General features: G+C 51.1%; 47 protein-coding genes and 3 pseudogenes (2 of these 50 only partly in view). 17 read left to right on the plus strand and 33 right to left on the minus strand.

The window, feature by feature from the left end:
* Positions 1-37: pseudogene (locus IDH45_RS35225) on the minus strand (ABC transporter permease); its annotated part reaches 215 nt to the left of the window's first position; the annotation flags it as partial.
* Between the two features lie 604 nt (positions 38-641).
* Between IDH45_RS35225 and IDH45_RS10175 the strand changes: the two are divergent.
* The gene (locus tag IDH45_RS10175) at positions 642-1,559 is read left to right on the plus strand and encodes a hypothetical protein (RefSeq protein WP_190927136.1); all 918 of its coding nucleotides are present in this window, start codon (positions 642-644) and stop codon (positions 1,557-1,559) included.
* Between the two features lie 287 nt (positions 1,560-1,846).
* Here IDH45_RS10175 and IDH45_RS10180 read toward each other — a convergent pair whose 3' ends face one another.
* On the minus strand, positions 1,847-3,166 hold the full coding sequence (locus IDH45_RS10180) for an ABC transporter substrate-binding protein (RefSeq protein WP_190927138.1): 1,320 nt from the start codon (positions 3,164-3,166) through the stop codon (positions 1,847-1,849).
* A gap of 300 nt (positions 3,167-3,466) precedes the next feature.
* On the opposite strand from IDH45_RS10180, the gene IDH45_RS10185 reads away from it, so the two are divergent.
* A complete protein-coding gene (locus IDH45_RS10185) occupies positions 3,467-4,363 on the plus strand; it encodes an AraC family transcriptional regulator (RefSeq protein WP_190927140.1) in 897 nt (298 codons plus the stop codon).
* A 62-nt stretch (positions 4,364-4,425) separates the two neighbouring features.
* On the opposite strand, the gene IDH45_RS10190 is transcribed toward IDH45_RS10185, so the two are convergent.
* Together IDH45_RS10190 and IDH45_RS10195 are read right to left on the minus strand one after the other, a co-directional pair.
* On the minus strand, positions 4,426-6,753 hold the full coding sequence (locus IDH45_RS10190) for an ABC transporter permease (protein WP_190927142.1): 2,328 nt from the start codon (positions 6,751-6,753) through the stop codon (positions 4,426-4,428).
* Positions 6,753-7,457 carry an ABC transporter ATP-binding protein gene (locus tag IDH45_RS10195; RefSeq protein WP_190927144.1) on the minus strand — a complete coding sequence of 235 codons (705 nt, stop codon included), beginning with the start codon at positions 7,455-7,457 and terminating at the stop codon, positions 6,753-6,755. Before IDH45_RS10195 ends, IDH45_RS10190 begins: the two co-directional genes overlap by 1 nt.
* A gap of 249 nt (positions 7,458-7,706) precedes the next feature.
* Between IDH45_RS10195 and IDH45_RS10200 the strand changes: the two genes are divergently transcribed.
* From IDH45_RS10200 to IDH45_RS10215, 4 genes are all read left to right on the plus strand, one after another.
* Positions 7,707-8,075 carry a GntR family transcriptional regulator gene (locus tag IDH45_RS10200; RefSeq protein WP_190927145.1) on the plus strand — a complete coding sequence of 123 codons (369 nt, stop codon included), beginning with the start codon at positions 7,707-7,709 and terminating at the stop codon, positions 8,073-8,075.
* Between the two features lie 7 nt (positions 8,076-8,082).
* Positions 8,083-8,952 carry an ATP-binding cassette domain-containing protein gene (locus IDH45_RS10205; RefSeq protein ID WP_190927147.1) on the plus strand — a complete coding sequence of 290 codons (870 nt, stop codon included), beginning with the start codon at positions 8,083-8,085 and terminating at the stop codon, positions 8,950-8,952.
* Between the two features lies 1 nt (position 8,953).
* Positions 8,954-9,634, plus strand: coding sequence for a hypothetical protein (locus IDH45_RS10210; RefSeq protein ID WP_190927149.1), 681 nt, complete (start codon positions 8,954-8,956; stop codon positions 9,632-9,634).
* 66 nt (positions 9,635-9,700) lie between these two features.
* Positions 9,701-9,853 (plus strand): hypothetical protein, encoded by a 153-nt coding sequence (locus tag IDH45_RS10215; RefSeq protein ID WP_223836521.1) that lies wholly within the window; start codon positions 9,701-9,703, stop codon positions 9,851-9,853.
* A 20-nt stretch (positions 9,854-9,873) separates the two neighbouring features.
* Here IDH45_RS10215 and IDH45_RS10220 read toward each other — a convergent pair whose 3' ends face one another.
* The 7 genes from IDH45_RS10220 to IDH45_RS10250 form a co-directional block, all read right to left on the minus strand.
* On the minus strand, positions 9,874-10,080 hold the full coding sequence (locus tag IDH45_RS10220) for a cyclase family protein (protein ID WP_223836522.1): 207 nt from the start codon (positions 10,078-10,080) through the stop codon (positions 9,874-9,876).
* 145 nt (positions 10,081-10,225) lie between these two features.
* The gene (locus IDH45_RS10225; protein ID WP_190927151.1) at positions 10,226-10,747 is read right to left on the minus strand and encodes an alpha/beta hydrolase family protein; all 522 of its coding nucleotides are present in this window, start codon (positions 10,745-10,747) and stop codon (positions 10,226-10,228) included.
* A 33-nt stretch (positions 10,748-10,780) separates the two neighbouring features.
* Positions 10,781-11,584 carry a hypothetical protein gene (locus tag IDH45_RS10230; RefSeq protein WP_190927153.1) on the minus strand — a complete coding sequence of 268 codons (804 nt, stop codon included), beginning with the start codon at positions 11,582-11,584 and terminating at the stop codon, positions 10,781-10,783.
* Between the two features lie 105 nt (positions 11,585-11,689).
* Positions 11,690-11,944, minus strand: a complete 255-nt coding sequence (locus IDH45_RS10235) for a hypothetical protein (RefSeq protein ID WP_190927155.1) — start codon at positions 11,942-11,944, stop codon at positions 11,690-11,692.
* A 36-nt stretch (positions 11,945-11,980) separates the two neighbouring features.
* Complete coding sequence (locus IDH45_RS10240; RefSeq protein ID WP_190927157.1) at positions 11,981-12,436, minus strand: hypothetical protein; 456 nt, start codon at positions 12,434-12,436, stop codon at positions 11,981-11,983.
* A 68-nt stretch (positions 12,437-12,504) separates the two neighbouring features.
* Positions 12,505-13,812 (minus strand): ABC transporter substrate-binding protein, encoded by a 1,308-nt coding sequence (locus tag IDH45_RS10245; protein WP_190927159.1) that lies wholly within the window; start codon positions 13,810-13,812, stop codon positions 12,505-12,507.
* Between the two features lie 63 nt (positions 13,813-13,875).
* Entirely contained in the window at positions 13,876-15,702 is a 1,827-nt protein-coding gene (locus tag IDH45_RS10250; protein WP_190927161.1) for an FAD-dependent oxidoreductase, read from the minus strand.
* Positions 15,703-15,843: 141 nt separating this feature from the next.
* Here IDH45_RS10250 and IDH45_RS34955 point away from each other — a divergent pair, with 141 nt between their 5' ends.
* Positions 15,844-16,668, plus strand: a complete 825-nt coding sequence (locus tag IDH45_RS34955) for a helix-turn-helix transcriptional regulator (RefSeq protein WP_190927163.1) — start codon at positions 15,844-15,846, stop codon at positions 16,666-16,668.
* A 47-nt stretch (positions 16,669-16,715) separates the two neighbouring features.
* Positions 16,716-16,841, plus strand: a complete 126-nt coding sequence (locus IDH45_RS34630) for a hypothetical protein (RefSeq protein ID WP_263364801.1) — start codon at positions 16,716-16,718, stop codon at positions 16,839-16,841.
* Between the two features lie 893 nt (positions 16,842-17,734).
* Here IDH45_RS34630 and IDH45_RS10260 read toward each other — a convergent pair.
* Together IDH45_RS10260 and IDH45_RS35230 are read right to left on the minus strand one after the other, a co-directional pair.
* Positions 17,735-18,679 carry a GNAT family N-acetyltransferase gene (locus IDH45_RS10260; protein WP_190927165.1) on the minus strand — a complete coding sequence of 315 codons (945 nt, stop codon included), beginning with the start codon at positions 18,677-18,679 and terminating at the stop codon, positions 17,735-17,737.
* Between the two features lie 209 nt (positions 18,680-18,888).
* Positions 18,889-19,034, minus strand: a pseudogene (locus IDH45_RS35230) (DUF2935 domain-containing protein); the annotation flags it as partial.
* Positions 19,035-19,118: 84 nt separating this feature from the next.
* On the opposite strand from IDH45_RS35230, the pseudogene IDH45_RS10265 reads away from it, so the two are divergent.
* Positions 19,119-19,220, plus strand: a pseudogene (locus tag IDH45_RS10265) (FAD-dependent oxidoreductase); the annotation flags it as partial.
* A 93-nt stretch (positions 19,221-19,313) separates the two neighbouring features.
* Here IDH45_RS10265 and IDH45_RS10270 read toward each other — a convergent pair.
* The 3 genes from IDH45_RS10270 to IDH45_RS10280 all read right to left on the minus strand — a co-directional run bounded on the left by IDH45_RS10270 (position 19,314) and on the right by IDH45_RS10280 (position 22,225).
* Positions 19,314-19,781, minus strand: coding sequence for a hypothetical protein (locus IDH45_RS10270; protein ID WP_190927169.1), 468 nt, complete (start codon positions 19,779-19,781; stop codon positions 19,314-19,316).
* 233 nt (positions 19,782-20,014) lie between these two features.
* On the minus strand, positions 20,015-20,896 hold the full coding sequence (locus IDH45_RS10275; RefSeq protein WP_190927171.1) for a sugar phosphate isomerase/epimerase family protein: 882 nt from the start codon (positions 20,894-20,896) through the stop codon (positions 20,015-20,017).
* 15 nt (positions 20,897-20,911) lie between these two features.
* Entirely contained in the window at positions 20,912-22,225 is a 1,314-nt protein-coding gene (locus tag IDH45_RS10280) for an ABC transporter substrate-binding protein (protein WP_190927173.1), read from the minus strand.
* Positions 22,226-22,453: 228 nt separating this feature from the next.
* Here IDH45_RS10280 and IDH45_RS10285 point away from each other — a divergent pair, with 228 nt between their 5' ends.
* On the plus strand, positions 22,454-23,272 hold the full coding sequence (locus IDH45_RS10285) for an AraC family transcriptional regulator (RefSeq protein ID WP_190927175.1): 819 nt from the start codon (positions 22,454-22,456) through the stop codon (positions 23,270-23,272).
* Between the two features lie 837 nt (positions 23,273-24,109).
* Here the strand turns inward: IDH45_RS10285 and IDH45_RS10290 are convergent.
* The 7 genes from IDH45_RS10290 to IDH45_RS10320 all read right to left on the minus strand — a co-directional run bounded on the left by IDH45_RS10290 (position 24,110) and on the right by IDH45_RS10320 (position 31,498).
* Complete coding sequence (locus tag IDH45_RS10290) at positions 24,110-24,691, minus strand: histidine phosphatase family protein (protein ID WP_190927177.1); 582 nt, start codon at positions 24,689-24,691, stop codon at positions 24,110-24,112.
* Positions 24,692-24,745: 54 nt separating this feature from the next.
* The gene (locus IDH45_RS10295) at positions 24,746-26,167 is read right to left on the minus strand and encodes an MBL fold metallo-hydrolase (protein ID WP_190927178.1); all 1,422 of its coding nucleotides are present in this window, start codon (positions 26,165-26,167) and stop codon (positions 24,746-24,748) included.
* A gap of 53 nt (positions 26,168-26,220) precedes the next feature.
* Positions 26,221-27,612 carry an FAD-dependent oxidoreductase gene (locus IDH45_RS10300; protein WP_190927180.1) on the minus strand — a complete coding sequence of 464 codons (1,392 nt, stop codon included), beginning with the start codon at positions 27,610-27,612 and terminating at the stop codon, positions 26,221-26,223.
* A 297-nt stretch (positions 27,613-27,909) separates the two neighbouring features.
* Entirely contained in the window at positions 27,910-28,281 is a 372-nt protein-coding gene (locus tag IDH45_RS10305; protein ID WP_190927182.1) for a hypothetical protein, read from the minus strand.
* A 2-nt stretch (positions 28,282-28,283) separates the two neighbouring features.
* Complete coding sequence (locus IDH45_RS10310; RefSeq protein ID WP_190927184.1) at positions 28,284-28,697, minus strand: hypothetical protein; 414 nt, start codon at positions 28,695-28,697, stop codon at positions 28,284-28,286.
* A gap of 565 nt (positions 28,698-29,262) precedes the next feature.
* Positions 29,263-31,005: an SPFH domain-containing protein gene (locus IDH45_RS10315; RefSeq protein ID WP_190927186.1), complete on the minus strand. Its 1,743-nt coding sequence runs from the start codon at positions 31,003-31,005 to the stop codon at positions 29,263-29,265.
* Positions 31,006-31,009: 4 nt separating this feature from the next.
* The gene (locus IDH45_RS10320) at positions 31,010-31,498 is read right to left on the minus strand and encodes an NfeD family protein (protein ID WP_190927188.1); all 489 of its coding nucleotides are present in this window, start codon (positions 31,496-31,498) and stop codon (positions 31,010-31,012) included.
* A gap of 352 nt (positions 31,499-31,850) precedes the next feature.
* Here IDH45_RS10320 and IDH45_RS10325 point away from each other — a divergent pair, with 352 nt between their 5' ends.
* Entirely contained in the window at positions 31,851-33,053 is a 1,203-nt protein-coding gene (locus IDH45_RS10325; protein WP_190927189.1) for a multidrug effflux MFS transporter, read from the plus strand.
* A gap of 132 nt (positions 33,054-33,185) precedes the next feature.
* Here the strand turns inward: IDH45_RS10325 and IDH45_RS10330 are convergent, their stop codons facing one another.
* From IDH45_RS10330 to IDH45_RS10340, 3 genes are all read right to left on the minus strand, one after another.
* Complete coding sequence (locus IDH45_RS10330; RefSeq protein ID WP_190927190.1) at positions 33,186-33,617, minus strand: hypothetical protein; 432 nt, start codon at positions 33,615-33,617, stop codon at positions 33,186-33,188.
* 565 nt (positions 33,618-34,182) lie between these two features.
* Complete coding sequence (locus tag IDH45_RS10335; protein WP_190927192.1) at positions 34,183-37,332, minus strand: right-handed parallel beta-helix repeat-containing protein; 3,150 nt, start codon at positions 37,330-37,332, stop codon at positions 34,183-34,185.
* A 23-nt stretch (positions 37,333-37,355) separates the two neighbouring features.
* Positions 37,356-38,738 carry an ABC transporter substrate-binding protein gene (locus IDH45_RS10340; protein WP_190927194.1) on the minus strand — a complete coding sequence of 461 codons (1,383 nt, stop codon included), beginning with the start codon at positions 38,736-38,738 and terminating at the stop codon, positions 37,356-37,358.
* Positions 38,739-39,117: 379 nt separating this feature from the next.
* On the opposite strand from IDH45_RS10340, the gene IDH45_RS10345 reads away from it, so the two are divergent.
* A complete protein-coding gene (locus IDH45_RS10345; RefSeq protein WP_190927196.1) occupies positions 39,118-39,978 on the plus strand; it encodes an AraC family transcriptional regulator in 861 nt (286 codons plus the stop codon).
* Between the two features lie 357 nt (positions 39,979-40,335).
* Here the strand turns inward: IDH45_RS10345 and IDH45_RS10350 are convergent, their stop codons facing one another.
* The 3 genes from IDH45_RS10350 to IDH45_RS10360 all read right to left on the minus strand — a co-directional run bounded on the left by IDH45_RS10350 (position 40,336) and on the right by IDH45_RS10360 (position 44,672).
* On the minus strand, positions 40,336-40,902 hold the full coding sequence (locus IDH45_RS10350; protein ID WP_190927198.1) for a hypothetical protein: 567 nt from the start codon (positions 40,900-40,902) through the stop codon (positions 40,336-40,338).
* 273 nt (positions 40,903-41,175) lie between these two features.
* Positions 41,176-41,676, minus strand: coding sequence for a DinB family protein (locus IDH45_RS10355; protein ID WP_190927200.1), 501 nt, complete (start codon positions 41,674-41,676; stop codon positions 41,176-41,178).
* A gap of 83 nt (positions 41,677-41,759) precedes the next feature.
* Positions 41,760-44,672: a TIM-barrel domain-containing protein gene (locus IDH45_RS10360; protein ID WP_190927202.1), complete on the minus strand. Its 2,913-nt coding sequence runs from the start codon at positions 44,670-44,672 to the stop codon at positions 41,760-41,762.
* Positions 44,673-44,868: 196 nt separating this feature from the next.
* Here IDH45_RS10360 and IDH45_RS10365 point away from each other — a divergent pair, with 196 nt between their 5' ends.
* The gene (locus IDH45_RS10365) at positions 44,869-46,101 is read left to right on the plus strand and encodes a Gfo/Idh/MocA family protein (RefSeq protein WP_190927203.1); all 1,233 of its coding nucleotides are present in this window, start codon (positions 44,869-44,871) and stop codon (positions 46,099-46,101) included.
* A gap of 17 nt (positions 46,102-46,118) precedes the next feature.
* The gene (locus IDH45_RS10370) at positions 46,119-47,492 is read left to right on the plus strand and encodes an ABC transporter substrate-binding protein (protein ID WP_190927205.1); all 1,374 of its coding nucleotides are present in this window, start codon (positions 46,119-46,121) and stop codon (positions 47,490-47,492) included.
* A 68-nt stretch (positions 47,493-47,560) separates the two neighbouring features.
* On the opposite strand, the gene IDH45_RS10375 is transcribed toward IDH45_RS10370, so the two are convergent.
* The 4 genes from IDH45_RS10375 to IDH45_RS10390 form a co-directional block, all read right to left on the minus strand.
* Entirely contained in the window at positions 47,561-49,486 is a 1,926-nt protein-coding gene (locus IDH45_RS10375) for a hypothetical protein (RefSeq protein ID WP_190927207.1), read from the minus strand.
* Between the two features lie 411 nt (positions 49,487-49,897).
* A complete protein-coding gene (locus IDH45_RS10380; protein ID WP_190927209.1) occupies positions 49,898-50,779 on the minus strand; it encodes an AraC family transcriptional regulator in 882 nt (293 codons plus the stop codon).
* A gap of 365 nt (positions 50,780-51,144) precedes the next feature.
* Entirely contained in the window at positions 51,145-52,482 is a 1,338-nt protein-coding gene (locus IDH45_RS10385; protein ID WP_190927211.1) for an ABC transporter substrate-binding protein, read from the minus strand.
* Positions 52,483-52,697: 215 nt separating this feature from the next.
* On the minus strand, positions 52,698-53,693 hold the full coding sequence (locus tag IDH45_RS10390) for a LacI family DNA-binding transcriptional regulator (RefSeq protein WP_223836523.1): 996 nt from the start codon (positions 53,691-53,693) through the stop codon (positions 52,698-52,700).
* 288 nt (positions 53,694-53,981) lie between these two features.
* Here IDH45_RS10390 and IDH45_RS10395 point away from each other — a divergent pair, with 288 nt between their 5' ends.
* The 3 genes from IDH45_RS10395 to IDH45_RS10405 form a co-directional block, all read left to right on the plus strand.
* Positions 53,982-55,973 (plus strand): right-handed parallel beta-helix repeat-containing protein, encoded by a 1,992-nt coding sequence (locus IDH45_RS10395; RefSeq protein ID WP_190927214.1) that lies wholly within the window; start codon positions 53,982-53,984, stop codon positions 55,971-55,973.
* A 169-nt stretch (positions 55,974-56,142) separates the two neighbouring features.
* Entirely contained in the window at positions 56,143-56,817 is a 675-nt protein-coding gene (locus IDH45_RS10400; RefSeq protein WP_190927216.1) for a response regulator transcription factor, read from the plus strand.
* On the plus strand, positions 56,814-57,671 hold the 5' portion of the coding sequence (locus tag IDH45_RS10405; protein ID WP_190927218.1) for a sensor histidine kinase. 510 nt of this gene lie beyond the right edge of the window; only the first 858 of its 1,368 coding nucleotides appear in the window; it begins with the start codon at positions 56,814-56,816; its stop codon lies beyond the right edge, outside the window. The genes IDH45_RS10400 and IDH45_RS10405 overlap by 4 nt, the downstream gene beginning before the upstream one ends.

Here is a 57,671-nt window from a genome sequence, read left to right on the forward strand (position 1 = left end):
CAAATGTCGTTAGGATGATGTTTTCAAAAAAGAGAATTTAGTTGAAATAGCGTCAGTCGCCCACCAAATAGAGTGAAGCAAGCACTTTTCCGCGGCTGATCAAAGCTTATATCTTAATCCACTTCACCCGCTCTTCATCTATTCAATCAGAACGTAAGCATAACCATTTGATGAATATAAATGAATATACAACTCTTGTACAAGCGTCTTTAAGATTGATCAAGCAGCAGTTCCTCAACCACAGCAGTGAAGCTTTTCTGCAACCGTCCTGTGCAAGTTGTATCAAACAAATGCTCCTTCGACTCGCGCATCGCCAATACAACTGCGATCCAACTGTTAGTCCAACCCGATTCAACACACCAGGCGCCCCCATCCAAGTCCCGATAGATGAATCATGACGATCGATGTCGGACGACAAGAACATGATTACTTTGAAAGTCGCAATATATGCGGCTTTATTTGTTTTAAATGCATAAGTTCTTGTCTTATCCTAATTCTCGACGAAAAACAGGGCTGGCGCACTGTCGAATTTTGTTGAAAATAGTTAGTGGGAACTATAGTAGCCTACCCATTCTTGGCATATGATGGAATCAATCTTCCGGAAGAAGAATTCGTCGAACAACTAAAGGAGTGCTAGAAACATGGCTTGGGCTAAAAACATCTATTGCAATCACAGAAGTTGGCCGAAAATTATGATCGTTACATTGGTCCTGTTATCAGGAACTTTCATTGCAGCATGGGCCACATTAGCCGCGCCACTGCCGTCCGGGAAACCTAAAGCCACCTGGTTGTGGGATACTTCGCTAATAAACACAGCCACCGGACGCAACCAAATTATTAAGTTTGCCAAAAATCAGCAAATCTCCCGCATCTATCTTCAGGTCAACCCGGATGTTACAAAAAACGCCTACCGCTACATGATCAAGACTGCCGCCGGAAACGGCATTGAAGTGTACGCACTTGACGGCGCTCCCAATTGGGCGCTCCCCGAAAATCGCGGGCAGATCACAAGCCTGATTGGCTGGGTAAAGACGTATAACGCTACCGTCACCATGAACGAACGATTCGCCGGCATTCAGCTCGATATCGAGCCATATTTGCTTCCGGAATGGTCAACCGACCAGACAGGCGTGGCGCAAAAATGGCTTGATGCACTAAGGTATTTTCATGACGAAACGAAGAAAGCTCCAGCCTTATCGACCTCCGCAGCGCTGCCGTTCTGGCTTGACAGCGTATCACTTAGCAGCGGAGTCATTTTAGGGGAAGCTTTGATCGCCAAGCTGGACGAGGTTGCCCTCATGTCTTATCGGAATCAAGGAGATGCGGTGGTGAACCTCGTCACGGAGGAACTGGCCTGGGGCGACAAGTATGGCAAGAAGGTGTGGCTCAGCCTTGAAACGAATGCTATTCCGGAAACGCCGTACATCACGTTCTATGATAAGGGAAAAATAGAAATGGACCTGCAAATGTCTCGAATCGACGAGCTGGTAAAAGCTCACCAGTCGTATGCAGGCATCGCTGTGCACGATTACACAGGCTGGCGCGACCTGAAAAACTAAAGGGACAGGCCTTAATACGCAGAACCCGGGTCGCAGACGATTGTGCTGCGGCCTCGGATACTTTATGGCGCGGGGTCGCTTGGGATTTAGGGCGGTGAACCGGGGGAGCCGTGTGCCTTCATTCGGATTTTGATGACTTTGGATCCCGTAGCCATAATAAAACGTTCGACTCTCCGCCAAGATCCACGCAGCCTTTCCGGCTGCAGAAGATCCATTCCGCCAAAAAAGCCGATTCACCAAAAGTTTAGATATCCGGGTAGGATCAACTGCTCAGCTTTCAAGCTTTATTACTTCATCGTCGCTTTTAGTTCATCGAGCTTTTTATTGATTGACTCCTCCATATTTCTGAGGCCGGTATTTGGATCGACCGCTCCGGTAAATACTTGGAGGAGCGGCGTCCAAAGATTGGCTTGAACGCTGTTCGAATGCTTCGATAACGGAGCCGGATCGGCCGGTTTCGTCGGTAAGGCGGCCTTCGCGTTTTTGCCCTGGAGTTCGGGAATATCCGCGCCGAACACGGCATTAACCGCCGGATCTTGCAGCGCGGACATCGTTCCCGATCGCGACAGCATCGTCTGGAATTCCGCCGACAATAAATACTCGATCGCCCGGAAAGCTTCTTTGTGATGCTTCGTGCTGGACGTCAGGCCGATATACGTCGACGGGGATTGCGATCCTACGCCCGGCTTGGAAGGAAACGAAGGAAGCTGGGCGTAGTCCATGTCGAACAATCCTTTGACGGCCGAAGGCGGATAAAAGGTCGTGCCGTTCATGGCCGTAATGCCCTGCTCGCCGAAGCGCTTCCAATCCATTACGTCTTTCGCCTCTTCAGTTCCCACTTCATTCCCGGTGATTTGATAAAACCGCGCAAAGTTTCGGACCAGATCCCCCCACGGGTCTGTGTTCACGCTCGCACGTTCCATTTTCGGATCGACCGTTCCAAGGGATAGCTGATTGTAATCGATAATATGAGCCGAGAAGTCGATCCCCCTGTACTTCACGCCGTTTTCCTGCCTTGTCATTTTGCGTGCGAGCTCGTATACTTCATCCCAAGTCATTCCGTCTCTCGGCGGCGTTACCCCGAACTTGTTGAACAAGTCTTTATTGTAATGAAGCACGACGTTTCTCATCGACAACGGCAAGCCGGTTACGCCCATGTTGAACGTATCCTTCATGACCTGAATCGGTCCGGGGTGCAGCCGGCTAACGTCAAATTTGAATTCGCCGATTAGAGCGGACATATCATAGGCAAGACCGAACTGCGCCAAATCCCGGGGGTAAGCGACCGGATCGCTGAAAAAGATATCGATCGGCATGCCGGTAGTGACGATATTGGCCGCCGTCATGTTGCCGTATACTTTAAAGCTCATATGCGGATATTTTTTTTGCAGATGTTTCCCGTAAGTTTCCATAAACTGCTCTTCGGAAACGTAACGCCCGCCGTAAACCGTCAATTCGACCGGTTCCAGCTTTTCTTCGGCGGGTGCGGGTGCCGCTCCCTTCGTGTTGTCTCCAGCGCCTTCACCGCCTGACGAACATGCCGATAGACCAGCCGCTAGTATCAGCGCAGCAATCGGTAAGATTAACTTTGCTTTTCTGTTTTTCATCCCCTGTAATCTCCTTTGTCAGTCGATAATCGATTCCCATTTATCGTTCATAAAATTCCGTATGGATTGGCTTTCTGCTTGATCTCGCCGTCTAGGTGTCCTCCAAAGTGGTGATTGCGAATACATCCCCCTTTTCTATATAATAATCTCACCATAAGGAAAGCATATGTGGCTATATAAACAGAGTAATAGAAGTGAGCAGTCAAAACGTCACTTTTTGTTTGTTTGATGTTCGATTTTTTTAGTATTTTGTTTATTTTTGTTCGATTTTTAGTGTTCCGATCAAGGGAGGGAACTGCGGTGTCGCGTTTTCCGGAATTTCAGGACGGGCTGAAGTTCAACAAGTTCGGTAAAGACGATCTGCCTCTCTATGTCGTGATCAGCCGGTTAACGAAAAATTACAGACTGCATTACCATAACTTTGCCGAGCTTTCGCTTGTGATCGAAGGCTGTGGAGAAGAAATTTTGAACGGCAAAAGCCGCGACTTAACGCCGGGAACCGTATCGTTCCTGCTTCCGAACCATATTCACGAAATTATCATTCCGCCCGGAACCGTTCTTACGAAGTATTGCTGCATGTTCGATCTCAATATCGTGTTGACCGACACGCACGATCCCGGAATCCGCAACAAAATTTTTATGATCGGAAGCGAGCTGCCGTCGCGCTTCGACTTGGACGGGGAACAAAGGGAGGATTTTACAAAGCTAATCGAAGATATTTTCCGGGAATATCATTCGGACCGTCTGGGCAAAAACACAGTCATGAAATCGAAGCTTTCGGAAGCTTGCGTGTTTCTGCTGCGCACGGTTCAAGAGCAGGAGCAACCTCATGCCGTATGGAATTCGGACAAGACCGGCACCGTCATGGAAATGCTCAAGTACATTCACCTCCACTACACGGAGGAGTTATCGCTGTCCCAGCTATCCGAATTGCTGGACCGCAATCCGAGCTACTTGAGTAGCATTTTCAAACGCCACGTCGGCCAATCTTTCGTCGGATACGTGCACGCTCTCCGGATTGGCCGGGCGGCCAGCCTGATCGTCACGACGCCGATGACCATTTCCGAGATCGCTCTGGAGGTCGGGTTTGACAACTTCCGCACGTTCTCGAAAGTATTTAAAGAAATCAAAGGCGTCTCCCCGCAAGATTTCCGTCGTCAATCCGCTCCTGAGCGCCCCTTCCCCGAACATAAATAAAAAACGGAGTCCGCACATCTGCGTCGCTCCGTTTCTGCTGCTTCACCAATTGCCCAATCCCGTTATTCTACACTTTTTAAGGATTCGATCATATTAATTCGGGTTACCTTTCTCCTGAGCAGCAAGTTGGCCAGTATGGTAAGTACAAATGCAAAGCAAACAGCTGCCGCCACTATGAAAATGTTGAGTTGATCCGGGATTTGTTGATGGGCGCTAGAGAGCGCCTTTACAATAAGCGTGTACATATAGCCGCTAATCGGTAATGCAACTAGAACCGCAAATGTCGTTAGGATGATGTTTTCAAAAAAGAGGAGTCTGTTTATTTTATGTTTTGGATAGCCTAATACCTTCAGCGTGGCAAGCTCCCGATTCCTTTCATACATGTTGATGGAAGATATCGTATAGATGGCGCCAAAGGAGAGTATGACGGCACAAATGATAAACATAATAAAAACAAAGCTGTTTTGCTTCAGAATATATTGAGCTGACTTCTTCAAATCCTCCTTATCCGTAATTTTCTCTACGCGAGGATCCTGCTCAAAAAAGGTACGAACGTTTTCAAGATCTGCAGCGCTGCCCGCCTCAATCAGAAGCGAGGTTGGATTGTAGTGGATGCCAAAGCTTTTTAAGTAGGCTGGCGTGCTATAAAACGACGGATTCGAATATTGGGTAGATACATGTAAGACCTTCATCTCGATCCTCATCCTATTAAATTCCGGCGCTGTAAACTTGATCTGGATGAGATCCCCTTCTGCAATATGGTATTTGTCGGCATAAGATTGGGGCACCAGAACGCCATGGTCTTCCAAAAACAGTTTATTTTTATGTTCATCAAAGAAAAAAATGAGATTGTTTTCCTTGGCAGTAACCGTTAAAGTGGCCTTTTCTTTGTTATCCTCTTGGATAAGTTCAACAGGAAAAGCGTATACATCATATTTTCGTTTTATTCCGGAAGGGAGTTTGGACACATCGGGAGATGCTCCCAGCTCATAATCCACTCTTAAATCATAACCGTAAACCTCTTCAACCTGATTAGCTACTTGCAGCAGGGCCGCTTGTGTGCTGAAAGCATTTATTAATAAAACCGTGCTTGCCACAACACCAACCGAGCTCACGACAGCTTTTTGTTTATTCAACAACATATTTCTCAAAATGAGTTTGTAACTGAAGGAAATACGACTCCAAATCCCCGGAATGCGTTCTATAAGAAGTGTTTTCATCTTCTTGGGCGGTTTAGGCCGCATAGCTTGAGCCGCACGTTCCTTTAACACGGTTCTCCCGCTTAAGTAACACGACAAGAGTCCAAAAGCACTGGAGAAGACAATGGGGGGAAGGATCGAGTAAAACGAAAGGACAAACTGAATGTCCGGCAACGAGTACGACCTTGAGCTCGACCCCGTTACTAAAGGAATAAATACAATATGCGCTGCGAAGCAGCCTAGAAGGGAGCCTGTAATCCCCGCCAGCAAAGGGTAGCCCATGTAATGAAGCATAATCGTTCTGTCCTTTGCACCCAACGCCTTCATCATACCTACCTGATTTCTTTGCGAATCTATAATCCTCGACATGGTAAGGAATAGGATAACAGCTCCTATCAAAAAGAGAACCAAAGGGATAACCTTGCTCATCCTATTATTATTATGTATCGTTTCCTTTAGTTTCGAATAACTGAACGTCCTTTCTTTACTTACCTGGTCTACATAGGAAAGCGGTTTGGATTGTGCTTCAATGGATTTGCCTAATTGGTCCAGATCATAACCTTCTTTGGCATCGATCAGAACTTCATTATAGGAGAAGCCGTATCCCATTTCAGGAATCGTCTCTTCAGCCACATAAGCTACTCCGAAGTTTTTATGGTCTTGTATTTCATTCTTTTTGACATATTCAACATTCTCACCCAGACCGCTAATGGTAAAGGTGTAGTCTTTATTATTCGAGCTTATCCGGATGTTATCGCCGACACGATACTGATGCTCTTTGGCATAATGGGAATCTAACATAATCTCCCCTTTTTTCGACGGGACCCTGCCCTCCATCATAGCAGGCGTATTGATTTTATTCTTCACCGGAATGGAATGGATTTTTATGGAGGCTTTATACCCTTCAAACGCTTGCGTGGCGTCCAGCGTATAACGTCCTTCTATATTCTGTATCCCTTTTATTTCGCTTAAACGAGCCACGTCCTGCTTGGATAGTTGACTGTAGTAAACATTCAAATCGCTCAAATTATGCGCTTTAAAATACGCCTTCGTATAAGCATCAAGGGTGCCGCTGTACGTGACCAGTCCCGCATAGAAAAAAGCTCCTACTGCAAGTACCACAACAATGGCTATGAACTGCCCTATAGATTGTCTAATATCCCTTACTAGTTTTAATGATAATTTCATCATTACCACTCAATCCCTTCCACGCTATGCTTGACCTTATTGATCGCAACACTTTCGATCCTTCCGCTTTTGACTTTAATAATTTTGTCCGCCATCGGGGCAATGGCTGAATTATGCGTGACCAGGACGACGCACTTTTTCGTTTCCCTGTTTACATCTTGAAGAAGCTTTAAGACGGATTTGCCGGTTACGTAATCCAGAGCTCCTGTCGGTTCATCACAGAGTAAAAGTAAAGGGTTTTTGGCGACAGCTCTGGCGATTGCCACTCTTTGCTGTTCTCCGCCAGAGAGCTGGGAAGGGAAGTTTTTGATCCGATCCTTTAATCCGACTTTGTGTAAAATATCTTGAGCATCCAGATGGTTTTTACATATTTCAGCGGCAAATTCGACGTTCTCCAATGCGTTTAAATTCGGAATCAAATTGTAAAATTGAAACACAAAACCGATCTTCTCGCCGCGATACCCGGTTAATTGTTTTTCGCTGAGCCTTGTGATTTCTTGTCCGCCGACAAACACTTGGCCTGAGGTAGCCGTATCCATACCGCCAAGGATATTCAAAATCGTACTCTTGCCGGCACCGCTGGCGCCCAAAATAACGACGAATTCTCCCTCTGCTATCGAAAAATCAACACCGGCAAGCGCCTGAATGGGCACTTCTCCTATTTTGTATTCTTTCGTTACTTGCTTGAATTCGATTAACTCTCTCACTTGTACCCTCTCCCCAAATCGCAATGATCGAACCTTTTCCTAATGATCAACTTTCGTAAGTTCCCGTTTTGCCTAGCATTTCTTTTCTTGGCATGTTAGTATGTTACTCATGTAGCACACTATAATTCATGCTCCAACAACTGTCAATAACCGATCGTACGTTCGATGAACGGCCGGTATTGACAATTGATTGCCTATCCATTATGGTATGTTGGATCGATAACATACCGATATACTGAAGGTGGGGCAATGAACATCACTTTCGACGATAAGCAGCCGATTTTTCAGCAGGTAGCCTACATCATTGAGGACGATATTTTGAACGGCACTTTCCGTGTGGACGAGCAAATTCTGTCTGTCGCTCAGTTTTCTCAACTGTTTCAAATTAATCCGGCGACTGTCGTGAAGGGGATCGGCCTGCTCGTCAATGAAGGTATTCTGTACAAAAAAAGAGGGCTTGGCATGTATGTCGCGATGGATGCAAAACAGAAGATTCAGATGAAGCGAAGAGATCGCTTCTACAAGGAATTGTTGTCCAATCTGCTGAATGAGGCCGACAAACTCGGGCTGACAACCAAAGATATCATTAACATGATCAAACAGTTGAGGAAGGAATGAACGAACCGTGAGCATAGTATTGACTTGCGACAAGGTAAACAAATCATACGGTCGAACTTATGCTTTGCGGAACCTGAATCTGCAGTTGGAGGAAAACGTCATTTACGGCTTGCTCGGGCGAAACGGCGCTGGCAAATCGACGCTGCTTAACCTGATCGCAGGGGGAATCTCCCCGAACAGCGGCTCCATCGAGGTACGAGGAACAAAGCTGAGCAAAGGAGAACTTCCGAACGATTTTTGTTTCGTTCGAGAGAAAACCAAACATTTCGGAGGAGCGCAGGTTATCGAGGTTTTGCAGTTTGCTGCGAGTTTTCATCCAAGCTGGGATTGGACGTTCGCTCACGAGTTGATCCAAACGTTTCGGCTCGATCCGCACAAAAAAATCAGACAGCTATCCCGAGGCATGGAATCGCTCGTAGGAAACATCATCGGTCTGGCCAGCCGGGCGCCGCTGACGTTATACGACGAGCCGGTGCTCGGCCTCGATGTCCTGATGCGGGAACGGTTTTACAAGGCGCTTCTGGAGGATTACGCCCGCCACCCTCGCACGATTTTACTGTCTACGCATCTGATCGACGAAATCGCCACGGTCGCCGAAAAGGTGTACATCATCGAAGCGGGCTCCCTCCTGCTTCATGATGAGATCGATCGCATACGTACGGCCGCTCATCTGATCCGGGGACATGCGGAAGCGGTGGCTTCGTTCACAGCCGGAAAACGGGTCTTGCATACGGAACCCTACGGCCGCGGGACTCTTGCCGCTATTTACGAAACGTTAGACGATGGGGACATACAGCAGGCGCGCGAGCTGGACATTTCGATTGAAAATTTGTCACTTCAAAAGTTTTTCTCGTATTTGATCGAAGGAGGTCATTAAATTGGGCGCATGGGCCGTTCATTTTAAGGCAACCTATTTGCAAATGAGGATCTACATCTGGGGCGTCATTATTCTTATCCTGCTTGGAAGGCTGGCGGAATTCATTGTTAGCCGCTTTACAGACAGCCAAAGCAATATCCTTTCGGACGGCAACATCCTCATTCTCATCTTGCTCCTGACCGCTGTTGTGCTGCCGCTCCGTTATTACAAACGCATCGTGCATTTGGGCGCAAGCCGAGAGCGATATTTTATGGCCCTTCAATTCGTCTTTGCCGTCTGGGCGGCAGCCATCGCTTTGTTCAATTGTTTTTGGTATGAGCTTGAAGTGGGCGTGCTCCGGAACTACACGAATACGATTGATCTGATTGAAGTTTTTCATTGGGTAAATTTTGGCTTCGCAGGTTCTTTTGTGTACCAAACCGCCTTTTATTTAATGGTAATGGCGCTATTAAGCATGCTGGTCTCCGGTTATTACCGTCCTGCCGGTTGGCTGCTGTGGGTGCTGCTCCTTACGGCGATCCCGGTCGGAACGGCAATTCCTTCGCTGCGCGTTCATGTCGGTCATTTTTTCGAAGCCCTTTTATTCAACGGCTCGCTGCTGATTGGTGCCGGATATAACCTGCTGCTTTATTTCGTTTTCGTGGCCGGCGGCTGGTTGTTTACGAGGGGAAGAACGCACTAATATATTCGTTGTGCTAGAATAACCAGAAAAGATAGAGTGGGCGATTAACAGGTATAGGAAGAGAGGATGAAACTTATGTATGGGCGTTTGGCTGACAAACTGAAGACGACCTCCGGCGAATTTCCGATTATGTGTTATGATCTCATGAATGGAATAATCGATACTTATGCCTTGACGTTTGCGGAGTTTTTTGAACAGCTGATCGACGAGCGTTCCTAAATTCTAACGGGGGAAGTGAATTAAACATGCCAAGGAATCAGGCCGTCTGTGTCAGCTGATGTGCGAAGGCGCGTCCACATGTGTTCCGGTATGGTACCCATCGAAAGCCGCCGCAGTTCCCAGTTGTGACTTTCGTACGTATGCGCTACCTTGACTTTTACCTCCGGATCGCCAGGATACACGGGCATACCGTCCGCAATCGACATCGACAAATCGATCACCCTCATTTTGGCGCCTCCTTTCCTCCGAGTTCCACATCGAACTCTTACGGGTGCCATTTATTGGTTTTTCAATTCGACGGAGAAGAACTTATACCTTCTATTACGACGAAAAACGGGCCCCGTCATGAGCCCGTCTTCATCCTATTCTCGATTACGCATAGCTTTCCAAAAAAGGCTCCAGCACGGTTAGCGCCTCCTGCTGCAGCGGGCTGCCGACTCCATAAAAAAATCCGTGCTCGGCTTCCGGAAACAACACGACCTCCGAACGTTTGGACAGCCGCTGAAGCTTTTCGCTCATTTCATAGATGAAGGAATGCGGGAAAAACTTCTCCTTGCCTGCAAGCAGAAACAAAAAGTCGGCCGCCTCTCCTTCCGCATACGCCATCGGAGAAGCATCGCGAAAGAGCGGGCTCTCTTCCTCGTACGTGACGCCAAGCAGATTCTCAATATCCCGCTTGATGCCTTCATGCATCGGCTCCCACTTCTCCAAGGTGGCCGGCCCGTTGATGGACACGCAAGCGTGCCGGTGAAAGCCGTCCCTCGCCCCTGCTCTCCAGCCGCCGCCATGAATGTAGAAAAGGGCGACCCTCCGGGAAACCTGTGCCGGACAAACGATATCGACGGCCCGTTTCAATACGATATCCTCATCATAATAGCGGGTCATTAATTCCATACAGCCGAATCCCCCCTCCTAACCTCCGCACGATCAGATCAAACCGCTGAGTTCCGGCAAGACGAAATGCTGAACATATTGCCTCATCTCGACATAAGGCCGGATGTCGTTCACGTCGGCGATCGTATACACGAGCGGGGAGTAGATCACGTAGCTTTCTCCGTTTGCGGGCGATTTCCCGCACGGCCACATGTCCACCGTGACGACCGACGACGCCGACGACGCCTTCATGGCGCTTGTTATGACGGAAAATTCCGTATTGCGAAACGAGTTGCCATGTCCGTAATGCTCGAATTCGAATGTTTGTCCGCTTCCTTGCAGCGTGATCGCGGTGAAGGGCGTACGCCCGATCGTCTTTTGGCGCACCATCCAGCATACGACGACCCATTCGCCTGCCGCTACCGCAATATCGAATGGCTCCGTAATGCGGATGGCTGCGGCGGCGGTCCCGATTACAGGCGGTTTCGCAGGGGCAGCGGCGGTCCAGACCGGCTTTTGCAGCAGCTGCGGATCGAAGCGGTCGCTTCGGAAATACGGTGTCGTCGCGTTATTGTTCAGAAATTTCTCGGTATTGTTAGTCCCCGGCATCACAAATTCCAGTTTATTCGTTTGCTGCGGCCAATAAGGATCGCTGCATCTGCCGTAAAGCGACTGGATCAGAAGCACCCGGTGTGTGGTCTGCGGCCGGGACATAAAGTTTTCCCCGATATCGAAAGGCCCGTTGTTCCGATGCACGTAAATAATAGCCTCGCCCGTATTCGCTTCAAAATAATTGTTTTTGATCGTTAGTCCGCGCTGGCCGCCCGAAATCCGGATCGTATCTCTCTGCCCTTCCAAAATGTTGCGGCAAATGGAGATGTTGTGGCCCGAAATGTGAATACCGCCCGTACCAGCGCTTCTCCCGTTGTTGCCGCCTTCATTATAATCATAGACAAATCCGTTTTAAGCCGTGGAATCGATCGTCCGTGCAATAAAGTCATTGTGCATCGTCGCACAATTCTGAATCCGGATGACGCCCATTGCGTTAAAGCTGGTACCGCTGGAAGCTGAGCTTGCATAAAGCTCAAACGCTTTCCCGAATTTCCCGACGGATACGTGCTCGAATACGAACTCCCCCCGGAATTGCCCTTCCCCGCCCACATCGAAGCCAAAGCAGCGTTCCGCCTTCAAGCTTTGCACGCCTGACGCTTTCTTCACTCGTCACAAACGTCAACTGGCTTGCCGCAAATCCGTTCAAGTTGTACCCATGGGACAACCAGACGCAATCCCCGGTATGATCGGCCAATATCGTAGACGGAACCGTATGGTCGAAGCGGTGCTCCCCTTCCCGGTGCAGATCCCGGCGGTTGGCGCGGCCGTCATCAAGCGCAGCTCCTGGATCGTCGTCGTCTGCAAGCACGTCTCATCCAGCATCGCTGCCACCAGGGGAGGAGCGAGTTCCTGAATCATGGCGGGGACGTTCTCCTCGACGACTTGCTCGGCGACTCTGCGAATTCCGGTGGCATTGCCGCCCTTGTTCTCGAAGCCCGCTCCATATACCGAATCGGTCACCTTCCCTTCCGGGGCCGGGTCCAACGTCCGTGCGTGAAGCAGCCCTCCTACGGCAAACGAGGCTCCGGCCGCCCCCATGGAAGCAAGCAGTTTCCTCCGGCTTATCGAGTCTGAACGATTTGGATGTTCCTCATTCATAGGTTTATCCTCCCCAACATCGCTCTATAAGGAACTGCATAGAGTCCTTCACTTCAGAACCTCACCCGTTATTTGTTCTTCTCCGTCGCAACCAGCTTGTTGATCTCTTCCTCTGCCTGGGCAAGCGCCGTATTCTCGTCCATCGAACCGTTTACGTATTCTCTGAATTTGTTCACGAGGATGCCTTCCGCCTTCCCCCGATACGGCGAAGCGACCGGGTACGCAACGGGAGTGCTTTTAAAAATGCTTGGTAATCGTTTACTTTTCAAGTCGGGATTGTCCGCGCCGAGCGCTTGCTTCACTTGATCGCTCTTCAGGGGGGACAGTCTTCCTTTTTTGGATAGCGCGAGCTGCACTTCCTCCGAAGTGATCAGTTCGATCGCTTTTACTGCATCGTCCCGGTGTTTGCCCGTCTTGGTCGCCACCATAACGTAGACGCTGGCATTGCCGTACGTATTCGGCTTTTCCGTATAACTCGGATACTGCGCGATATCCCAGTTCAGCCCGTCTTTCCCGGCAGCCGATAATGGGGTTAAAATGTTCAAATCGAGCAGCACGGCTAACGTTTTACTTTTCATGAACTGATCTTTCGGCGTAGCCGTTATGAGGCCGTTGCCGGGTATTTCATAGATCGACTTGGCCAGCTTGAACACTCTGTTCCAATTGTCGTTACGGACGGTCGCTTTATCTGTTCTCGGATCGATCGCCGCGATCGACAACGGCTGCGACATCCAGATCACGGTACTCCCCGGGTCCAGTCCGCGGAACTGGGTTCCTCCTTCCAGGCGCGTCACTTTTTTGGCCAAATCGATGAGCTGCTCCCAACTCATCCCGTCCGTCGGATAAGGCGCTCCGAATTTATCGAAGATGTCTTTGTTGTAGTACATCGCGTGGTAGTTCACATTAATGGGCAGTCCGTAAATTTCCCCTTTATCCGAAGCGTTCTTCACATCGGTGATGTATCCGGGCTCGAAACGGTTCAGATCGATATTGGATGTTTGGAACAGCGGCGTCATATCGGACACGAGTTCTTTTTCTTTATACGAAGCCAGATTGCCGTTGAACGTAACGATGAGATCCGGAATCGTTCCTGCAGCCATAAGCGCATCAAGTGACGTACCCGCGCCTTCCGGATTGTAATTCAGCGTAATATGCGGGTATTTCTTGGCCAGAAACGATTGGACGACATTTTTAAACTCCTCGTCCAGCACCGTGCTGGAGCCTTGGCTGGCTACCTGCAGCGTTACCGGCTCAGCTTTGGCTTGCGGAGGCTGCGGCTGCTCGCCAGGCTCTCCTTGTTCGGATACTGTTTGGCTGCAGCCGGTCAACAGGAGTACGCCGATACCGGACAGAGACAAAAACGTTTTCATTTTCATGGGGGACACCCTTCCAAATTTTTTTCAACCGCTATATAAGTTCAACTTATACAGTTGAAGCGTTCATTCCACACGAATCTCGACGATTCGGGCATGATTAATACCGTTCGTACCGGTCACTTCGATACGCAGGCAGGAGACGCGGTTCATCGGGATGTCGAATTTCAGCTGGCGTTTATAATTGTCGCGGACGTGGACGATCTCTCGAACCTCTCCGTTAATTTCCGCCAGCACACGAAATTGCTTGATCGTTTCCGGCTGATGCCCCCACACCATTTTGTTTTGATGCGCTTTTTGGTGCGATAAGGTCAAGTACCGATGCAGTCCGGTATCCAAAACGATGGTGATGCCGTGGATGTCGATCGGCTCCTCCCAGCGCAGCTCCAGCCACGGCGCCGGATCGGATGGGTCCGACATCCAGCGGTGCGTCCCCGGAGCGGTCAGATCCGGCCGTACGCCAAGCGGTCCCGACACCGTCCTTGTATGACGGTCGACGACTTGCGCAGCGCGCCCGATTTCCTGCTCGGAGGAGGCCGTTATTCGCGCTTCCGCCGCCCGGTTGCGATCCGCCAGCAGCCGTCCCGGCAAATACGCCCCTTGCCGCAGCAGCTGCTGCTGAGCTTCCTCAACAAGCGGCTTGTCGCACCAGGCGTCCTCCAGCGGTTTTCCCGATTTCAACGCGGCCGCGGCGAATGTGCCAAGCCCTTCTCCCGCCACCGCGCAAGTGGCCATCACCCTTGTGCTGGAGAAGGCGATATGCGTAGCCGACATGTTGCGCCCGGCGAACATCAGGTTGGCGATATTTTCGCTGATTAACGATCTTAGAGGGATGCCATACATGTATGGCGTATACGGCTGGTTGCACGGCTTCTCTTCTTTGGCGTCGATACCCCCCGGAGGGTGCGTATCCATCGACCAGCCGCCGTAAGCGATTACATCTTCGAAATCGATTGCCTGCTCCAAATCGTTCTGGGTCAGCACGTGCTTCCCGATAAACCGGCGCGATTCCCGTTTGCCCGGCAAAAATCCGAACCAATCAAGCGCCCAGTTCAACGATTCGGGGTGATTGCCGCTGTTCTTGATATGGTCCCAGACCCCCATCAAAATCGCCAGCAGCTCGTCGCGGATCGTCTCGTTATCTTTGATCGTATCCATCATGCCGCCGAACTCGATCCACCAGTATCCGTATTCCCACGAGTGATGTCCGCGGAAGCGCAAATCGTCCTCACTGAAAGTGCGCGCCCAGAACGGCTTGACAAACGGCATCGGCCTGCCCTCGTCCCGCGCCGTGAACAGCAGCGAGGAACCGAGCCGGTAAGCGTCGTTTTGCCCGACTGCTGCGGATTCCCCATAATCCCCGGCCGCCTCTCTTCCGGTCGTGAACGACGCGCCCGCCTCGAAGCCGAGTCTCCCGTCCCCTGTACAGTCGGCGAAAATCGCAGCCTCGATTTCAAAATAATCTTCCGTGCTCTCCCGGTTGACGTAGGCCGCCGCAATCCGGTTGCCTTCCTTCCGCACGCCGACAACCGCCGTATTCAGCATCAGTGTCAGGAGCGGTTCGTCTCTGCATGTTTCGTACAAAATCAGATCGAGCATCGAAGCGCTGCGCTGAGGGTTGCGTACGGCGCATTCCAGCATGATTTCTTCGATGATGCCGCTCTCCCTCGCCTCCGTCTGCAGTTCTTTCCCCCGTGGAGACGAGCCGGATACGTGCATCCGGATTTCCGACGAAGCGTTTCCCCCTAATACAGACCGGTCTTGACACAAAATCACGCTAACTCCGTTGCGCGCCGCTGCGATCGCGGCCGCTACTCCGGCAAGCCCCCCTCCCGCTACGAATAATTGCGTGTTCAAAACGGTTCTTTTGCGGTTTTCTTGATCCAGCTTCATGGTTTCCTCCGAAAAATTTAATCTGTAGTCGTTCTGACTTCATACTAGAACAGCCGTTTTCCTTTTAAAATGCCGGTTTTTTAATTACACTGTATACATAATTTAATCGCTTTCATTTCTTACTGCAGAGGAGGTTGACCTGTGGACGGCTTCCTGTTGAGCGATTGCGTGCCCCGATTGATTTACTCGATGTATTGGGAGCGCAAAGACAAGTTTTTGTTTTATGAAGATACGTACAAGGAATGGACCATTTTCGCCGTGGAAAGCGGTTCGTTTTATTACGAGCTGGGCGGGGACAAAGGAATCGCGACGTTTGGAGATCTTCTCATCTGTCCTCCGAAAACGCCGTTTCGCCGTGTCATCGTCGAGCCTCTCACTTTTTTCGTATTGCGCCTGCGCTGGTTTACCCGGGAGGGAAGCCGGATGGAGCCGGCCGAACACCGGGAGTTTTTCACAGGCAAAATCAATTTGCAAAATACAAGCCGCCTTCTCGCCAACTATAAGATGATGAAACAATCCGAGACGTTCGATACCGAGCGAAGACTGCATCGGATCAGCCATTATGTGCAGGACATCTGGCTGCTGTATTGCGGGGAATCCGGGGAGGGGGCGGAGTCTGAAGACCGGATCATGCCAAATAAGCCCGAGCCGATTATGCTCAAAGCCTCTTCCCTTATCCAAAAGCACGCCTTCCAAACGATCGACCTGAAGCAGATAGCCGCTATGCTCGGATTAAGCCCGGCCCGATTCACCCAGAAATTCAAGGCAGACTTCGGGATCACGCCGATTCAGCATCTCACCTCGATTCGTCTGGAGAAGGCGAAGCGGCTGCTGCTGGAAACGACTTTGACGCTGGAGCAAATCTCGGAGAGCATCGGATACCAGAACGGTTATTATTTGAACCGGATTTTCAGAAAACATATGAATGTTACTCCGGCGACGTACAGGAAGACGCACAGTGTCTGAAAAAACACCCCCTTACCACTCGTCGGAATAACCCGGAGGTTGTTTCGATGAATGCTAAGGGGGCGCCCGAGCAGGTGAACGTCAACAAGGACGGCCTGAACTTGTTCGGCTCCGGGTTCGGCGACCATCCGCAAGATATTGTGCTGTCTTTCGTTTGCAGCAGCGACCGGTGAAAACACACTCTTTCTCGCGGGCAGAGGCTCCGACTCCGCGCACAAGCAGGACGTGTTCGACATCGCTGCAAAACGTCATGCGTGTGGGCCCTATGGCGAAATAGGACATCGCTGAAAACGTATTGCGTGCGGGCTCTCTATGACAAAATAGAAGTCTTTGGCACCTCCTATTTTCGGCCTTTTCGAGAAACTGGGCCAAATAAAGGCGGTTTGCACCCCTTATTTCAACCAATTCGCACGGTCTGCACCCTTATCGTGGATATTAGCCGCTTCAAACCGCTCTTATTTCCCCCACCAGGCAAGTTTTGAACAAAATAACGGTTACAAACCGCTCTTATCCGGTTCATTCCGGCCGCCTATAAGCAGGGTCAAAAGCCGAACATCCGCGAAAAGTGGGTAACTTCTTCGCGCAATCGTGTAACCCTGCGGGACGACAGGAAATATATACTCGCTATTACGAGCAAAGCGGATTATCCTCTGGCAGGGGCCGACTTCATCTCGATTCAAGCAGGCATTCGTTATTTTGATGCGGCATCGGTTTTGATCAAACAATATTTCGTGTCCGTCAACCGGGCTCTCCCGGGGCAATCGACCGATATGACGAGACGGATCGCGATTCTGACCCCGCCGCCCAGGTTCCTCAAGCCTCGAACTACTACGTGAATTATAAGCAAGGAGATCTATTCTACAACGTGGACCCCGCTGCCAGCGGGACGATCGGATGGGTCTGCACCGCTTCGGGCACACCCGGGGTGTGGAAGGGCTTTGGGAAAATAGAGGACTAATGCAGGGAATACGCCGCCCTTCGGCAATCCTTGCTGACAAATCCGAGAATCCGGCCGGAATTATCTCCGGCCGGTTCTTGCTTTACACCTTCGCTGCTTCTTTACCGTCTATTTCATCATCATCAGGTATTGTTCATAGTTTGTAATAAACCCGGCTGCCTCGTGCATACGGACAACCTCGGGATTCGACATCGATAAGTCGGCGGTTTTATAGGTAACGGCAGGATCGAAAGATCCATAAGCCTCAGACAGCAACAATCGGAATACGACCTCTCTGTCCACGCAAGCTGCACTCACCTCGCATTGTTTAAGTACAACGGACTTCAGCTCGCCGTCCGCTCCATAAGCACGATTAAACAAGGCATAACCGATTTCCTTGCCCTCCGGATCGAACGCTGTAACGGACTGCCCTGTCTTCATATTGTGCCACATGCACCACCAAGCCGCCTCGGATCGGTAGAAAGGCAGTTTGGACACCGCCGTCGGGGCGCCATGAACAAGACGAATATCGTCGAGACCAACCGTGCGGTCAAAGAATGCTGTTCCCGTCCCTGTATGCGTCATCCCAATTAATCGATCTGCGATTTCAAAGCCTCCTTTCTGATAGGCCCTGATCGCATGCTCGTTTTTGGCGACTACCTCCAGGAAGGCGCAATCCGCTTCCTGCTCCCGAATCACCTTGCCCGCTTCCAGCATCATCGCTTTCGCAATCCCTTTGCCGCGGTACTCCGGGAACACGCCCGTTCCGCCGTTCCAGACGAGCTTCTTGCCGCCCGTCTGCTTCACTGCGATGAATACGAATCCGACCGGTTTATCGCCCGCGAAGCATACAACCGACAACTCCGGCCGTATTCCCTCCGTTCCGAACCCGTCCAGCATCCGGTCCAGCTCGCCTGGAACAGGAACTCCCGTCGGCGCCGGAGGACGCGCAAACCCGGGATAATGAATCGCCATTTCGGCGTGATAACCTTCGAAGCCTCGCTTCTTCAGTTCCAATGCCTGCTCGAACGTGCATTGATGCAGTCGTCCCAATCGCAGCTCGTTATTGTCCATTATCGAATACCTGCTTTCCCCAAACGTCGTATTCTATCCATCGTAGCCGGATGGCTTCCCACAGAAAAGTATACTCCCTTAACCCGCTTGAGGCCAGATCATTCTACGGCTCCGGGAAAAAGCAAAAGGAATCAATGGCAAAAGAAAAAAGGGAGCTTGCTCTCGCTCCCCCTCCCGATACAAAAATCCGGCTTGCTATGCCGACTGGTTTATGCCTCCACTCTTGGCTTGGCCGGGTCGCATTCGGATCGGGCACCAAACCTAAAGTTGCGGGATTCATTAAGTAATAACATTCTTCCCGCATCATATGATCAGGCATGAGGGGAGCGATTCGGTCAAGTACTTCGGCCGACAAACAAGTACAAAAGGCTTTTAAGGTTATGGCCGCTATACACGGCAACGTCTTGTACAAAACGTTTGTCGCAGGAGCGGCACATAAGAGGGAAGAGTGCATTTCGCCGGAGAACATGCTTCGGACTATCATGGTTGGGTTCAAGGAGCGATACAAACCGCTATTCGTGTGGCCTATAAGATCCATTAGGCGAGTTGGAGCATACCTGAAGCCTCGCGTTCACATTCATTGTTGGAATGTTTGAAGGGGGATCTGTGCATTCCCTGGATATTGGGCGTCACTTTATGCTGTACCAGACGAACCCGTTCCGTCCGGGCCATCTACAAGATCGACCAAGCCGATGCCAATGGTGGTGATCGCCGCTGCCTTCCCCAGCTTCATTGCGCCTTCTTTAAGTAACTCTGAATCGTTTTCTTTGATGCCTGTCATCATCTCTTTCCCGCTTTCGACCACATATTCGATCCCATGGCCAACACCTTTAACGGTTGTAGCTGCAGCATCACCCAGCTCGTCGAGTCCTGTCTTCGCTTGCTGCTTATCCGCCGTTAACAAGCCTGCGCCTACATCCCAGACGCCGCTCGCTGCTTGCCCTGCAAGCTCCCCTGTCTTGGCGGTTACTCTTTCTATATCATTGCCGATCTCTTTAATGTAATTGCTATTTACAAGCTCGCCGGCAACACGTACAGTACCTCCAAGTACCAGCCCCGTTACATCCCCCGCCAGCTTCCCAAACCCTTTAAGAAAATCCATCTGAAACACCTCAGTCTATTCAAATTAGTCTCCTGCCAGCTGTTGACGAATTTTGTTTTGATTTTATTATACAGCGTTCCGGTCTGAACCAAATCAGACCGGCGCCCTTATCTGAACTGGACTTTGGTCGGGATCGCCTTGTAATGAAAAAAGCCGCTGAATGAATCGGCGGCTTTTCGCTTTCTATTGGTACGCTAGAATCGGCGCTCGCTGCTTAGCTGCTGACTCTGCCTTTACGGCTGCGCAAGGGTCAGGCAATACTGGGCGATGTCGTACCCGATCTTCGCCAGAGGGTCTTTGAGGGACTCGGGCAGGCGGCCAAATTCCTTGTGCGTTTCATAAGTAAAATCGCCCTCGTAACCGATCTCGACAAGCACCGGTATGACGGAATGCCAGTCGACGCTGCCGTGGAACGGAAACATATGCTCATCCGATTTGCCGTAATTGTCGTTGATATGCGTCGCCTTCAGCCGCTTGCCAAGCGTGCGCAGCGCCGGGCGCTGATCCTTGTACAGGAAGTTTCCGTGCCCGAAATCCCAGCACGCACCGATCCGGGAATCGCCCCAGACGTCGATTAAGGCGGCGAGCTCGGCGGCATGGCTGGCAAACCGTCTTTTGGACGTCTCTCGTTCAATCATATTTTCAAAGGCGATCCCTACATTGTGCTTGACGGCCAGCTCGACGATCGGCGTGAAATGTTCCACATTGTCCTTGATGCAGGCATCGGCGTCCAAGGCCGTCGTCTCCCGGTCTTCGTGAGGGTGCACGACCGCCCATTTGACACCGAGAATGGAGCTGGCAATGATGGACCGGCGCATCATTTCCTCATAAACCTCCAGCCGTTCAGCCGGCTGATGATTCACATGTCCGGGCAAAAACACGGGGTGCGACTGGCTGAACTCGACGCCCAGCCGCTCGGCCTCTTCCCGGAGCTCGTGCATCAGGGTCTCCCAGTTGTCGCAGACCAGATCGGTCTGGCCCGTCAGAGCCCGGCAAAAGTTAATATCCAGCACCTCGTACCCGACCGCCTTTAACCTTCTCATCGCATCCTTGTACGGCGTATACCCTCCCGATAAAGTTTGGCTGAAAGTAGCGGTTGTCGTGGAAAGACGCATGCTTTTTCCTCCTTTTTACTTTTGGGTTTCGAGCGCTTGATTGATTTCATGATCCAGCTCCCGCAGCACGGTATACGCATCGTCCGAGCGGTTCATGAAATCGGTAAACTTTTTATTGGTCAGCGGTTCCGCAATTTCCCGGTACAAGTAAACCGGGTATTTCACCGGGCTGCCTTTCACAATGCCGGCCACGTTTTTCCCTTGCAAGACAGGATCGCCCTGCCCGAACGCTTTCTTCACCGCCGCGTTTTTAAGCGGGGATATCCGGCCGGACTTGGAGACGTTCATCTGCACTTCGTCGGATGTGAGTACTTCCATCACCTGAAGCACCTGGTCCATATGTTTGGTTGTCGGAACGGCTCCAATCATATAAACGGTCGAATTCCCATAAATATTCGGCCGATCCGCATAAAACGGATGCTGCACGACATCCCAGTTGAGTCCGTCCTTCTCTGCCTCTTTCAACTGCGAGAACTTGCTGGTCTCATTCAGCATAGCAATCGTCCGATTTTTCGTAAACCCGCTTAATCCGTTCATTTTCGAATCTTTCGACGGCTCGTTCCCGGGAATCGAATAAATTTGCTTACCGAGCTCGAATACGCGTCTCCAGCTGTCGCTTGAGGTTATCGCTTTCTCAATCTTAGGATCTATATAGACGAGCCCGAGAGGCTGAGCCATTCGCACAATACTCCCGAAATCCCAGCCCCGGTACTGGACGCCGTTTTCGTTTCGCGTCACTTTCCTGGTGAGCTCCAAAGCCTCCTCCATCGTCATGCCGTCCTTCGGGTAAGGGACGCCGAATTTATCGAATATATCTTTGTTGTAATACAGCGCATGGAACGCCGTTTCAATCGGCAAGCCGTATAATTCGCCTTTCTCAGTTACCGCATATTGAATATCGTCCAGAAAGTTCGGTTCAAACCGGTTCAAGTCCACTTTGTTATTTAGTAATAACGGCTTCATATCCATGTTGATGGCCCGATCCTTCAAACCCGGCATATTGCCGTTAAACGAGATGTAGAGATCCGGAACTTCTCCGGACACAATGAGCTGGTCGTACGCCTTGAAGTTGCTTGCTTCAAAAAACTCAAACGCAATGTGGGGATATTTCTTAGTGACTGGCTCGATGTACAGCTTCTTGAACTCATCGTTAATCGGCAAATGTACGGCAAACTTGAGTGTAACAGGAGTCGTCTCCGCGGCTTTGGCGGCCGCGGGCTCCGGGGCGCCGCCGGCGTTCCCGCCCGTTCCTTCCTTGGCGCAGCCGGCCAGTGCGACAGCTCCTATAACGGACAGACTCAGCAACAACTTCATGTTCCTGTTGTTCATTCCTAAATGCCTCCCTTTGATAGGTGTGATGTAACAAAGTTTCTCCCTTTGACCACTCCATTGGCATTTAAAGTATAGCAACTCAAGCTGCGAAATCTGTTAACTGGCGGTAAAGATATTGTAAAACCGTATTTTTATTTCATTAGAACAAAAATATAATGACTTGAACATACAGTATTCCGTCATTTATAATATAATTTATTTCAACAAAGGGGCTGATGCTCTGCCATGGACGCGCAACCTTTATGGGACCGGCAGCTGATGCTGGATTATCAATTTTATTTCGAGCGCAAGGAACAATTTGAAATGCAGGCGGATACGTATCCGGTATGGGTCCTCTTTGCCGTCGAGACGGGGAGGTTCCGGTATCGGATCGATGCGGAAAGCGGGGAGGCCGGCGCGGGTGAGCTGATTTTTTGCCCGCCGGGCAGCACGTTTCATCGCGAGATGGTGTCGCCTCTGAGACTCCACTATATCGGCTTCCAATTCGCCGGGAGCGGACCGGCCGAGGCGAGGCCGATGCTGCCATCCGTCAAATCGCACCCGGCGGACGACAAACGGCTTTTTTCGGATTTCGCCTACTTGCGCAAGCTTCACCTCGCAGGCGATGCCCGCAGCTTCCACCGCAAACAGACGGTACTTAACGATATTTGGCAGCTTGCATGCGAGGATTGGGAGGAAGACAGGCATCTCGAAGATCAGCTGGAGCCTCCTCCCGTATCGGAAGACGAGCTGATGAACCAGGCGACGGAATGGCTCCATCGTCACGCCCATGCCCCGTTCGGCATGAACGACCTTTCCAGCCAGCTCGGACTAAGCCCCGTCCAGTTTACACGCCGGTTCCGGAAAGCGTTCCGCATGACGCCATCGGATTTCGTGCGGACGTTGCGCATCCGCAAGGCGGCTGAGCTGCTGCTCGATACCGACATGACGCTGGATCAGATTGCCGGCCGGTGCGGCTATGAGAACGGATTTTATTTAAGCCTTGTATTTGCCAAAAGTATGGGGATGCGGCCTTCCAAGTATCGCGAAATGAACCGGGTATAGACGACATGTGTGCACCCCGTCTCCATAAGAAAAGCTTCTAAACGAAGTCTTTTCCACGAGGAACGACCTTGTATGCGTGACCCTGCGTAAGAGGTTGCTTCTCCTGGTTCAGAATGTCACGGATCTAGCCGTCCGGTACAGGCGCCCGGACGGTTCATGGGTGTGCAAACCTAACGTTGGTGTGTGGGAGAACCTAGGTACCTTCGCGCTCCAGCCGGTTGTTGATGAGGTTTTGGGACCAACTCGACTCTCCGGAGGAAGCTCGTTACCCTCCTTTTTGGGAGCAGGCCCTGTTTAGCTTCGCTGAACCGAATAACGTACGAGCTCTGTCACGAAATAGGAGTCTTTGGCAGCCTCTATTTTCGGCATTGTTGGATGTTGGAGACGAATAGAGGCGGTTTGTACCCCTTATTTCAACCAACTCGGCGCTTCTGCACCATTTCGCCGGTTTTAACAGCCCCTAACCGCTCTTATTTCACCGTCCAAGCGGGTTTTGGCTAAAATAACGGGTACGAATCGCCCTAACTCGCATTTCCTCCCCCGCTTGAAGCAGGGCGGAAGGTCCAAACCGCTACGATAATGAACCACTTGCGGCACCTGCTCGCCCGACAAGGCGGATGACCTCTCATCTGCTATAGCATGGTGAAGCGATTGAGCGCTCTAATCAAAAAAAACGGCCCCATGTCAGTCTGCATGAGGACCGGTTCTTTGCATTAAGTCGTGCCTGTCATTCTGTCATTCTGTCATTCCGCCGTCCGTCGTTCCGTCGTTCCCCTGCTCTGCCGCCCTGCCGTTCCCGTCCGTCGAAGCCGGAATGTTCCGCTCTGTGCTCCGTCGTCATGGCTGCGGCAAATGCCTGACGCAATCATACAGCCTATACGCCCACTTCCCGTCGTTACAAACGACCTTCGTAACGGAAGTATTGCGCAAGTCTCCGCCTGTCGATTCGTCCTTCATCAATTCCTTTAACGTCTGCCCAAGGAAATACCCGTGAGTGACGACGAGCACGTTTTGGCCTGCATAACGCGAGGCGATATCCTCGATAAATCCGATCCCGCGCGCGCGCATGGACTCATGAGTTTCCTGACCCATATCCAGCTCCTTCCAGGCCGACCCCCATCGCGCCACCCGCTCTTCCTCCGTCGTGTCGGCGATTTTCCCTCTGTCCATCTCGCGCAGCCGCGGGTCGAAGCAATCCACCGGCTTGCCGATCGCCGCAGCTATAATCTCCGCTGTTTCCCGGGCTCGTCTCAGATCGCTGGAGATAAATACGTCCCACTGCTCCTCGGCAAGACGCCCGGCCACGAGCTGCGCTTGCGCCCTTCCTTCCGCATTAAGCGGGTTCGGCGTATGTCCTTGCGCTCTCTTCTCCAGATTGTGATCGGTCACGCCGTGTCTGACGAAAGTGATTACAGCCATGCTGGTTCTGCTCCCTCCGCTATCGTGATATGCCGCTTCTGCTCCAAGCCGGCTTCAGGCTCGGTTTCCGGCAAGGGTGGCCGAAGCCAGGATAGACGAAACTGTCGCCGTCTCGCCTTTTTCCGGATGATAAGCGTAAACGCCTCTCGTATGTTGCGATCTTGGATGACGGCTGTGCAGCGTTATAACCGCCTTGGGCGCAATCCCCTCGATCATGTCGGCGATCGCCTCGGGATGCGCATGCCCTCCGTTGCACAACGAATGGCCTGTAATGCCGAACGTTTTCAAATATTTAGCCACATCGGGATGTTCCAGCTTTACGCTGTAATCGGACTGAATGAAGTGCGATCGCCCCTGCAGATCGCCAAGCGTTTCCAGCTCGATCAGATGGGCAAGGTCGGGGAATTTGAAAAAGTACACGTATTGCTGTTTACGCCCGGCCACTTCCTCCAGCGAAATCGTCCTGTAAGGCATCGTCGTCATCGGGTTGGTCACGGTTGCATCGATCACCCGGATATCCGCGCCGAGAGCCGGATGCCCCTTCAGTATGCGCAGCCCCTCACGATTAGCGGCATGCCAGATCAGAGCTTGGGACGCCTCCATCACGATCTCCCGCCCGTTCTTGTTGGCAATGGCCATCAGGTTAGCCATTCGTTCCAGATCGCGGGGCGACATTTGCACATACACAAGTCCTTCCGCTTCGCTCACCCTATCCGAGAACCCGGCCAGCAGTTCGTCCTCCGTCATCTGACGCGGAATCTCGGCGAACGGGTCGGCTGCCAGACGCGTGCCTTCCGTAATCAGCAGGTCGACCTGTCGCTCGCGGCATAGCCGGATGAACCGGTCGATCCGCTCCGGATGTTTGCCGTGCCGCCGCCAGTCTCCCGTATAAGCGATTTTGTGGACGCCGTCATCGATGAGGATTCCCGCTGATCCCGTCGCATTATGGTCCATCTCGATAATCTGCATCGTAAATTCGCCGAAATCGACGACGCTTAAATCCTCGCATACCTGAATCTGCGCCGCAGTATCCGGAGAGTGTCCTCCTGCAACCATGCCCCGATACAAGGAAAACGCGTCGTGGTTCATATAGACGGGAAGGCCCGGCTTCGCATAAGGAAGAACGGCCATATGGTCCGTGTGCATGTGCCCGATAAACACGCTGATCTGCCCGTACGAAGGAAACTGCCGATCGCCCCATACCTGGCTCACCTTCTGCATATCCAATCCGCCGAGCTGATCCGGGTCATACAGCTGAACCAGCGGCGCGGTCATCCCGCCCAGCACATATTGCCGCAGCTCCCGGCCGGGCGTCGCTCCTACTGGCAGGTACAGCGTCAACTGCTTGGGGAACAGCAGACTGCTATGCTCTACACCGAAATCGAACATAAGCCCCTGATTCCCTTTCCCGTAAACAACCTGTACGCCTCCCGACTTCCCTACCCCGCCGAAAAAAGTCAATTGCCCTTCGCGCATAACGTTCTCCTCCTCCGCTCCTTCAGTCTGCTTCCGCCTGGCCGGAGCCACGGTTACCCGTGCCCGTCCAAAGATAGGATCGCCCCGTGCTCCCGCAGCTTTTGCCGGATCGTTTGCACATCCACCTCTTCGGGCGTGATATTTTGCTTCGCCGCTATCGCGGCCCCGATGCCCACCCCTTCGCCTATGGCCATACAAGTAGGCATCACCCGGGAGGAACCGAATACGACCGGGTCCACGCTGATGCACCTGCCGCTTAACATGAGCCGCTTGATGTCTTTGGAAATCGTCGCTCCGTAGGTGATGCCATAAGGGCCGGCAAGCGAACGGATCAGTGTCGAATCCCCCGAGCCGCTGTGAATATCGATAATATACGATCCTAAAGCGATCGTGTCTTCGGGAATGATTCCTTGCACCGCCGCGTCTTCGCGTATCATCTGCATGCCTTTGATCCGGCGGGTTTCGCGGATGCCCAGAAACGGCGCGATGGAGGACAAATAAATATGTTCAAAGCCGGGGATATGCTCTTTCAGCATACGGATGAGGGGGAGGATCTGCAAATGCGACTCCACCTCGCCCCGGCTCAGCTCCTCGATCCGGGTGCCGTCAAAGTTCAGAATGCGAATACAGTTTAAAGCGATATGCCCTTCCCGCGGCAAGTTGATATAAATAATCGTATCACGATCAATCGGGCATTTCCCTTCTTGCCTCAGCCGGGATATCGTATTTTTTAATCCTACGAACACATGATTTTCGCTGGCCCGCAGAAATTCCGCCGTATATCCTGGACGTATTTTCATCGAGGACCCGTGCTTGAGCTCTTCCGGGTGTTCCTCCAGAAAATTCATAAACCGCTCCAGCTCGAAGCCTCCGACCGTAAACATTAAGGTGGGGGGCTGCGTCTCGCCGTTCGCATACTGCCCCTTTTCATATTCGGCTCCCGCCATAAACGCAACGTCGCCGTCCCCCGTCGCATCGACAAATACGTCGGCAAACAGCTCGATTTCTTTGCCTTTGCCCTTCACAATAACCGATTGTAGCTCGCCGTTCTTGACGGTGGTTCCGATAATTTCGCAATGGAGCAGCGGACGCACCCCGTATTTTTTTACTTTTTCGAAGAGTACGATTTTCATTAGATTCGGGTCAATCACCGTCGTTGAATTGTGCAAGGGGCATGCCCGGTGGCCGAACGAACCGTCCAGTTCGATCAGACGGTCCACGATCTCCTGGGGCAGCCCGCCGGTCACCTGCCGTCCCCCGGCGTCCAAAAAAGCCAATAAAGGCAAACCAATCGTCATATTTCCGCCTAAAAAGCCTTGCCGGTCCACCAGAACGGTTTCCGCGCCTTCGCGCGCCGCCGCGATCGCCGCTCCAATCCCCCCGGCGCCGCCGCCCAGGACGAGCACCTGCGTTTTCATTTGTTCTCTTTTGACATGATCCTGCATACGGGTCCCTTCTTTCTTCTCATCATGATGGTTGTATTGAAAGGGAATATCGCTGATCCATAACTTTCATTTCATTATATAGAGGCGATCATCGCCCGAACATGCATGATTATTTCATTTGTGCATATATTTTGTTTCATCACAAGGCACTGTGACAGTTTACTCCCAGCGACAACATGAACAGCCACGTCGGGCGGATGCATTCCTAAGGAATGATCAATCCGAACAGGGCTTAACGAGCAAGCTTGCCTTGGAAAAGCTGACGATACCCGCCGGTGCGAACGGCTTTCCAAAACCTTAATTGCCAAGCACCGTAACATAAAAGTCGCTATCAACCGGAGTATCGCCCGGATTGGCAATCCGCACCCGAAAACCGTTCGCGGCGGAAGATACGACCGAATAGACCAATGCCGCGCCGCCTCTTGCCGTAATTTGCGGGACGATGCTGTCCGCCGAGCTCAACGATTCGCCAAGGACGATATCGACCAAGCCGGTACCGGCTCTCGTTACGGAAGCAATCCCCTTTCCCGCCTTCAGGATCGCATCGGTGCCGTTCACGCGGAAATGCCCATAGGCGACCGGCGTCAGAAACCACGACCCTCCTGCTTCGTTGGCCGCTGTGTTCACCTTGGCGTTCATCGCTCCGTAGAAGGCGTTGTCCTTCCCCACGATCAGATCGTCCGTTCCGCCCGGGCTGAAGGCGGTAATGGCCGCTGGTCCGACGGCTCCAGGATCAGCTCGTTGCCGATGCATACGATATTACGCGGCGGAGCCTTGCCGTTCGTATCGTTGGAGCCGCCCTCGTCGATGCCGATGGCGATATACGATCCCCGCGTCACGTTGCCGATGAACCGGATATTGCGCCCCCCGTGGGTATCCAGCGACTTCCATGTCGTTGCCCCCTTGACATGGTTGAAGGCCGACGGCCGGCCGATCGTCAGATTCGGATCAGGCACGCACGTGCTGCCATGAAGCCGCGTGACGGCGATGCCGTACACGTTGTAGTTCGGCTTTGCGCCCGCAAAGCCGGGGGACAACTGCTGTATCGTATTGCCGATGCATGTGCCGTCGACGATGCCGTACAAGCGGATGCCGTCCCGGCCGCAACCAGGATGCAGCGATCTGGAATGCCCAATACGCTGAAAATATCGGCATCGACAGGGTTTTGCTGTAAATGGCGTAGCCGGCCGCCTCGCCCGCCGCGTCGAGAGCGATAATCGCTTCGCTCGATTCGGAGGAGAACCATTCGGTCGTCCACGAATTGTACGACAGCACAGCGTCGGCTGAACAAGATCATACGTACCGTCTCTATCCCATCATAAGAGTCTTTCGCCCCCTCTATTTCCGAAATATGGAGATGATAGGAACGAATAAAGGCGATTTGTACCTCTTATTTCAACCAACTGGCCGTGTCTGCACCCGTTTTGCCGATTTTAGCAGCTTCAAACCGCTCTTATTTCCCCAGCCAGACGAGTTTCGGACAAAATAAAGGGTACCAACCGCCCTTATTCAGCGCCTCACTCGCTTGAAGCAGGTCAGAACGTCAAAACGGCCGCCCACGTGAAGCGACTTGCCGCAATCTGGAGGAACCCACAAAAAAGAGAGCAGCCGGCGTGGAACCGCACTACTCTCTTACCGTCTTGCTAGGATCTACTTGTCGTTCTCCGGGAAAGCATTCTCCCCGAGTTCAGTAACCTCTTCCGTTTCGGAGGAAGATTCCGCAGCGGCACTGCTGGACGTTTCCATTACAGGTGCGGAGTTTGTACCCGTCAGACCGCTGATACCAGCGCTTTGCAGAAGAAGTGAAAGAACTTGAGGATCAACGCCTTTAGCCTGCTTCAAGAGCTGAGCGATGCTGTTCGGGTCGAATTCGCCCGTTTGACCGACACGGCCGTTGGTCATGTGGGCCAGAACGTCACCCAGCTTGATCCCCGTCATGTCATTTACCACTTCCGGCAGAAATTTCATGAGGTTCGTCACTTGGCTCGTGATTTTCCCCATACCGCTTCCAGCTTCACCGTTGCCGTTCGCATCGATGATCGTCAGCTTATCGATGCTTGCCATAGGCTCCGCAATCTTACCTGCAACTTCAGGCAGAACAGCCGTGATCAGCTCGACATAACGCAGTTGACCCAATTTCAGCGCGGCGTCGGCAAGACCCATTTCCTTCTCGACTTCGACTTGCGCCAGACGCTGAGCTACGTCAGCTTCAGCAGAACCTTTTTCACGTGTAGAAGCGGCTTCTGCAAGACCTTTCGCCTTGGTCACTTCGGCTTCGGCTTTCCCTTCCAGCTCTTTCGCCTTGGATTCCGCTTCCGCTTGCAGACGGCGTTTCGTCGCATCAGCCTCAGCTTGACGCTCCTGCTCGATTTTGGCGGCTTCGGCTTTTTGCGAACGCTCGTAAACCTCGGCGTCGGCTTTAACCTTGACTTCCGCCTCGAGCTTTTGGGTCGTAAGGGCAACTTGCTTTTCAGCGAGTTCCGTCTCGCGCTCAAGCTTGATCTTTTGCACTTGCATCTCCGCCTCGACAGCTTCGCGGTCGGAAACCGCTTTTTGCACCGAGTAGGCAACGTCCGCCTTCGCTTTCGCTTTGTCCGACTCTTCTTTAAACTGCGACACTTTCAGGTTGCGGTCTTTAGTAGCTTCTTCAATTTTCGCTTCACGCTCAAGCTCGGCCTGGCGGGCAATTTGCTCAGCCTCCGCCTTTTTAACCCGGGCTTGCTGCAGAGCTTCCGCTTCGGCAATGTCAGCATCACGCTTCACCTGCGCAATCCGAGGTTTACCAAGAGAAGCAAGGTACTCGTGTTTATCGCGAACGTCTTTGATTGTGAAGGAGTCGATGGCAAGGCCCATTTTCTTCAAGTCAACCACGGCAACCGCCTGTACGTCTTGAGCAAATTTATCGCGGTTTTTGTAGATTTCCTCTACCGTCATCGAACCGAGAATGGAACGGAGGTGACCTTCAAGCACCTCGCCCGCTTCGAGCTTCAGAACTTCATCGGACTTATCCAGGTAACGCTCGGCTGCTTTGGCGATATCCTCGATCATACTGCCAACCTTAATGAGAGCTGTCGCGTCCACCTGAACCGGAACGCCTTCTTCTGTGTACACCTCAGGAGTTTTGACCTCAATCATGTGAGATTTCAAGCTCAGACGCTTTTCAACCTGCACGACTGGCAGAACGAGCGCGCCGCCGCCTTTGATGATCTTGATCCGACCGCCGTTTTGGTTCTCCGATTCGACGATGTTCCTCGAACCGAGCATGTTCCCTGTGACGATCATCGCTTCGTTGGAAGAAACCGTACGGTAGCGGTTAATAAATACCAATACCGCCACGATTAATACGGCTACCCCGATACCGCCAAGAATCAGTGTGCTGCTTAACTCAAACATAGAATTATTCCTCCTCGTCCAGATCTATTATTTTACTTACCAGGCAAATGCCGTCTTTCACATCAATGACGTGGACCTTCCTGCCGCTAGGTATCGCGACCTTGTCGAAACTGCTGGCGGGTTGATTGGATACAGAAATCCCCCTTGGGAAGTAAATCTCACCTACGCCTGTTTCCGAGATCGGGACCGTTACGATTGCACTCATGCCGACCAAACTGGCCTCAGAAGCTCCATTGGAGTTCTGCATCTTGCGGAGTTTGACTACCACTAAGAAATGAACGGCAATTGTGAAAATGATAGCAAACACCGCTGCGATGATCCAGTTGCGGGTTATGTAACCACAAGCTCCAAATGACATGAAACAGCATGCAAGGGTCAACGTTTCAATACCGATGTAGTCTCCCAAGTCCACATGGAACATGGCTAATACCACGAGCAGAATCCCTACACCAAAAAGAATCAAATACAGGTCAATACGAATCTCCTCCCCCACGATATGGATGTTAAGGAACTGATCGAACCAAACTTATACTATTATAGTCGTTCTCAACAAAAACTGCATAATATTAGCACAGAAAGTCGAAAATCCCCCTAATTCGGCGGTTTCGCATGCAATTTAAAAGATGGAGGGATGATGGCCGGTGCGGAAAAAACGCAGATTGCCATTCAGCTCGCCCCCCCTACATCGGTTGTCGGAATCCGCACAGTTGTGATAGGATGAAAAACAGACTCTCGTCTCGGAATCGTACAAGCCGGCTTCCGGCTCCCTTGTGCAGCTCCGAATTCGGCAAATAAGAGAATAAGAGTTTCGGATATGGAATGAAGAATAGGAGATTCGCTTTATTATGAACAACAAGAACAATCAGCATGTGGTTAGACTGGTTTTACTGCTCGGATTATTTTCGACACTCGGGCCTTTTACGATCGATATGTATTTACCGGCGTTTCCGGAGATTGTGAAGCAATTCGATACGACTGCTTCGCTGGTGCAGCTCAGCCTGACCGCTTGTTTGCTCGGACTTGGCATCGGCCAGCTCGTCATGGGTTCGCTGAGCGACGTTTATGGCAGACGTTATCCGCTGCTTATCTCTATGGCCGTTTATGTGGCCGCCTCGTTAGCTTGCGCATTCTCGCCGAATATCGGGCTCCTGATCGCCTTCCGGTTCGTGCAAGGTTTTGCCGCTTCCGCGGGCATTGTCATTTCCCGCGCGATCGCACGCGACCTGTACAGCGGTCACGAGCTTACCAAATTTTTCTCGATGCTCTTGCTTGTCGGTAATTTGGGTCCGCTCGTAGCGCCGGTTACCGGTAGCGGGATTCTTTCCTTCACCACCTGGATCGGCGTATTTCTAGCGCTGGCCCTGCTGGGAATCTACCTGTTGACGATGACCAAATGGCAGCTGCAGGAGACTTTGCCCCCCGATCGCCGCAGGCCCAGCAATTTCGTAGAGCAGTTGCGGAACTACGGTTCGCTCTTGCGGGATCGCCAGTTTGTCGGCTATATGCTGGCACAGGGCATTATGATCGCTGGGGTTTTCGCGTACGTTTCGGGAACGCCCTTTATTTATCAAAACATTTATGGGGCCTCACCGACCGTATTCGCTCTGTTGTTCGGGTCGAACGGCATCAGCCTGATCATCGGTTCCCAACTGGTCGGGCGGATGGCGCATCGCGTATCCGAACAAACCTTTTTGTTGTTCGGCCTATGGCTAGCCTGTCTGGCAAGCGTCGCTGTCTTGGTAGTGGCCCTCGTTCACGGCCCTCTTTATGCATTAGTGATTCCGTTGTTTTTCTTCGTAGCGGCAATCGGCATTACATCAACCGCGGCTTTCCCGCTTGCGATGGAGAGCCAGAGTCGGATGGCAGGGAGCGCCGCTGCGCTGCTCGGGGTCATTCCCTTCTTGCTGGGAGCAGTCGTTTCCCCGCTGGTCGGCATCGCGGGTGAAGACACTGCCGTTCCGCTGGGCGTAATTATTTTATTGACGAGCGCCGCAGCGATGCTCGCTTATTTCTTTCTGGTCAGAAAAAAATCGCGTGGAACGGCTTAAGCTAGCAGCATGCGTTAAATAGAAAACCAGTCTGGCACTGCAACGTAGTGTTAGACTGGTTTTGATTTTTGGACAACGGATATTCAAATCTGTTCTTACTTCTACTGAAATTGTACAGGATTGTACAGCCAGTTATTCTACATTTATCGTAAAAAGGTGGGTCACAGTCCCCTTGGCATGTTTGGAGAAAACAATGTACAGATAAGTCCCGTTTTCTTGTGGCAGTGTTAGTTGGTTATCCTCCAACTTTACAGATGCAGATGTGCTGCTTGCATTAGATTGTTCGATTCGCACCTCCACTGTTTGGGGCTCTTCCTCAAACTTAAAATTTAATGTCGTAGCCTTATGCAGGACAACTGGATCGTTTTTCTTCTTTTTCAATAATTCGGAGGGTTCAATAGTATCAACGCACTTCTCAGAAAATAAGCTGGACCAACAATAACTTCCCTTTACAGTATCGATTTTTTTCTTATCTGCAGTAACCGTTAGCGTAGGGGGAGAGCTGCAACCTGTCAATAAAATAAATAAACTTAAACAGGTTAAAAAAAATAGTGTTTTTTTCACATATACTACCTCCAATGCAGTTTACAGCTATCACCACGTATTGTATCATCCATTTGTTCCCTTAATAACCGTTCCACTAACAACCGCTTACTGATGCAATCAGCGACTGGAACACTACTGGAACATTGCTCCAGGCTCTCCACTGGCAATGCTCTTCAATATGGAGGAGAAGGATACAGACGCTGGCAAAATCAATGATACGTTTAAAACAAGAGAATTAATACAAAAAGACGACTATCCTCCCAATAAGTGGAATCGTAGTCGTCTTTTTGTTGTTTTTTAGTTCGAAAAATCGTAAGTTCTTCGCAGACGAAGAACAGCTCTCCCGGCGTACCTGCCTGGATCAGCGTTGCATTGACAATGGACGACACGAGAAGCGGTATTCAGATGACATGCATGTTTCATCTTCACCAGAGCCATAAACGGTATTCAGGACGAAAGCGGCAGACTCGCCCGCCGTCCATCCTTTTCTGTGTCTCTTCTGCCATCATTCATCGACCGTTCCGGCAAGCAGCACATTCAGGTGCCAGCCTTTTATCCGGCAAAGGAGATATTGGATGTGCGATTAATGCGTCCCGTTCTTGTAGATCCCCATATCCCATACGTTTCCTCTGGGGTTGCTATCATAATCGGATGAAATATCGATGGACTGTCCATCCATCAACACAAACTCCGGGATCGCTTTGCCGGCACCGATCGCTGGGCTTCCTGCTTGCAGATGCCAGTTTCCTTCGGCCAAGTTGACGAATTCCGGATCTGCATATACACCGTTTGGTTCTTGCTGAGCAGGCAAGTTCGCATTGTTAACGTACAGGTTATAATCGTGGACCATATTAACCGGCTGCTTCGTACCGGCCGCATTGACGGCATGGTCGGTCGCATTCATGACGATATTGTTCATAAACACCGGATTTAAGTTGTCCGGGTCCCAGTCCCAACCGACCTGAGGCTGAGTGCTTCGAGGGCTGTACAAGAAAATGCCGTTCCTCGTGCCGATCACGATATTGTTGTAAGCCGCACTGTCTTTGGAGCCCACAAAGCCAATGCCGTTGTTGATACTGGGTAACCCGTTCAGTGTATCGGCCACAATGACATTATTGTATGCGACCATGTTCCAAGCTTCATAGCCGTTTACGCTGGGATCGCGAGTCCAGGCATAGCCGGTTGATCCCCCCATATAGATCGCGCCTTCAGCCATGTTCACATTGTGGTTATGGATGTAGTTGTTGTACACCTCAATATCCGACGAGCCGCCTTTGGCCAATAGCCCGACCCGTCCAACGTCATAAATCTCATTATTTCGAATCGTGCTGGACTTGACGTTGACGAAATCAATGCCTTCATGCCCCATATCGTAGATGATGTTTCCCTCGACCAAATAACCAGAAACGAGATATCCTTTCACCCCTTCTTCGAACGCATTGTGAATTTTGTTGCCGATAATATGAACGTGATTAGAACCTTCGAGCACTTGGATGAAAATATCCGACGTAGTCGTTCCGCGCTGATCCTGCGTTATTTCAAAATCTTTCAGCGTAATATAAGGGGTGCCCGTCAAAATCACTTTGGAGGATGGTAAATTCCGATACTGAATAACCGCTTGATGTTTGTTGCGCGCCTTGAATACAATGCGTTCGTCTGCGGTGCCGCCTTGCTTGAAAACGGCCGGGCTAAACTCGATATAGTCGCCGTCCTCAAAAATAACCGTGTTCCCTCGCTGCGCCATACGGGCAGCCTTAGCCATCGTCTTCCACGGCTTATCTTCGGTACCGGGGTTCATATCGGAGCCCCGTGGAGAAACGTAGTATGTCTCGCCCGGCACGGTGCCGGATTCGGGATCGCCCGCCCCCGCGGGCGCATCGATTCTCGCTACACTTATATCGTCGATCTGTATATCCGCCTGGTAAACCGCCGCTGCGATTCCTCCGTTCTGCAGTTGCCCGTCCGAACCGGCCAATTCCAGCTTGCCGTTTAAGTACACCTGAATCGAAGCTCCATTTATAACCAGACGCACATCGGTCCATACCCCGATTGACGGATGCCACTCCTTCTCCTCCAGTGGGGTAACGACGCCAGCAACCTTTTTTTTCAGTCCGATGTAGTCTTTCTCCGGCCGGATCTCCAACAAGTAATAGTGATTGACATCGGTATACCGGGCATACAACGTTAACCAGCCTGACGGATTATAAGACTGAACGAAATTCACTTTTGTGTTCATCTGATAACTTACCCAATTCATAGACCCTGAGTAAGCGCGTGAAATGCCGCTGCTCGAAGTCGCGTTCGGGTCTGTAAATACATGGTTGCCTCCAGGTGTTTCTTCTACAATTTCCATCGTTCCCGTCTGCACAGTCCAAGCGCCGTCTCCATATTCAAACTGCTCTGTGTACAAAATCTCTCCCACCTTCGGTACTGTATTGGCATAAATCCCCATATGCACAGGTTCTGTTCGGACATTCCCGTTAGCGTCCAGATCGACGTCTATCGGCTCACCGTAAAAACCGTTAACGTGTAGAGCCGTTCCTGTACCGGCCGCCGGACTGTCTTCCCTCAGATACCAGTCATGGTACGGATCAGTCAGCAGCGGAGCCTCGTAGACGCCGTTTGGCTCAACAGGCGCATTTGTACAGTTGTAGTACAAATTGTAATCGTGCGCAAGATGGATGGGCGGGTGTACCATGTGAATGGCATTTCCGGTGCAGCCCGAAAAAATATTGTTGGCAAATGTCGAAGAAGTCGGGACCGGCGCCCATCCGGTTGTCGCTCCTCCCCCATTAGCGAAGCTTACCGCGTATTTGGCATCAACGACGATGTTATGATAAACAGCGCTGTCCACGCTCCCGATAAACGCGAACGCCGTATCGATCATCCCCGGCTGTTCCGCAACTAGGGTGTTGTTCCAGGCAACCGCATGATAAGCTTGATACCCGTAGGTGTCATACGCTACCGAAGGAGGATAGCTCCCGCCTAGTATAATTCCGTTCTTCATCACCTTGTCGATTGCACGTATGCGGTTATTGGAGATTTGGACGCTGCGCGTGCCGGCCGGCACTAGAATGGCGGCACTGACCTCGCGAATCTCGTTGTCTGCGATGATCGGCCGGTCAATATTCGCCAATACGACGCCGAAGTTGACAAAATCGTATATTTCGTTGCCGACCACCTCAATCCGCTCGCCTTTTAGTGCTTGCACAGCTTTTCCACCGGCGCCGTGAATAGAGTTTCCGCTGACGATACAGTGAGAGCAGTCGCTCATGTCGATGAATATATCCCCGCTTGTTGTTCCACTAACTTCCTGGGTGATTTCAAAATCGAAGATGGAGATGTACTGCTTATTCGTCAACACGATTTTGGATGTTGTAGTCAAATTGGAAAATAATAGCTTCGCCTTCTGTTTATTCCTCGCTTTAATCGTAATCGGCGCATGTTCCGCTCCGCTGTTCGTAAACCTCGTTTGAGTGCTCATGTACACGCCATCCTCAAAGATCGCGGTATCGCCGGCCTGAAGCGTTGCTGCGGCCTTCTTAAGCGTTTTCCATGGCGACGTCTCCGTACCTGGATGGGCATCGTTGCCCGTGGGAGCGACATAGTAAGTATTGCCGGCGGCATAGACTTCCCGGGTGCCGGCGATTGTGATGTTGGCCAACAAGCCAATCATGAATATAAACAGAAATACACATGCGCCTTGAAAGCTTCTGTGTCGAAATTTCTTCATTCCAATAGCCTCCCTATACAGGACTACTGATTCTTTTTGTATTCCTCGATCGCGATGTTCGCTTGTTCCTCCGCTTGCAGCAAAGCGCTATTGATATCCAATTTCCCGACATTTGCTTGGGTGAAGAAGGAGCTGTACGCGTTTACGATCTTGGCATCATAAGGCGCCCTTTCCGGAATCGGTGCGAAATCATTGTAAAATACAGCTTTCATATTCCGATCGCGGTAAGGAGAGTCCTTGCCAAACTCCTGTTTGATTGGTTCCTTGTTCAGGACGGGCATAATGCCTTTGCGGGCCAAATTGGATTGGAACTCGTCGGAAACCATGAACTTGAGCACTTCCATCGCAGCGTCCTTATGTTTGGCCATCTTCGTAATCCCGAAATAAGACGGGTACGATTGTGAGCCAATCCCGGGTTTTACCGTGGGCAGGGAGACGATATCCCAGTTTACGGCTTTCAGTTGTTCCTCCCACACGTAGATCAGACTCGACAGATACATCATCATGGCAGCGTTTTGATCTTTGACAAAAGCATTATTATTGTTAGGAACCGTTCCGGTTTGGGTCAACAGATCCGTATAACCGGACCCGGTTGTCGGACTTTTGAAGTAAGTTTCGTAGAACGTTTTCCAGCGCTCATCTTTATAAATGGTTGGTTTATTGGTTTGGGGATCGACATTGGGGATCGACATCGGATTCATGCGAATCGTGTGCGCCGGAGAATGAACGTATCCCAAATACTGCCGGTTGCCGTCGTTGCGGGATAGCCGGAGCGACAGCTTGACCATCTCTTCCCACGTCATCCCGTCTCCGGGGTATTCAACCCCGAATTTATCGAATAGATCCTTGTTGTAATACAAAACCAAGTTATTCGTTTGCACCGGAAGCCCGAATAGTTTGCCTCCCGAAGCCTGCCTCATCGCTTCGATGATCGTCGGCTCAAAACGATTCAGATCGACCTGATGCTTGTTGATCAGCTCAGACATGTCGTATTCAATGCCGTAGGGAAATGCCCATTCCTCGAAGTTGCCAATCGACTGAAAAAAAATATCAAACCGCGTTTTGTTGGCAAGCAATTCATCCAGATTGGTTCCTTGGGTTCTCGGGATATACTTGATGGAAAAGTCAGGGAACTTCTGGCGAATCAGGTCACCAAACCGGTAGTCAAAGCTTGCTTCGGAGTCGCCGTTATTGGTATAGAACACAATTTCCACAGGATCTCCTTTTTCGTTTTTGGAGCCGGGAGCATTCGGCATTGTTCGGGAGTCGTTGTCCGAATCTGCCTGTCCGGATTGTGGACTGTCTCCTTCCGCTACGGTATGCGGCTTTCCGTTACAGGCCCCAAGCACGGCTGCCAACGTCAGCAAAAACAAGAGGCTCTTCAGAAAAGCGGGCTTTTCTTTCATCTTGGAAACACCATCCTTTTGTAGAATATCAAAACGGGGTGTTAACGCTTACAAAACAAGCTGTTTTTTTATTTATTTCCTAACAGTAGTTCCAAAACTAAGCTGTGTCGAAGCGCGCTTTACGGAAAGCCGTCATCGCAGGAAGCAACACTGGCTTACTCCTCGCTCCCCCCCTTTCTGGTGTTCCGCCCAATCCGTTCTAAATGTTATGCAGAATAACAACGACAATCTAATCTCTCACTGAGAGTATATAGTATATTGCCGGTCGAATATATGAACATTCATGTTGAATACATACATAATTGTGTTATGTTTAGCTAAAAAGGGAGGTGTGGATTGTGAAGCGAACATGCACCTCGCAGGCCGCAGTCATAGGCTCATGATTACGTTATCAGGTTTTAATGGCTCCAATATCGCGGATCTGTCCAGCAGCGGCAATGATCATTACTTCACGGTTAACTCCTGCGGATATGAAAAATTCATGACGAAAAATGTCAAAAAGCTGAGGGAACATGGACGGCCAGACTTTCAAGTGATTTATATGCTGAAAGGAACGGGCCATTTTTGGATAGATGGCCGACAGACCGAGGCAGCCGAGGGGCAGATTGTGGTATTCCATCCGGATGAAAGACAGGAGTATGCCTATTCTGGCAAGAATTCACCAGAGCTGTACTGGATTCATTTTTCCGGATACGGGGCGCTCCCGTTACTTGAGACGGTTGGACTTTCCAAAAAGCGGTTATATCGTGTCGGAGTAGATCCGCAAGTGATCGAACTGTACAAAAAAATCATGGTTGAGCTTCAAATCAAAGCGCCGCTGTATCAATCCGCCGTCGATTCGTACACCATGTTGTTGATGTCGTTATTCGGAAGAAAGGCGAGTCTCGTGCAGAAGCCCGAAGCTTATGTAAAAGACCCGTCCATCTTGCAAATTATGACTGAAATGCATGCAGATTGCACCAAAAAATGGACCGTAGCGGACATTGCAAAACAATGTGGTTTGAGTCCGAACCGGGTCATGCATAAATTCAAGGAGCAAACCGGCAGTTCGGTCCTATGTTACTTGACCCAGATCCGGATGGATAAAGCCAAGGACATGCTTTTAAACACCTCGTTAAGCATAAAGGAAATTTCTCATCTCATCGGATACGACAACCAGCTCTATTTCAGTCGAGTGTTCCATAAAATGGAGAGTATGTCCCCGAGAGACTACAGGGCGGGGAAATTCAGACATCGCTAGAGTTGTGCGGTTCGTATGATCCCGTCAATATTAAAACAAAACTGCACTTAACCCGTTTCAGGTGCAGTATCTGATGTTCATGATCGACTTTGACTGAAAACCACTTTTTTGCTTTCTCGCATACACGGAATGAGAGATTACCATCGGATCAATTAGATCACGAGGGAATCAAAAACCCCGCCGCTTCGCTGGATTTTGTACATCTGCGGAATTGCTCAAGCACGCGACTGCCTGCTCGATGCATGAATGAGGTCAGGCCCGGTGCACTGATCGACGGTGGGAACAGCAGTTAGACCTGCGCATCGAGCTGGGCTGGACCCACCCTGGTCACATGCAACTATCGGCACTTTCAGTGCATCATTTGACAAGTTGTTCTGCTGCCAGATGAAAACGTCGAAAATCTTTGGTCAAAAAATTAATTTTTTTCTCGATTTTTCTTTTGACTTTCGGATCGGAACATTTCATAAGGTTATCGATATGCCGATCGAGCGTCTCTTTCATTTCAATGAGCCAGAACACATTATGGTAAGGATTCAACTCCTCTAAATCTTCCGCAAAAGCTTCGGATAAAAAACGAATATTCGGTTTCTCCAACCACATGCGAACAGGAAAATAAGGAGGTGTGAAGTCTTCCCGATAATCTTGTCCTGGTACTTGATCCCAGAATTGTTTCCACTCGTGGATGAAGCCCGCTTTGTAGAAGATAAACTTTAGGAACCCGCACAGCCATGCCGTGCAGCTTGTATTCCGTTTTTGACAACCGAAACCATGTTTGATCGAGCGGCAACCCGAGCAGCAGGAACTACCGCCAGCAATACAAACTCGACAGATATGATCTGCCCCTACCCCTTGGAGAAAGTCAAGACCGACCTCGATTACTTTTTGTTTTGTTGTAGAGCATACCAACTCTTGCATACCAGACATGCAATCACACCTTTCCGTTTATATAAAAAAACTTCTTCCGATTTAAATATTTGATTATTTGAATATAATGCATTATACCCTTTGGAGTTTCTTATTCAAAGAACAAAAAAAAGTCCTTGGGATTCAAGGACCAGATGGATTTGCTGAACAATTATTCAGATACATCGCTCATCAATAGTTTCTTTTCCAACTTGGCGCTCATCAAAATGAATAATTCCCTTTAAAAATCTGATATGGCTGTGAACATATTCCGATAAAATGCTATGGCTGCCTCTACAGAGAAAGCCCCTCTTTGATTTGTTCCATATGCCTTAGTTCATGTAAATACAGCGATCTGACCCAGTCCGACAACAACATCTCTTTGAAGACCGGATGTGTAAAATGTCTTCGGTTCAGCAAGGACGGATCTTCTACTGCGTTTAATAGTTCATTCAACCTTTCTCGGGAATAGTGCAGCTTTTCAATGATCGATTCGGCTCGCACGATTTCATCGGTCGGTCTGGCAATGTCGGGGGCTTCCCATTTATGACTCCGATCCAGCATAAATTGTAACGGTTTATTTTCTACGGGTGAATCCTCATTACTCTTTAACGCTTTCTTTATTGCCATCACGTACAATTCCTCTGTCCTACTCAAGTGCTGGCACACCTGGCCGATACTCCAGCTGCGGGGATCTTTCCGTTTGTTTAATTGCTCTTCACTCAGATCTTTAATCATTTCCAGCAAACCGTCTCTCGTTTCTTTTAAGTGTTGCCTGATTTCCTGAAGCTCCATGATAAATCCCCTCCTCTATTCCATATCTTACCACATGTTGCTCTCCCCTTTCGAGACAGCTCCTTGCGGTTCACGAATGAACGTTATCTGCCGCGTTTGAACGTCTCGGGCGGGGAGCCCCAATACTTTGCAAACACTCTCGAAAAGTGGCTCGTATCCTGAAAGCCGCTTTCGGCAGCCGCTTCGTACACTTTCATGCCGGATTCCAGATACGATCGGGCCCGGTTCATCCGCTGCATCAGAACGTAACTGGAGAACGGTTGCCCGACTTGCCGCTTGAACAGACGGCTCAAATAAAACGGATGCATATTGGTTCGCTTGGCGACCTGCTGCAAAGAAAGCTTTTGCTTCAGCTCGGTCTCCACGATCGCCAGCGCCTGCCGGATCACGGGGTGCATGTCGGCGCCGGCCGGAGGACGCGCAAAGTCCATGATCCGCCAGGCAAGGCGGCTGAGCAAAGCGAGTCCCTGAGCCGGAGCCCGGATTCGATGCATCGTGTAAACAGGCTCCAAGTCTTTGCCCCACACCTCCGAAGCCGCCCACCCACGACGGTTTACATAGTTGATGAGCAAGGAGCAGCCGTGCAGCAGGCGCAGCCGCCAGTCGTCTCCTGCTTGATTCCACCAGTTCGAGAGCAACATGCCGAACGCTTCCTTGTCCGTTGTCTCCAAGCCTATAATCAATTCCTCGTCAGCAGCGGCTCCCGACACGGCAGCTACCGCTTCCCCCCTTTCCGGCAGACTTGCAGCCGGATCGACCAGGCTCACCTTCACCTTCGCTCCCGTCCGCGCAGCATCCGTAACCTCCAGCTGAACGCATCGGCTATGTCGGATATATCGCCATCCGGATCGCGACTTCGCCTTGCCCCCCTTTTCCGGCAGCGGCATCCCGTTCAGTTCGATACCGGCTGGTCGGCCGCCGGTGAATACAGACAGCTCGTAGCTCCGCTTGTCCGGCATTCCGGCATACGATCCGGTTCGAGGCCCGATTATCACCGTGATCTGTCCGGCTTCCGACTCGCAGGAAACTTCTGTAGTGGCCATATGGCCATGCTCCTGGGCCAGCGTTATCCCGTCATCCTCAACTATCGTAAACCGACTGCGCTCTCCCGGATAAATATGCAGCGTCATGCGTGTAATCTCCGTCTGCCCCACGTATTCGATTTCCGGCCACAACGGTAAAATCGCGCCTTCGCGTACAAACAAAGGCCCCCCCGCCTCATCAGGGATTGTGCAAGAAACCGTCTGTCCGCCTTCCAACGTTTCGCCCGTCCAATAGTTGATCCAACGGCCTTCGGGCAAGTAAACGCGATCGGTAAAAACAGCTACCAGCAAAAACGGTCCCAGCATGTACTGCTGACGCAATTCTCCGCAATGCGGGTCGTCCGGAAACATAAGCGGCATCGCTCTGGCAATCGGCATTCCCGTACGAGCGGCAACGTGCGCCGTTGCATACACGTATGGCAGCAGCCGGTACCTCAACCTGGCATATTTGCGGAACATATCCCGGAGAGGTTTTTCCAGAACGCACGGATTCCGGAAGTAGCTGCCGCTATTGATAAACGACCAGGGCTGCAAAAAACCGGCATGGATGCTTTCGCGCATATCCACGTTAATATGGGAAGCGGTGTGCGCATGACCCGACAAACCCATGCTTAGCGCCTGAACGACCGCCACGACGCCGCTGTTGTATCGGCCCGATTCCAAAGCGGTAAACTGCTGGATGCCGGTATACCCTGAAACACAATGGATAAACGGTCTTTTCCCCGTTTGCTCCACATATCCGTCATAAGTTTGCTTGACCAGCAGTACCGGATACAAATTGCACAGCTCGCGGTCTTTCATGCCATTTGTCCACTTCCGGTACCGTTCCGTTTCCATGCTCATCTGACTGTAGGAGGAGTAGCGAAAGGACGCGACCCCCTCTTCGGCGAACGGGCGCAAATGAGCATACCATGGCTCCGGCTCGACATCAGTACCGCTTCCGGCTGCTTGGCTCACAGAAACTTCCGCATACGCTGTCAGATCATAGTTGATGCAGTGCATCAGCAGGCCGAGCTTGAAGCCATGCCGCTGCAGCATGTCCATAAACGTAAACGAGCGGTCCTGACCGCCTGTCGGCGCGGAAAAACGCGTCGAATGCCACCGCATATCCGTCGCTTCCCCGTTGCCTGTATCGTTCCAGCCGCTGCCTAGACCGATGAGATCGCATGGGATGCCTTCCTGCCGGAACTTCAGTACGTCATCCAGCAACTCCCGATCATGGGTCGTCATGTCGCGAATATAGGCCAAACCGTACGCCCAGATCGGCAGCAGCCTGGGCTTGCCGGCTATATCCGTGTACCGCTCCAACAACTCCCGGTAATCGTCTCCGCCGAATACATAAAGATCAAGCTCCCCTTCTTCAGCAGTGATCCTCATCTCGTCCGGATTCGTATGGCCCAGATCGAAGGCTTGCGGCCATGTCGTATTGATCAATAAAGCCCAACCGCCGCTGCTCATTACGAAAGGAACCGGTACCGGGCATCCGTCTGGCGTGGCCGACAGGACAGTTCGGCTGCCGCGCAGTTGAAGCCGATCAGGTACGGCATTCCCCAAGCCGTAGAGCCGTTCCCCCTCCGTCAAGGCAAAGCGGATATCAAATCCCCCCTCCGCGCCGATCGTCAGGGCCGACATCGTAAGCGGCAAACGTTCCTTGCCCGAACCCCGAAACGTGATCGGTCCGTCGGTACTCCCGATGTGCAGGCTAGCCTGTTCGGTACGTATGGTGAACGAGCACTCCGTTTCTTCCGTCTCCACTGCGACGGTCCGGCCCGTCTTCCGCAAGATGCCGTATCGATGAAGCGTCGATTCGGTAAAATCTCCGTGAGCCTTTGCCCGGATGCGAAACGTACGGGGCGCGACCGCGAAGGCCGCCAGCTTTCCTCCGTTTGACCAACCCGTTTGCAGACCGCGTTCATCATCAGCCGCCGGACCGTCTCCATCGTATCTCCGCATGCACCGTTCACTCTCCTCTTTTATGATCGTTATTTCCGCCGGCACACGGATGGAAAGTTATGAACATCCATGATAACAGAGGAGTTGGTTATCGATCGTCAAACAATGGTTATCGTACGCACATACTCTGCACCATTCATCCATGCTAATCTGAGGGTGCACATTTCAATCAAATGAAACCAAGGGGGCGCACAAGTTGAAAAAAATAGCGGTTGCCGGCGCGGGAGCGCGCGCTCATATTCTCGTGAAACCGTTGGCCACACAATTTCGCGAAGAGGTCGAACTGGTAGGCGTCTATGATCAGAATCCGTCCAGAGCGCGCTTGCTCGCGGAAGAATGCGGACATGTTCCGGTTTACGACAGCTTCGACAGCATGCTGCTGAAGAGCGGCACGGATCTTGTATTGATCACGACGATGGACAGTACACATGATGCCTTCATTATCCGGGCATTGGAAGCCGGACTCGACGTCATTACCGAGAAACCGATGACTACGGATGCCGTGAAATGCCAGTCCATTCTGGATGCCGAGAAACGGACCGGCCGCAACATCAAGGTCGCTTTCAATTGCCGCTATATGCCCTACATGATGCGGGTAAAAGAGCTGCTGGACGCCGGTACGATCGGAGACATCCTCAGCGTGGACTACAATTGGTATCTGGACTCGAACCATGGCGCGCAATATTTCCGGAGATGGCATCGCCATATGAGCAACAGCGGAGGGCTGCTCGTCCATAAGTCGACACATCACTTCGATCTGGCCAACTGGTGGCTGAGCGACGAGCCCATTGATGTAAGCGCCTTCGGTGAACGGCGTTATTTCGGCCCGACGCGCGAGGAACGCGGCTTCCGCTGCTTGAATTGCAGCTTTGCAAACACGTGCGAGTTTTATTTCGATATTACGCAACACCCGTTCAACAACGACTATTTTTATAAAAGCGAGACGGACGACGGCTATATTCGCGATCGGTGCGTATTCGGCGACGATATCGATATTTACGATACGATGTCTGTCCATGTCCGCTACCGGAAAGGTACTGTCTTGAATTACTCCCTGGTTGCGCATAGCCCGTACAAAAATTGGACCGCCACCTTCAATGGCACCAAGGGCAGAATCGAGGCCGGCGAATATTACACCGGCGACAGGGCGGACGAGCCGACGCAGCAGATTCACCTCTTCAATCGAAAAGGGGAAAAAGTTGTGTATGAAGCCCGAAAAGCAACGGGTTCGCATGGAGGGAGCGACGACCGTATCCGCAAAATGTTCGTGCAGAACGAACCGGTTGATCCGTTGGGGCAGCGGGCCGGTTCCTGGGAAGGCGCCCTGTCCATGCTCATTGGAGCGGCCGCGAATATCTCGATCCAGGAACAACGGAAAGTAACGATCCAAGAACTGTTGAATCCGAATGCAATCACCAACCAGCGATGATAAAGGAGAGGACATCCGTGAAATCCGTGAAACCCATTCCGACCACTTCAAGTAAAACCAAGCGAGCCGTCAGTTGCCGGGCTGCCATGACAGCCTTGCTGCTGGTGCTTGCGTCCGGCTGCGCTTCCGCTCCGGCTGAAACCATTCGCGAGGCCGGGGACGCCTCCCCGCAAGACGGCCGGAACGAACAAGCGAAGCTTGTATTTTACTCCAATAACGGCAACTCCGAAGAAAGCTTCAATCAATCCTTCGGCAATGCCCTGCGTAAAAAATTTCCGAACTACACGATCGAATACATCCGCGCCGCAACAGGTACATCGTTGCAGGATGTACTGGCCTCGGGCACGAAATTCGACATTTTCTTTACTACCATCGGCAACTTCGAACGTTATATGATCGAAAGCGGCATGGAATACGATATGCGCGAGCTGATCAAGAAACATAACGTCTCCTTCTCTGATCTGGACCCGGTTTACGTGGAGTATATGAATGGTGTCGCAGGCGGTGCGATCTACGGTTTCCCGATCCAAAACAACGTGATGACCTTGTACTACAACAAGACATTGTTCCAGAAATTCGGCGTCCCCTTCCCGCAAAACGGCATGACCTGGGATGAAGCGATCGAATTGGGGCGAAAGCTGACCCGGCAGGAATCCGGTACCTCTTATGTCGGATTAACCGTAAATCCGGCCAACACCGCCAACCAGAATCAGTTTTCGCTGCCGAGTGTCGATCCATCTACGATGACACCGACAATTAACACGAATCCACTTTGGAAACCGTTATTCGAAACGTTGTTTGTTCGCCCATTCGAAAATGAAATCGCCCGCACGGAAACGATCCGACTGAAAAAAATACCCGACCATTACACCTTCGTACGGGACCAAACGTTAGCCATGTACGGCTATTCGTCGGGATTGATCACCGCCTTGGGCGAGGAAATGAAACAGATCGATTGGGACATCGCGGCGCTGCCTGCTTTTCGCGAAAAACCGGGGGTTGGCGCGCAGCCTTATCCGATCCAGATGGGCATCACTTCATTCAGTGAGAACAAGGATGCCGCTATGACGGCCTTGAAATTCCTGCTTTCCGAAGAATACCAGAAAGAAATATCCGAGAAGGGACAAATGCCGGTACTGAAACTGGAGAGCGTAAAGCAAGCCTTCGGCAGCAAGTCCGCCTTCAGCAATAAAAATTATTCGGCCTTATTTTATAACAAGATGGCTTCGATCGCCTTTAAAACTCCGCCTTACGGCGCCGCCATCGACCGGTTTTATACGAACGGCGCCTTACAGCTGGCACAAGGACAAACCGACATCAACACCCTGTTCCGCCAAGCGGAGGAAGAGGCGACGAAAGAGATTAACGCGCTAAGACAAAACGCGAAATAATCGGCAAGGACCGTTAAAGCCTCTAATCCGCTCTGAATGCGGATTAGAGGCTCTTTTATGTCGACAACTCAGATCGACCATACGCCGGGAAACAGCGCTTGCGCCTTATAGATCATGCCCGGTTCGATCAGCAGACTTGTCGCCCCGGCCGCTCCAGACAGCTGCAGCACATCCGTTCCGGAAGCCAGCAGCCGGATCTTTCCTCCCGATTGGGAAGCGTTGACGAATACATACTCCAGCCCAATCGATACTGCGGAATCGGGCAGTTGTACCTCCTTCGTCCCCGTTTCGGCGGCCGGAAGCATCAGTTCGATCCCTGCGAATAATCCGCCGCTCAAGGTGAGGTCGTCATCCAGTACATATCTGGGTCGAGGCCCCGTATAGGTCAGCCGGCTAGAGTCGGAGACGTTAATGCGCAAAAAACCGCGATCGCCATCCAGATCGTTCTCCGAATACGGATCGATAATGTGCAGGCCGTTGATCGACGCCCCGGATGCCGCATATGCCCAAAAAGGGACGAGCATCTGCGGCGTGCTCCTCGTATCGATGGCCCTCGGACGAATTAGCGTTATTTTGCCGATGCGAACCTGACCGCTCGTCACATGGGAAGCGACGATATGGATCGAGAACGCGCTCCTCTCCTGCGAGTAGGGAGAGCCGGAAACGGCCGCCTCGTTGGGGTCCTGTACGGTGACGTCCGTCGCGATCACTTCGGGCGCATTCGGCCCCCAACGCGCCCACTCCACCGCCTTGCGTTCCGGCCGCACGATCGTCGCCTTCTCGATCACGATCGAGCCCCGGATCTTTTTCGTGTGGTTAACCCCGCCGCTCAGTCCGGGAAAGGCGAAGCGGAGTCCCCCGACCGGACCGTCCGACTCGGAACGATAGTTGGCGATATATACGTCAAATAACGGATTTACGGTGCTCGAGGCGGTCAGGAAACCTGGTACGAGCTGCAAACCGCCTCGTCCGTTGTTGCTGGTCTTGACATCGATAAGCGATACGTCGATCTTGTTCCCGAGCTGACTATTGGGTTCGATATCGATGCCGAAACCCGGGTTCGTCAGGACGATCTTCCCCGTATTGCGGTAATCTCCCCCGACGATCCGTCCACTCTGGACGGTGACGATCGACAACCCTTGCCTGCGATTGGAATCGGCGATGCAGTCCTGAAGCAAGATATGCTCGGGGATCGGCAGCGCCGTATTATGCGGGTACACGCCGATATAATAGCCATCGCCCCAAAACTTCTCGGCAGTTCCGTTATGGATGGCGATATGTTTGCTGCCGGAAGCGATATAAAAACCGAACCCCCACTCTCCGCCAGTCCCCGTATGAGTCCCGATATCCCCGATCACCCAAGGGCGCCACATTGTAACGTGCTCGCAGCCTTGCAAGTTAAAGAGTACATGCTCGCCGTAAGGGCTCGCTTTGGCTTGAAAACGGAACCGGCCGTCGAACCAATGGGTGCTGTCGCTCGGCGGCCGGATGCCCCCGTTGAACTTGGTCGCCGGATAAGCGGGGTCGTCGCAATCGATGACCGGCGCTATGTCTCCGGTATAGTAATAGTTCTTCGCCCCTTTGCCATACGCGGCCCGGACTCGTGCCGTGCAGTCGACGCCCGTCTGGACGCCGACCTGCAACATATCGATTCCCTGCGAGATTTCCAATACGGCGACTTGGCCCGATGCGATCAACCCGTGATCGGCATAGCCGTCCGGCGACCCGGTATAACCGGCCGTTGGCGTAATGAAGTACCAGGCGCCGCCGCCGTCCCCGGGAGCGTAATAGCCGCGCGTCCTAACAAGTTGACCGTCCTCCGGCGACGACAAGCTTTTCATCGCGGTGATCGTATCGACTACGATTACTTGTTCGCCGCCGGTCGCCCGCACTTCAGTCTGACCCAGCACGCCGCCCGCCACCAGCATCGCGCCCGCGCTTGCGGCCGTACCGAGCAATGCCCTGCGGCTCATCCTCATCCTCTTGTTCTCCACATACAGCCCTCCTTCGTTCCCTTACGCATCCGTTATGAAAATCCTGATCGTCTTGCGTTATTACGAAACGTGTTCATCCAAAACAAAAATGGCGGCATCGCGATCGTTTTCTGTCCAATAAATAAATGAAAGCGATTTCATTTTAACTGAAACCTAAGCAGCTCCAGCCGAGAAGACTTCCCCCTTGCAGTAAAGCCGCATGCAGGACTGATATGGCCTCCTTCCTTCCCTACAAGTCCTTCCGCCCGAAGAATTTGTCAAGGTTACAGGCTTTTCTCTACTATATAAAACACGGAAAGGAGAGGCTATTGCGGAAAAGGACAGACCGTATGCCGATCCGGTCACTTTCCCGCTTTCCAGGGATCGGTCTGCCTCAGTCAACAGCTAACCGTTTTTTTGGTTTCGAAACGGCTACCGATACTGTTCTCTGTACTTGCCCGGCGAACAGCCGCATTGGCGAACAAACAATCTCCCGAAGGAAGCGGCATCCTCATAGCCGACCCGATGCGCGACAACCGATACAATGTCGTCGGTTTCGATCAGCAATTGCTTGGCTTTTTCGATCCGGATGAACTGCACAAATTCGTATACACTGGTGCCCCGGTACCGATTGAAATACCGATTTAACTGGCGCTCCCCGACGTAAAACAGTTTTGACAGCAGCGGCAGCGTGATTTTCTGGTTGTAATGCCTTTCTACATAACCACAGACCCGACGTACCAGCAGTTCATTCGGAGAAGGGCTTTGCAGGTTATGCTTCCTCTTGTTGTAGTAGCGGGACAGCAGGATGAACAGTTCGGTCATTCGCAGCTGCACCAGAGCTTGATAACCGGAATCCCGCTGCGTCATTTCCCGATGCAATTCCTCCAGAATGCCCCGCGTTTTGTCCGCGTCAGCCGCCCCCAAATTCAGCTTGTGGTTAAACCTGATTTCACGATTTAAAAAAGGCTGTACATAAAAAAAATCTAACGAATCGCCCAACCGTAACTCACGAAGCACATACGACGCTATAAAATCCGGATGGAACAAACAGTTGATCACTTCGATAGTCTGACCTTCCGTGACAGTGTATCCGTGCTTCTCGCCCGGGTTAATCATAAAAATATCGCCTTTGTTGATCTCGTATGAAGTATCTTGGAACAAATGCGTCGCTTGACCGTCATCCACATAAATCAGTTCGACGAATTCGTGAGTGTGCAAAAGAGGCATGCTTCTTTGGTCATGACGGTTGCGCTGAATCCAAAACGGAAAATTATCGGGATGGTTATAATGAGCCAACGATTTTACCAGCATAAATCGGATTCCCCCCTCTAGTATATAAATTCTGCGTTTCCGCCGGTTGCCGTTCCGGATGGAATGTCGTTCCGACGTTGGAGGTGCTACTCCGCCCGGTCAACAGACGTAGGGATATCTCCACTTCTCTCTATTTTACTTCACCAGATGACGTTTATCTAATCTATTATTCTCGCGAACGGGAAACTGTCAGTTTGATTTGCCCGTTGCTGGCCACTTGCAGATTTCCTGTTGTTGTCGGATTCGCGGCATCGGTCTTGTTTTGACAATACGATTATGGTTATATGTTCTTGTCCAAATACAGCAAAGGATATATATTCTTGTCCTGCGCTGAGGACAAGAACATATATCCTTCGTTTACCGTCTTACTTCTTCCCCTTCTCCTGAATCACCTTCTCGGCTTGCTCGGCTGCAGTGCGAAATGCCGTGTTTATGTCAGTTTGTCCCATCGCCAGAGGTAATGCCTGATCCCGGTAAAATCGGAATACGTCCGTATCATACTCTGGAACTTTTGGCGTGATCGGAGCAAACTTCCGGGATATCATCGCCTGGTAGTTTTTGCTCTTAAATTCCGTCTTGGTTCCGAGCAGCCTCTTCGTCGAGTCGGATTGCACGATCGGCAATACTCCTTTTGCGGCCAATTCATTCTGATACGCTTCAGATACCATGAATTTCAACAGTTCCATCGCTTCATCCTTGTTTTTCGTTTGCGAAGTAAGACCGAAGTATACTGGATATGATTGCGATCCAACATTCGGCAGTTCCTTAAAGGTCGGCATCGGGGCTATATCCCAATCAAACGTTTTTAGCTCATTTGGCACAGAGGTCGGAAGCGTGTTGGGGTATACAAGCATGGCTAAGCTTTGATCTTTCGCAAACTGGTCCAGAGCGGGGAAGTTTTTCAGCTTAGTCATCCCGTCGCGGTAACCGCTGTCGGCTGACGGAGTAATGAAAACAGTTTCGAACAATTGCTTCCAGCGGCTGTCGGTTGCAAGCGTCGGCTTCTTGGTAGTCATATCCACATTTGGCACGGAAAGCTGGTTCATCCGGATGATGTGATCACGCGAAGAAGCGATGCCGTAATATTGCTTGCCGTTTTCAACTCGAGTCACTTTGCGAGCCAACTCGTTCGCCTGATCCCACGTCATATCCGTCGTGGGCATCTGTACACCGAATTTATTGAAAATATCTTTGTTATAAAACAACGTCAGAGTGTTAGTCGAAACCGGTAGCCCGTACATCTTCCCCCCTGAAATTTGTTTCATCGCCTCGATTACGGTTGGTTCCAGCCGGTTCAGATCGATGCCGTGCTTTTTGATCAGATCCGTCATATCGAATTGCAAACCATGTTCGAACAACGCAGTTTCATAGTTGCCGATCGACGTCCAAAAAATATCGATTCTCGTTTTCGAGGCAATCATCTCCGGCAACGTTGACCCAGCCTTGCTCTGTATGTAGTTGATGGTAAATTGAGGGAAGGCTTTCCTGAGAGCGTTTCCATAATTTTCGTTAAACACTTGCTCCGATGCGTTGTTATTCGAGTAAATATTGATTTCCACCGGGTCCGTCTTAACGGCAGCCGGCTGACTTGGTCCCGGAGTTATGCTGTCCCTAGCATCTTTCGAATGATCCGAAGTACTGCTGCATGCCGATATCCCCAGCGCCATTGTCCCGGCCAACAAACCGATTGAGATCCCTTTCATATTTCGGTCCCCTTTCAAAATGAATAGGTGATTTTCCCCATACTTGGCCATCCTCACTGTAGCTTTCTGTTGCCGTCTACATTTCACCCACCTCCATCACATGGTCATTATACGTTTACTTACTTTTTTAGAAATAATTCGACCTATTTAATATTAAACGTTTACTTATCGGATAAAAAAATTTATACTTTCTCAAAAAACCCGCAGTCCGGGAATCACCCCGTCGAACGAGTTGATTCCCGGACTCTCAGCTCCGTCGTTAGCACCTTTCGAAAAAAATGGCCTTCTTCTGCGGCATCCGCTTCATCCGTTATCAGATCGATAATTGTGCGGGCCAGTTCGACGATGTCAGGTCCTACTGTCGTAATCGCGACGGGCAGCAGCGACTGCGTTTCCGGCAAGTCGTCATATACTACAAGTGACAACTGCTCTGGAATGCGCACACCTTCTGCATAAGCTGCCTTGACGAATTCACGCAGCAGCCCTTCGCTGTCAATTACAATCGCCGTAGCCCCGTATTCGTGAAAATGCCTCATGAAGTCGCGCACCTTGAGCGACATGTCCGGATTTCCAATCAAGGTCATCACATTCAGCTCTGGACGAAATTCCAGCCCAAGCTCCACCAGCGATTCCGTGTACCCTAGCCATTTGTCCGAATGTCCTCCCAAAAAGGCGATGTGCGTATGTCCGAGTTCGAACAAATGACTCATCGCCAGCTTGACCGCTCCTTTGCGATCAATATCGAGCCAGTGGGCATTCTCCTGATTCCAGCCTTCCCGGCCCCCGACTTCGAGGATGGTGCCGTTAAACTGCTGCTTGGCAGCGATATACTCCGGAGTCTTACGTCTGTCCAGCCAGCATACCGCCCTGTTGATAAAATATTCCCGGAACGAGCGGAGCGCCTCATCCCGCTCCGCCATCGATACCATCACGGTGTAGCCTCGGCTCGACGCCTCCTCCTGAATATGATTGCAAGTACGGTAGAAGAAAGGCTCTTCCCGCTTCGGCCAAATCAAGCCGATTCCATTCGAGGAACGGTCGACCAGACGTTTGGCTGCCAAGTTAGGTACATAATTGATTTGCTTGGCAATATCGAGAATTTTCCGGCGTGTCTCCTCGCTCACACCGGGTTCGTTATTTAACGCCCTGGATACCGAAACAAAGGTGACGCCGGCCAATTTTGCTATGTCTTTAATAGTGGGCACCAACATCCCCCCAATTCATAACTAATTTGTTCCGTTTGCTGAAAGTATAGAGTTAAACGTTTCCTTTGTCAATTAATCCTATCCATGAAAAGCCTCCCTCAAATAAATCTTTACCGGCAAGCACTTTTATTTAATCATATATCAGGATAAGCCGAAGCATTATTATTATTTACAAGGTTAACGTTTAAGTATATAATCGCCATGAACAGACTACAACCACTTCAGCTTACATCAACGGCAATCCACTCTATAGAACCGGCCTACCGGTTCACCAATTTTCAGGAGGCGGTATTTATGACTGAATTATTGGATCGGCAGCAAGCAGAGCAGACAGAGATCGCAACGGAGAGCTTGCGGATGAACCGGAGAACGCTTCTGGCATCGCTTGGCATCGCCGGAGTCGCTTTAGGCTCCCGGGCTTTGATGGCTCCAGGCTTGGTCGAAGCTGCGGATTTTCATGAAAGCGTTACCAGTTCGGTCTATGGAGGAGGCGACCTGGATCCATGCTGTACAGAGGCGCAGGCGCAAATCGCAAGCATTATGAATCGTCTTGACCACATGTGTGTCATAAATGTAAAAGATCACGGTGCGCTGGGTGACGGAACAACAGATGATACCGCAAGTATTCAGGCCGCTATCAATATGGCCTCAACCAGAGGAGGCGGCACCGTATGCGTACCCGGCGGAACGTATATGATCAGTTCACCGCTTGTGATGGCTTCCCGTGTAATGCTGCACGGAGAGGGAGAGGCGAGCGTTATTAAAGCATTTGCCACCAGCGGCTGGGGAAGTACATATTTATATCGGGGCATGATCGACATGGTTGGCGTTCAATACGGCGCGTTAAAAGATTTATGTCTACACCAGAACGGCTCTGCACGAATACCCGCCAATGGTCTAAGCTACGCCGTACTGGTCAACGCTTCCAGCGATTTGGTTATCGATAATGTATCATTTATTGACCCAGGGCTCAATGATGAATACAGTCATCCTACTGGCCCGCAACTAGCACTGATCGCTCAAGATGAATTAAAGCCTGGCTGGGGTGGTGGAATCGGCGGCTGCTATCGCGTGTCGGTACGCAAATGCCGGTTTATCCAAACCGGTACATCCAGTTGTGATTTTGCAATACGCGTACTTAGCAATTGGGAAAAGCAGATTCCAGCTGAAAATTTTATCCATTACAACGAAGGTCATACCTTTATCGACTGCTACTTTAAAGGAGAATATTCTTGGAACACATTGGAGTTTGCCGGTGGGGCAACCAGATACAATAAAGTGACGCATTGTTTGTTTGACGGTAAGACGCTTACCCATATCGATTTTGATAAAGGGAGCAACAATAATATTGCCGCTTTCAATACCATCTATAGCGGAGGCAAGGCAAATCGTTATATTACCGATACAACAAAACGAATGAATTGCATCGATGACCATGGTACCGCTGCCGGTTACTTGAATTACGGCAATACCATTGCTTACAATTCCATTAATAATCTGAACAATGACAGTGCAACCGATAATTATGAAAGCGCGATCAGTGCATCGTATACTAGACAGTCGCTCATAGTGGGAAACACCATCAACAACGTGAACAAAAAGTTGATTGGCGGCGGCATATTTATATCTAAAAATGTGGATGGAATTACCATCGAGGATAACCGGATCCGCAATGTGCGCAAAGGCATATATACAGATGCGAACTCCAATAACACCAACGGAGTGCGGATTCATAATAATGAGATCGAAGCTGTAGATCAAGCGATCATCATTGCTTTGCTGCCAGGCGGCGGCAAAGGGTTCTCCTTTACGGGCAATAAATTGAAGACGACATCGGCGCAAAACTGCTTACACGTATCGGCAGGAATACTGGAAGCGCCGATATACGCTCTCAACACAGCGGAAAATGGGGTGATCAACTTCGTACTTGCCGGGCAAAATGCCATTGCGATAGGCAATGTCTCTAGGAACGCTTCATCATACTCCTTTCAGGTGCGCGAGAAAATGACATTAATCGGAAATGTTTCGCTATATCCTACCACAGGCGATCTGACCAAGCTCAGCGCTTCCCCGCTGCCTTCCCTTATCGGTAACACTTTCACCGGGGCTACGGAGACCTCGGCTCCGGCTTTCATGTACGGGGCTGCTGCGCCTATCGATGGTACGTGGAAACAAGGGGATATTTTCTACAACACGAATCCGACTGCAGGAACAAACGTGGGCTGGATCTGCACGATCGCAGGTACACCCGGTACATGGAAGTCTTTTGGGGCAATTTCCGTTTAAACTGGTGGCTGTGGCTCCAGTTCATCAGCCTTTATGGCTAATTTCTGAGATCCTTACCGAGACAAGAGACATGTAACGCGGTGTAACGCAATGTTGCCCGATTTGTTGTATGATATCGTAAATGAACGATTTCGACACTGGAGCTTTACAGCCAGGAAAGAGGGTTGGCATGGCTACAATACTTGTTGTTGACGATGACGCGAACATTCGCGAGCTCGTGTGCTTGTTTTTGCGTAATGATGGATTTGAAACCGTCGAGGCAACCGATGGAAAGGAAGCGTTGGCCGTTTACGGCAGAATGCATGTCGACCTGGTTGTGCTGGATATCATGATGCCGGTCATAGACGGCTGGACGTTATGCAAGGAGCTCCGTAGAGCGAACCCGGATCTACCCTTGCTCATGCTCACGGCCAGAGGAGAAACGTGGGAGAAAGTGAAAGGTTTCGAACTCGGGACGGACGATTACTTGACCAAACCGTTCGATCCATTGGAATTGACGGTTCGCGTGAGAGCATTGTTGAAAAGATACCGCATTATTTCCACCAATCTCATTCAATTGGGCAACGTCGTTCTCGATCGCCAGACATACAAGGTGACCATCGGCACGGAGTCGCTTGCGCTGCCGCTGAAAGAATTCGAGCTGTTGTACAAACTGGCAGGCACGCCCGGCCAAGTCTATACGCGGGAACAGTTAATCGATCAAATTTGGGGCATTGACTACACGGGTGATGATCGCACGGTGGACGTGCACATTAAACGTTTGCGGGAACGGTTCGCATCGGCGGATGATTTTCGGATCGAAACCGTTCGCGGACTGGGCTACCGTCTAGAGGCCGGCAAATGATCAAATCGTTGTATATCCGCGTTGTCCTGACATTCCTGCTCTCGGTCATTGCAGGTTCGGTCACTGCTTATGCACTTGCCGTGTGGCTGTACGATGAGAAATTGAACGAAAATTCGCAAGTGCTCCTGATGAACTTTGGGCAAGATATCGTCCGTTTGTACGAAACCATGTCTGCCGACAAAGCGGATACCTATATAAGCGGGATGAAGCAGCTCGATTCGTACCATATCCGCATTTACGATGGAACGGGTCTCGTTCAGTCTTACGGATCGCTTGACGGACCATTGCCGGCATCGGTGACTGTGGAACAAGTGAGTCAAGTTCGACATGGAGGCATCGTCCAAGTCAATATCGGCGGCGTAGCCCCCGCTTTGCTGGGACTGCCTTTGAGGACGGACGAGGGGACCCGGGCGATGTTTGTGGAACCTCGCACTCCGCCTTCGGCTGCATTTGCCAAGCAGTGGGTGCTTACTTTTTTGACCTACTTCCTCGTTACAGGCAGCTTGTTGATCCTCATCGCCTCCATTTTTCTGGTGAGACCGATCAATAAGTTGACGAGAGCGACCAAGCGTATAGCGTCCGGAGATTTCGACGTTCGGCTGAACATTAAGCAGACCGGGGAGTTAGGCACGTTGGCCCGAAGCTTTGAGGATATGACGCATGATCTTCAGCAGCTTGAACAAATGCGCAGGGAATTCGTGGCCAATGTATCGCATGAGGTGCAGTCTCCTCTTACATCCATATCGGGATATGCCTTGGCGCTTAAACAGGCGAACGTTGCTGAGCAGGATCGGGATCGTTATATAGAGATTATCATAACCGAAGCGAAGCGCATGTCCAACATGACCGATGGC

The organism is Paenibacillus oceani (genome assembly GCF_014705615.1).
Lineage (GTDB): Bacteria > Bacillota > Bacilli > Paenibacillales > NBRC-103111 > Paenibacillus_AB > Paenibacillus_AB oceani.

Coding starts and splice junctions, on each gene's coding strand:
- IDH45_RS10175 (WP_190927136.1), top strand. CDS start 642: ATGGCTTGGGCTAAAAACATCTATTGCAATCACAGAAGTTGGCCGAAA.
- IDH45_RS10180 (WP_190927138.1), bottom strand. CDS start 3,166: ATGAAAAACAGAAAAGCAAAGTTAATCTTACCGATTGCTGCGCTGATA.
- IDH45_RS10190 (WP_190927142.1), bottom strand. CDS start 6,753: ATGATGAAATTATCATTAAAACTAGTAAGGGATATTAGACAATCTATA.
- IDH45_RS10200 (WP_190927145.1), top strand. CDS start 7,707: ATGAACATCACTTTCGACGATAAGCAGCCGATTTTTCAGCAGGTAGCC.
- IDH45_RS10215 (WP_223836521.1), top strand. CDS start 9,701: ATGAAACTTATGTATGGGCGTTTGGCTGACAAACTGAAGACGACCTCC.
- IDH45_RS10220 (WP_223836522.1), bottom strand. CDS start 10,080: ATGAGGGTGATCGATTTGTCGATGTCGATTGCGGACGGTATGCCCGTG.
- IDH45_RS10225 (WP_190927151.1), bottom strand. CDS start 10,747: ATGGAATTAATGACCCGCTATTATGATGAGGATATCGTATTGAAACGG.
- IDH45_RS10240 (WP_190927157.1), bottom strand. CDS start 12,436: ATGAATGAGGAACATCCAAATCGTTCAGACTCGATAAGCCGGAGGAAA.
- IDH45_RS10245 (WP_190927159.1), bottom strand. CDS start 13,812: ATGAAAATGAAAACGTTTTTGTCTCTGTCCGGTATCGGCGTACTCCTG.
- IDH45_RS10250 (WP_190927161.1), bottom strand. CDS start 15,702: ATGAAGCTGGATCAAGAAAACCGCAAAAGAACCGTTTTGAACACGCAA.
- IDH45_RS34630 (WP_263364801.1), top strand. CDS start 16,716: ATGAATGCTAAGGGGGCGCCCGAGCAGGTGAACGTCAACAAGGACGGC.
- IDH45_RS10260 (WP_190927165.1), bottom strand. CDS start 18,679: ATGGACAATAACGAGCTGCGATTGGGACGACTGCATCAATGCACGTTC.
- IDH45_RS10270 (WP_190927169.1), bottom strand. CDS start 19,781: ATGGATTTTCTTAAAGGGTTTGGGAAGCTGGCGGGGGATGTAACGGGG.
- IDH45_RS10275 (WP_190927171.1), bottom strand. CDS start 20,896: ATGCGTCTTTCCACGACAACCGCTACTTTCAGCCAAACTTTATCGGGA.
- IDH45_RS10280 (WP_190927173.1), bottom strand. CDS start 22,225: ATGAACAACAGGAACATGAAGTTGTTGCTGAGTCTGTCCGTTATAGGA.
- IDH45_RS10285 (WP_190927175.1), top strand. CDS start 22,454: ATGGACGCGCAACCTTTATGGGACCGGCAGCTGATGCTGGATTATCAA.
- IDH45_RS10290 (WP_190927177.1), bottom strand. CDS start 24,691: ATGGCTGTAATCACTTTCGTCAGACACGGCGTGACCGATCACAATCTG.
- IDH45_RS10295 (WP_190927178.1), bottom strand. CDS start 26,167: ATGCGCGAAGGGCAATTGACTTTTTTCGGCGGGGTAGGGAAGTCGGGA.
- IDH45_RS10300 (WP_190927180.1), bottom strand. CDS start 27,612: ATGCAGGATCATGTCAAAAGAGAACAAATGAAAACGCAGGTGCTCGTC.
- IDH45_RS10315 (WP_190927186.1), bottom strand. CDS start 31,005: ATGTTTGAGTTAAGCAGCACACTGATTCTTGGCGGTATCGGGGTAGCC.
- IDH45_RS10325 (WP_190927189.1), top strand. CDS start 31,851: ATGAACAACAAGAACAATCAGCATGTGGTTAGACTGGTTTTACTGCTC.
- IDH45_RS10335 (WP_190927192.1), bottom strand. CDS start 37,332: ATGAAGAAATTTCGACACAGAAGCTTTCAAGGCGCATGTGTATTTCTG.
- IDH45_RS10340 (WP_190927194.1), bottom strand. CDS start 38,738: ATGAAAGAAAAGCCCGCTTTTCTGAAGAGCCTCTTGTTTTTGCTGACG.
- IDH45_RS10345 (WP_190927196.1), top strand. CDS start 39,118: ATGATTACGTTATCAGGTTTTAATGGCTCCAATATCGCGGATCTGTCC.
- IDH45_RS10350 (WP_190927198.1), bottom strand. CDS start 40,902: ATGTCTGGTATGCAAGAGTTGGTATGCTCTACAACAAAACAAAAAGTA.
- IDH45_RS10355 (WP_190927200.1), bottom strand. CDS start 41,676: ATGGAGCTTCAGGAAATCAGGCAACACTTAAAAGAAACGAGAGACGGT.
- IDH45_RS10360 (WP_190927202.1), bottom strand. CDS start 44,672: ATGCGGAGATACGATGGAGACGGTCCGGCGGCTGATGATGAACGCGGT.
- IDH45_RS10380 (WP_190927209.1), bottom strand. CDS start 50,779: ATGCTGGTAAAATCGTTGGCTCATTATAACCATCCCGATAATTTTCCG.
- IDH45_RS10385 (WP_190927211.1), bottom strand. CDS start 52,482: ATGAAAGGGATCTCAATCGGTTTGTTGGCCGGGACAATGGCGCTGGGG.
- IDH45_RS10390 (WP_223836523.1), bottom strand. CDS start 53,693: ATGTTGGTGCCCACTATTAAAGACATAGCAAAATTGGCCGGCGTCACC.
- IDH45_RS10395 (WP_190927214.1), top strand. CDS start 53,982: ATGACTGAATTATTGGATCGGCAGCAAGCAGAGCAGACAGAGATCGCA.
- IDH45_RS10400 (WP_190927216.1), top strand. CDS start 56,143: ATGGCTACAATACTTGTTGTTGACGATGACGCGAACATTCGCGAGCTC.